The organism is Paenibacillus jiangxiensis (assembly GCF_046098255.1).
GTDB classification, from domain to species: domain Bacteria; phylum Bacillota; class Bacilli; order Paenibacillales; family Paenibacillaceae; genus Paenibacillus; species Paenibacillus jiagnxiensis.
Window position 1 is genome coordinate 310,700 of sequence record NZ_JBJURI010000002.1, and the last position, 57,671, is coordinate 368,370.

Annotated in this window: 53 protein-coding genes and 1 riboswitch (1 of these 54 cut by a window edge); of the genes, 43 read left to right on the top strand and 10 right to left on the bottom strand. The window is 51.6% G+C overall.

Features of this window, described 5'->3' with window-relative positions; all coding sequences use genetic code 11:
• The 3 genes from ACI1P2_RS03280 to ACI1P2_RS03290 all read left to right on the top strand — a co-directional run.
• Positions 1-153 (top strand): tRNA ligase subunit PheS family protein (locus tag ACI1P2_RS03280; RefSeq protein ID WP_458295504.1); only part of this gene is annotated, 153 nt, incomplete at its 5' end.
• Between the two features lie 27 nt (positions 154-180).
• A complete protein-coding gene (pheT, locus tag ACI1P2_RS03285) occupies positions 181-2,625 on the top strand; it encodes a phenylalanine--tRNA ligase subunit beta (protein WP_355316778.1) in 2,445 nt (814 codons plus the stop codon).
• Positions 2,626-2,804: 179 nt separating this feature from the next.
• On the top strand, positions 2,805-5,171 hold the full coding sequence (locus ACI1P2_RS03290; protein ID WP_355316780.1) for a hypothetical protein: 2,367 nt from the start codon (positions 2,805-2,807) through the stop codon (positions 5,169-5,171).
• Between the two features lie 63 nt (positions 5,172-5,234).
• On the opposite strand, the gene ACI1P2_RS03295 is transcribed toward ACI1P2_RS03290, so the two are convergent.
• Together ACI1P2_RS03295 and ACI1P2_RS03300 are read right to left on the bottom strand one after the other, a co-directional pair.
• On the bottom strand, positions 5,235-5,621 hold the full coding sequence (locus ACI1P2_RS03295; RefSeq protein WP_355316782.1) for a cupredoxin domain-containing protein: 387 nt from the start codon (positions 5,619-5,621) through the stop codon (positions 5,235-5,237).
• A gap of 187 nt (positions 5,622-5,808) precedes the next feature.
• The gene (locus ACI1P2_RS03300) at positions 5,809-6,174 is read right to left on the bottom strand and encodes a phage holin family protein (protein ID WP_355316784.1); all 366 of its coding nucleotides are present in this window, start codon (positions 6,172-6,174) and stop codon (positions 5,809-5,811) included.
• A gap of 235 nt (positions 6,175-6,409) precedes the next feature.
• Here ACI1P2_RS03300 and ACI1P2_RS03305 point away from each other — a divergent pair, with 235 nt between their 5' ends.
• The 16 genes from ACI1P2_RS03305 (at position 6,410) to ACI1P2_RS03380 (ending at position 20,891) form a co-directional block, all read left to right on the top strand.
• Positions 6,410-8,773: an endonuclease MutS2 gene (locus ACI1P2_RS03305; protein ID WP_355316785.1), complete on the top strand. Its 2,364-nt coding sequence runs from the start codon at positions 6,410-6,412 to the stop codon at positions 8,771-8,773.
• Positions 8,774-8,862: 89 nt separating this feature from the next.
• Positions 8,863-9,240, top strand: a complete 378-nt coding sequence (locus tag ACI1P2_RS03310) for a DUF350 domain-containing protein (RefSeq protein ID WP_355316921.1) — start codon at positions 8,863-8,865, stop codon at positions 9,238-9,240.
• Positions 9,241-9,279: 39 nt separating this feature from the next.
• On the top strand, positions 9,280-9,840 hold the full coding sequence (locus ACI1P2_RS03315; protein ID WP_355316787.1) for a hypothetical protein: 561 nt from the start codon (positions 9,280-9,282) through the stop codon (positions 9,838-9,840).
• Between the two features lie 92 nt (positions 9,841-9,932).
• Entirely contained in the window at positions 9,933-11,147 is a 1,215-nt protein-coding gene (locus ACI1P2_RS03320; protein WP_355316789.1) for an MFS transporter, read from the top strand.
• A gap of 179 nt (positions 11,148-11,326) precedes the next feature.
• Positions 11,327-11,827, top strand: coding sequence for an Lrp/AsnC family transcriptional regulator (locus tag ACI1P2_RS03325; protein ID WP_355316790.1), 501 nt, complete (start codon positions 11,327-11,329; stop codon positions 11,825-11,827).
• Between the two features lie 15 nt (positions 11,828-11,842).
• A complete protein-coding gene (locus ACI1P2_RS03330) occupies positions 11,843-13,060 on the top strand; it encodes an aminotransferase class I/II-fold pyridoxal phosphate-dependent enzyme (protein ID WP_355316792.1) in 1,218 nt (405 codons plus the stop codon).
• 86 nt (positions 13,061-13,146) lie between these two features.
• Positions 13,147-13,710: a hypothetical protein gene (locus ACI1P2_RS03335; RefSeq protein WP_355316793.1), complete on the top strand. Its 564-nt coding sequence runs from the start codon at positions 13,147-13,149 to the stop codon at positions 13,708-13,710.
• Positions 13,711-13,755: 45 nt separating this feature from the next.
• Positions 13,756-14,310: a bifunctional adenosylcobinamide kinase/adenosylcobinamide-phosphate guanylyltransferase gene (locus tag ACI1P2_RS03340; RefSeq protein WP_355316795.1), complete on the top strand. Its 555-nt coding sequence runs from the start codon at positions 13,756-13,758 to the stop codon at positions 14,308-14,310.
• Positions 14,311-14,335: 25 nt separating this feature from the next.
• Complete coding sequence (locus ACI1P2_RS03345) at positions 14,336-14,905, top strand: cob(I)yrinic acid a,c-diamide adenosyltransferase (protein WP_355316797.1); 570 nt, start codon at positions 14,336-14,338, stop codon at positions 14,903-14,905.
• Complete coding sequence (locus ACI1P2_RS03350) at positions 14,902-15,864, top strand: RluA family pseudouridine synthase (protein ID WP_355316798.1); 963 nt, start codon at positions 14,902-14,904, stop codon at positions 15,862-15,864. The genes ACI1P2_RS03345 and ACI1P2_RS03350 overlap by 4 nt, the downstream gene beginning before the upstream one ends.
• 58 nt (positions 15,865-15,922) lie before the next feature.
• Positions 15,923-16,288, top strand: a complete 366-nt coding sequence (locus ACI1P2_RS03355; protein WP_355316799.1) for an arsenate reductase family protein — start codon at positions 15,923-15,925, stop codon at positions 16,286-16,288.
• Between the two features lie 95 nt (positions 16,289-16,383).
• The gene (locus tag ACI1P2_RS03360) at positions 16,384-17,172 is read left to right on the top strand and encodes an aminoglycoside phosphotransferase family protein (protein WP_355316800.1); all 789 of its coding nucleotides are present in this window, start codon (positions 16,384-16,386) and stop codon (positions 17,170-17,172) included.
• 94 nt (positions 17,173-17,266) lie between these two features.
• Positions 17,267-18,163: a 5'-3' exonuclease gene (locus ACI1P2_RS03365; protein WP_355316923.1), complete on the top strand. Its 897-nt coding sequence runs from the start codon at positions 17,267-17,269 to the stop codon at positions 18,161-18,163.
• Between the two features lie 2 nt (positions 18,164-18,165).
• Positions 18,166-18,813, top strand: a complete 648-nt coding sequence (locus ACI1P2_RS03370) for an MOSC domain-containing protein (RefSeq protein ID WP_408976120.1) — start codon at positions 18,166-18,168, stop codon at positions 18,811-18,813.
• A 34-nt stretch (positions 18,814-18,847) separates the two neighbouring features.
• On the top strand, positions 18,848-19,720 hold the full coding sequence (locus tag ACI1P2_RS03375) for an ROK family protein (protein WP_355316803.1): 873 nt from the start codon (positions 18,848-18,850) through the stop codon (positions 19,718-19,720).
• A 166-nt stretch (positions 19,721-19,886) separates the two neighbouring features.
• On the top strand, positions 19,887-20,891 hold the full coding sequence (locus ACI1P2_RS03380; protein ID WP_355316804.1) for an HRDC domain-containing protein: 1,005 nt from the start codon (positions 19,887-19,889) through the stop codon (positions 20,889-20,891).
• 81 nt (positions 20,892-20,972) lie between these two features.
• Here the strand turns inward: ACI1P2_RS03380 and corA are convergent, their stop codons facing one another.
• Complete coding sequence (gene corA / locus ACI1P2_RS03385; RefSeq protein ID WP_355316806.1) at positions 20,973-21,908, bottom strand: magnesium/cobalt transporter CorA; 936 nt, start codon at positions 21,906-21,908, stop codon at positions 20,973-20,975.
• Between the two features lie 607 nt (positions 21,909-22,515).
• Positions 22,516-22,634, top strand: a riboswitch (SAM riboswitch).
• A gap of 112 nt (positions 22,635-22,746) precedes the next feature.
• Between corA and metA the strand changes: the two genes are divergently transcribed.
• The 4 genes from metA to mqnC all read left to right on the top strand — a co-directional run bounded on the left by metA (position 22,747) and on the right by mqnC (position 27,358).
• The gene (gene metA, locus ACI1P2_RS03390; protein ID WP_355316807.1) at positions 22,747-23,676 is read left to right on the top strand and encodes a homoserine O-acetyltransferase MetA; all 930 of its coding nucleotides are present in this window, start codon (positions 22,747-22,749) and stop codon (positions 23,674-23,676) included.
• 40 nt (positions 23,677-23,716) lie between these two features.
• On the top strand, positions 23,717-24,904 hold the full coding sequence (locus ACI1P2_RS03395; protein ID WP_355316809.1) for a PLP-dependent transferase: 1,188 nt from the start codon (positions 23,717-23,719) through the stop codon (positions 24,902-24,904).
• Positions 24,901-26,079, top strand: a complete 1,179-nt coding sequence (locus ACI1P2_RS03400) for an aminotransferase class I/II-fold pyridoxal phosphate-dependent enzyme (protein ID WP_355316810.1) — start codon at positions 24,901-24,903, stop codon at positions 26,077-26,079. Before ACI1P2_RS03395 ends, ACI1P2_RS03400 begins: the two co-directional genes overlap by 4 nt.
• A gap of 142 nt (positions 26,080-26,221) precedes the next feature.
• The gene (mqnC, locus tag ACI1P2_RS03405; protein ID WP_355316811.1) at positions 26,222-27,358 is read left to right on the top strand and encodes a cyclic dehypoxanthinyl futalosine synthase; all 1,137 of its coding nucleotides are present in this window, start codon (positions 26,222-26,224) and stop codon (positions 27,356-27,358) included.
• 66 nt (positions 27,359-27,424) lie between these two features.
• Here the strand turns inward: mqnC and ACI1P2_RS03410 are convergent, their stop codons facing one another.
• From ACI1P2_RS03410 to ACI1P2_RS03425, 4 genes are all read right to left on the bottom strand, one after another.
• Positions 27,425-28,654, bottom strand: coding sequence for a cation:proton antiporter (locus ACI1P2_RS03410; protein ID WP_355316813.1), 1,230 nt, complete (start codon positions 28,652-28,654; stop codon positions 27,425-27,427).
• A gap of 4 nt (positions 28,655-28,658) precedes the next feature.
• Complete coding sequence (locus ACI1P2_RS03415) at positions 28,659-29,153, bottom strand: cation:proton antiporter regulatory subunit (RefSeq protein ID WP_355316815.1); 495 nt, start codon at positions 29,151-29,153, stop codon at positions 28,659-28,661.
• Positions 29,154-29,209: 56 nt separating this feature from the next.
• Complete coding sequence (locus tag ACI1P2_RS03420) at positions 29,210-29,584, bottom strand: hypothetical protein (protein ID WP_355316817.1); 375 nt, start codon at positions 29,582-29,584, stop codon at positions 29,210-29,212.
• 167 nt (positions 29,585-29,751) lie between these two features.
• Entirely contained in the window at positions 29,752-30,771 is a 1,020-nt protein-coding gene (locus ACI1P2_RS03425; RefSeq protein ID WP_408976121.1) for a GGDEF domain-containing protein, read from the bottom strand.
• A gap of 341 nt (positions 30,772-31,112) precedes the next feature.
• Between ACI1P2_RS03425 and ytxC the strand changes: the two genes are divergently transcribed.
• From ytxC to ACI1P2_RS03490, 13 genes are all read left to right on the top strand, one after another.
• Positions 31,113-32,000 carry a putative sporulation protein YtxC gene (gene ytxC, locus ACI1P2_RS03430; RefSeq protein ID WP_355316819.1) on the top strand — a complete coding sequence of 296 codons (888 nt, stop codon included), beginning with the start codon at positions 31,113-31,115 and terminating at the stop codon, positions 31,998-32,000.
• A 285-nt stretch (positions 32,001-32,285) separates the two neighbouring features.
• Complete coding sequence (gene thrS, locus ACI1P2_RS03435; RefSeq protein ID WP_355316820.1) at positions 32,286-34,226, top strand: threonine--tRNA ligase; 1,941 nt, start codon at positions 32,286-32,288, stop codon at positions 34,224-34,226.
• Between the two features lie 84 nt (positions 34,227-34,310).
• Positions 34,311-34,898, top strand: coding sequence for a 3D domain-containing protein (locus ACI1P2_RS03440; protein WP_355316822.1), 588 nt, complete (start codon positions 34,311-34,313; stop codon positions 34,896-34,898).
• 100 nt (positions 34,899-34,998) lie between these two features.
• The gene (locus ACI1P2_RS03445) at positions 34,999-35,445 is read left to right on the top strand and encodes a hypothetical protein (RefSeq protein WP_355316824.1); all 447 of its coding nucleotides are present in this window, start codon (positions 34,999-35,001) and stop codon (positions 35,443-35,445) included.
• Positions 35,446-35,664: 219 nt separating this feature from the next.
• Positions 35,665-37,236 (top strand): S1C family serine protease, encoded by a 1,572-nt coding sequence (locus tag ACI1P2_RS03450; protein WP_355316825.1) that lies wholly within the window; start codon positions 35,665-35,667, stop codon positions 37,234-37,236.
• Between the two features lie 125 nt (positions 37,237-37,361).
• Positions 37,362-38,051, top strand: a complete 690-nt coding sequence (locus ACI1P2_RS03455; protein ID WP_355316826.1) for a response regulator transcription factor — start codon at positions 37,362-37,364, stop codon at positions 38,049-38,051.
• Between the two features lies 1 nt (position 38,052).
• Positions 38,053-39,525 (top strand): sensor histidine kinase, encoded by a 1,473-nt coding sequence (locus ACI1P2_RS03460; RefSeq protein WP_355316828.1) that lies wholly within the window; start codon positions 38,053-38,055, stop codon positions 39,523-39,525.
• 86 nt (positions 39,526-39,611) lie between these two features.
• Positions 39,612-40,568, top strand: a complete 957-nt coding sequence (locus ACI1P2_RS03465; protein WP_355316829.1) for a 4-hydroxy-3-methylbut-2-enyl diphosphate reductase — start codon at positions 39,612-39,614, stop codon at positions 40,566-40,568.
• Between the two features lie 452 nt (positions 40,569-41,020).
• Positions 41,021-42,085 carry a 3-deoxy-7-phosphoheptulonate synthase gene (aroF, locus tag ACI1P2_RS03470; RefSeq protein WP_355316831.1) on the top strand — a complete coding sequence of 355 codons (1,065 nt, stop codon included), beginning with the start codon at positions 41,021-41,023 and terminating at the stop codon, positions 42,083-42,085.
• A 248-nt stretch (positions 42,086-42,333) separates the two neighbouring features.
• The gene (glnA, locus tag ACI1P2_RS03475) at positions 42,334-43,758 is read left to right on the top strand and encodes a type I glutamate--ammonia ligase (protein WP_355316833.1); all 1,425 of its coding nucleotides are present in this window, start codon (positions 42,334-42,336) and stop codon (positions 43,756-43,758) included.
• A 250-nt stretch (positions 43,759-44,008) separates the two neighbouring features.
• Positions 44,009-45,097, top strand: a complete 1,089-nt coding sequence (gene serC, locus ACI1P2_RS03480; RefSeq protein ID WP_355316835.1) for a 3-phosphoserine/phosphohydroxythreonine transaminase — start codon at positions 44,009-44,011, stop codon at positions 45,095-45,097.
• Between the two features lie 99 nt (positions 45,098-45,196).
• Positions 45,197-45,661 (top strand): tRNA (uridine(34)/cytosine(34)/5-carboxymethylaminomethyluridine(34)-2'-O)-methyltransferase TrmL, encoded by a 465-nt coding sequence (gene trmL, locus ACI1P2_RS03485; RefSeq protein ID WP_355316837.1) that lies wholly within the window; start codon positions 45,197-45,199, stop codon positions 45,659-45,661.
• Positions 45,662-45,896: 235 nt separating this feature from the next.
• Positions 45,897-46,151 (top strand): AbrB/MazE/SpoVT family DNA-binding domain-containing protein, encoded by a 255-nt coding sequence (locus tag ACI1P2_RS03490; RefSeq protein ID WP_355316838.1) that lies wholly within the window; start codon positions 45,897-45,899, stop codon positions 46,149-46,151.
• A gap of 92 nt (positions 46,152-46,243) precedes the next feature.
• Here the strand turns inward: ACI1P2_RS03490 and ACI1P2_RS03495 are convergent, their stop codons facing one another.
• Positions 46,244-47,314 (bottom strand): phosphodiester glycosidase family protein, encoded by a 1,071-nt coding sequence (locus tag ACI1P2_RS03495; protein ID WP_355316839.1) that lies wholly within the window; start codon positions 47,312-47,314, stop codon positions 46,244-46,246.
• Complete coding sequence (locus ACI1P2_RS03500; RefSeq protein ID WP_408976122.1) at positions 47,311-47,721, bottom strand: hypothetical protein; 411 nt, start codon at positions 47,719-47,721, stop codon at positions 47,311-47,313. Before ACI1P2_RS03500 ends, ACI1P2_RS03495 begins: the two co-directional genes overlap by 4 nt.
• Before the next feature lie 338 nt (positions 47,722-48,059).
• Here ACI1P2_RS03500 and ACI1P2_RS03505 point away from each other — a divergent pair, with 338 nt between their 5' ends.
• Positions 48,060-48,716: a response regulator transcription factor gene (locus tag ACI1P2_RS03505; protein ID WP_355316841.1), complete on the top strand. Its 657-nt coding sequence runs from the start codon at positions 48,060-48,062 to the stop codon at positions 48,714-48,716.
• Positions 48,717-48,831: 115 nt separating this feature from the next.
• Positions 48,832-50,046: an aminotransferase-like domain-containing protein gene (locus tag ACI1P2_RS03510; protein ID WP_355316843.1), complete on the top strand. Its 1,215-nt coding sequence runs from the start codon at positions 48,832-48,834 to the stop codon at positions 50,044-50,046.
• Between the two features lie 24 nt (positions 50,047-50,070).
• On the opposite strand, the gene ACI1P2_RS03515 is transcribed toward ACI1P2_RS03510, so the two are convergent.
• Positions 50,071-50,862 carry a DUF2161 family putative PD-(D/E)XK-type phosphodiesterase gene (locus ACI1P2_RS03515; protein WP_355316845.1) on the bottom strand — a complete coding sequence of 264 codons (792 nt, stop codon included), beginning with the start codon at positions 50,860-50,862 and terminating at the stop codon, positions 50,071-50,073.
• Positions 50,863-51,266: 404 nt separating this feature from the next.
• Between ACI1P2_RS03515 and ACI1P2_RS03520 the strand changes: the two genes are divergently transcribed.
• The 5 genes from ACI1P2_RS03520 to ACI1P2_RS03540 all read left to right on the top strand — a co-directional run.
• A complete protein-coding gene (locus ACI1P2_RS03520; RefSeq protein ID WP_355316847.1) occupies positions 51,267-53,162 on the top strand; it encodes a PrkA family serine protein kinase in 1,896 nt (631 codons plus the stop codon).
• 331 nt (positions 53,163-53,493) lie between these two features.
• Complete coding sequence (locus ACI1P2_RS03525) at positions 53,494-54,177, top strand: response regulator transcription factor (RefSeq protein ID WP_355316926.1); 684 nt, start codon at positions 53,494-53,496, stop codon at positions 54,175-54,177.
• Entirely contained in the window at positions 54,161-55,600 is a 1,440-nt protein-coding gene (locus ACI1P2_RS03530) for a sensor histidine kinase (RefSeq protein WP_355316849.1), read from the top strand. The genes ACI1P2_RS03525 and ACI1P2_RS03530 overlap by 17 nt, the downstream gene beginning before the upstream one ends.
• A 122-nt stretch (positions 55,601-55,722) precedes the next feature.
• Positions 55,723-56,901, top strand: a complete 1,179-nt coding sequence (locus ACI1P2_RS03535; protein ID WP_355316851.1) for a TolC family protein — start codon at positions 55,723-55,725, stop codon at positions 56,899-56,901.
• A gap of 44 nt (positions 56,902-56,945) precedes the next feature.
• Positions 56,946-57,671 carry the 5' end (the start) of an efflux RND transporter periplasmic adaptor subunit gene (locus ACI1P2_RS03540; protein ID WP_355316853.1) on the top strand. It continues 891 nt past the right edge of the window, so only the first 726 of its 1,617 coding nucleotides appear in the window; the start codon lies at positions 56,946-56,948; its stop codon lies beyond the right edge, outside the window.

The window sequence follows — 57,671 nt, forward strand, 5'->3', positions numbered from 1 at the left end:
CTGGAGATGGGCGGCTACGATCCGGAGAAATACAGCGGATTTGCCTTCGGCATGGGCGTGGAGCGGATCGCGATTCTGAAATACGGCATTGACGACATCCGCCATTTCTACAATAGCGATATGGCGTTCCTGAAGCAGTTCGCACGGAATTAATACTCGGATAAAAGGAAGTGAGCGTACATGAAAGTATCAACCGAATGGCTGTCTGACTATATATCTCTTGACCAGGTAACCGCTGAGGAACTGGCTGAGCGCATTACCCGGGCGGGTATTGAAATCGATGCAGTGGAGAACCGGAACAAAGGCGTCACCGGCGTTGTGGTCGGTTATGTAAAAAGCAAAGAGAAGCATCCGGATGCGGACAAGCTGAATGTCTGCGTCGTCGATGTGGGGCAGGGTGAAGACCTGCAGATCGTATGTGGCGCCAAAAATGTGGACGCTGGCCAAAAGGTGCCGGTAGCCACGATTGGAGCCGTGCTGCCCGGCGATTTCCGTATCAAGAAAGCCAAGCTGCGCGGCGTTGAGTCCCAAGGCATGATCTGTTCCGCGAAGGAACTGGGCATGAACGACAAGCTGCTGCCGAAGGAGCAGCAGGAAGGCATTCTTGTTCTCCCGGCAGACGTTGAGCTGGGCACTCCGATCGAAAAGCTGCTTGGCCTGGACGATAAGGTGCTGGAATTCGACCTGACCCCTAATCGCTCGGACTGTCTCAGCATGCTGGGTGCCGCTTATGAAGTGAGCGCAATCCTCGGGAGAGACATCAAGGTTCCCGATCCCGAGCAGGACTTGATTGAACAAGCTGAACCAGCAGCTGAACATCTTGCGGTATCCGTAGCGGCGCCGGAACTGTGCACCCACTATGCTGCCCGCGTGATCACCGGGGTGACCATCGGGGCTTCCCCATTGTGGATGCAGAACCGCCTGATGGCTGCCGGCATCCGCCCGATCAACAACATTGTCGACATCACTAACTATGTGATGCTGGAATACGGGCAGCCCTTGCATGCCTTTGATGCGGCCAAGCTGAGCGGACGGATTGAAGTCCGCCTCGCCCGCTCTGGCGAGACGCTTGTTACGCTGGACGATCAGGAACGCAAGCTTGAGCCTCATATGCTGCTGATTACCGATGGAGAGAAGCCGGTGGCGCTGGCGGGCGTCATGGGCGGTGCCAATTCGGAAGTTACGGAAGACACGGTTGATATCGTGCTGGAGTCGGCGAAATTCGACGGCGGAAGCGTACGTAAAACATCCCGCCAGTTGGGCCTGCGTTCCGAAGCAAGCCTGCGTTTTGAGAAGGAGGTTGACCCGGGGGCAGTTATCCCGGCCCTCAACCGGGCTGCTGCGCTGATCCAGCGCTACGCCGGCGGAGCCGTACAGAAGGGGGTTGTCCAGTTTAATGAAGCCCGGACAGCTCCGCGCATCATCACCTTGTCGCTGGAGAAGCTGAATCGTTACCTGGGGACTGATCTGTCGACGCTAGAAGTGAAGACGCTTTTCAGCCGCCTGCATTTCCCTTGTGGTGACAAGGAGCACGGTCTGCTGGAAGTGGAGGTTCCGACACGCCGCGGCGATATTACGCTGGATGTGGACTTGATAGAAGAGGTGGCGCGCCTCTACGGGTACGATCATATTCCAACCACAGCGATCGAAGGTCCGACAACGCCGGGGGCGCTCACTCCAGCACAAGCCCTGCGCCGTTCCCTGCGCAGCCTGCTTGTTCATGGCGGATGGCAGGAGGTTATCAGCTATTCCTTTATTCATCCGGATCTTACGGAGCTGTATCCTGCGCTTACGGCCGGCAGCCATCCGGTGGCGCTGGCGATGCCGATGAGCGAGGACCGCAGTGTGCTGCGCACCAGCACCATCCCGCAACTGCTGGATGCCTCGGTATACAACATGAACCGGAAGCAGGAGGACCTGGCTTTCTTTGAGATTGGCGGCGTGTTTTTCAGCGGAGAGCAGACACTGACCAAGCAGCCGCAGGAAATTCCTGTGCTCGGTCTGCTGCTGACGGGCAAGCGCCGCGGCCAGCAGTGGAATGTGGCAGCGGAAGCAGTCGATTTCTTTGACATCAAGGGTGCTCTTGAAACGATTTTTGATTATGTAGGACTCGAAGGCAAAGTGCGTTATACCGCTGACAGTCCGGCAGGATACCATCCGGGACGTTCCGCCTCCGTGTATCTTGAGACCGAAGGGCAATCCGAGCTGATCGGCACGGTGGGCCAGGTTCATCCTGAACTGCAGCAGCAGTATGACCTAGAGGACACGTATGTGGCGGAAATCGCGTTGGAGCCGGTTATCCGGCACAGAAACAGCGTGATCCGCTACCAGGAGCTGACCCGCTTCCCTTCCGTTGATCGGGATATTGCGGTTGTGGTTGACGAAACGGTGGAGGCAGGCGAGCTGCTGCGTGTGATCCGTGAAAACGGAGGCGAGCTGCTAACCCAAGCCCGTGTGTTTGACGTATTTACAGGCAGCAAGCTCGGTGAAGGCAAGAAAAGCATCGCCATCGCGCTGCTGTACCGCCATCGTGAGCGGACCTTGACCGATGAGGAGATCAACGAAACGCACAGCCGGATCGTTGCGGCGCTGGAACAAACTTTTGGCGCTGAATTAAGAAAGTAGCAGGAGATAAGTCAAGCCACATCGAATCTTAGGTGAAGAGGTTCGGTGTGGCTTTTTAGCCTGCGCTGGCCGAGCACCAGACTTGATCAGTCATGAAATAACCTGCAAAATATAAGATAAGCCAAAATGAACAACAGACACCCTAGAATCAACACACAGAACTGGAGGAGGGCTTTATTGTGACTACACCGGATCGCACGCGCGTTACCGTTGAGATATACGGAAATTCCTATAAACTTGTTGGAAGCAGTTCAGAATATATGAAACAGGTTGCAAGCTACGTAAATGAACGAATGCATACGATTGCCCAAGCCCACTCCCATCTGGATATCCCGCGGATCGCGGTTCTTGCGGCCGTTCATATGGCGGAGGAAGCGGTCAGATCCCAGGAAACTGAACGGAAAATGAACCGGATCATCGAGGAGCGTTCCGAATTGCGCGAAGACCTGGCGAGACTGCAAACCCTGCTTGGGGAACAGCAGCAGAAGAATGCGGCTCTGCAGGAGTCGGGTGACCGTTTCGTGCAGGAGAAGCAGCAAACCTTGGCCAGACTGGCGGAAGTTGAGCAAAATGCCGCCCGGGAGAAGACTGATCTGAAGAACCGGCTGGAGCAGCAGCTGAAGAAGGAAGCTCAGCTCCTCAAAGAGAAGGAGCAGGCGCAGATCGACGCGCAGAGGAAGCTGGCGGAAGCGGCCAGACAGGCAGAGGCCAAGCTGGCAGCCGCTGAGAAGGAATATGCAGCACGGCTTCAATCGGAAAAGGAGCGGCTGCAAGCCAGCCTGAACGAAGAACAGCGGAAGGCGAAAGCGTCATGGCAGGCGGAAACGGCGGCCCTCCGCAAACGTTTGGAGGAGGAGAAGGGTCAAATTCTGGCTTCGTTGCAGGAAGAACAGGCACAGCGTCAGGAGACCGAGTCCCTGCAAGCTGAAAGTAGGCAGCATTATGAAGAGGAACTCAAGCAGCTGCGGAACCGTTTGGAGGAGCTGGAAATAAGTGAGCAGCTGCTGACCGAGGAACTGCATGGAACTTCAGAGCAGGTGCAGCAAGCTGAAACAGTACGCCAGGAGCTTGAGGATCGGTTGAAGGAAGCGGCTGCTGCCGAAGAAATCTCGGCCCGCAAGCTGCAGACCCTTCAGACTGAGGTTAATGAGAAGGCTGCGGAGTTAAAGCGGCTGCAGCAGGCTTCCGCTAAAGCGGAGGAAGAGCAAAGACGGATGCAGAAGCTGCTTGAACAGGCCCATGTCTCGGTGCGCAAGCTGCAGGCGGAAGTGGCCGAGCTGTCCAAGAACGAGCAGGCATCCCGCGAACAGACCAAGAAGCATGCGGCAGATTTGGAAAGCCGCCAGCGGGAATTGAACGAGAAGACGAGCCGGATCGCTGAGCTTGAGCAGACTATTGAGCAGTTCCAGGCGGAAGTGGCCGAGCTGTCCAAGAACGAGGAGACGGCTCGCGAGCAGGCCGAAAATCATGCAGCTGAAGTGGAACGTCGCCAGCGGGAGTTGAATGAGAAAGCGAACCGGATCGCTGAGCTTGAGCAGACTATTGAGCAGTTCCAGGCGGAAGTGGCCGAGCTGTCCAAGAACGAGCAGACGGCCCGCGAGCAGGCCGAAAATCATGCAGCTGAAGTGGAACGTCGCCAGCGGGAGTTGAATGAGAAGGCGAACCGGATCGCTGAGCTTGAGCAGACTATTGAGCAGTTCCAGGCGGAAGTGGCCGAGCTGTCCAAGAACGAGCAGACGGCTCGTAAGCAGGCCGAGAAGCATGCAGCAGATTTGGAACGTCGCCAGCGGGAGTTGAACGAGAAGACGAACCGGATCGCCGAGCTTGAGCAGAGTACTGAGCAGCAGCAAGAAGAGATGGCCGATGCACTCAAGCAGGCGGAGGAAGCACGTGAACGGAATAACCGTCTGCAGGAGCGGATTGCGGAGCAGCAAAGGGCTCTGGAATCAGTGCGGGCCGAAGCGGACCTGGCGGCAGAGCTTGCCGCACAGAGCGACCATCAATATGAGCAGCTGCGTGAGAAGACCGCAAATCTGCAGGAGCAGTCCGAACAGCTTCAGGCGGAGCTTGAACGATTGAACAGACAAGCTGCTGAACAGCGGACACAGCTTGAACAGGCAGAGGAAGAAGCTGTTGAATGGCAGATCAAATATGAGGAGAAGCTCGCCGAGCTTGAGCAGATCCGTGAGGAAGAAGCCCACCGCCAGGAAGAACTGGCTGCCTGGGAGCAGCAGATCGCATCTGCAGTCGAGGTTAGGGAGCGCCTGCAGCAGGAGGTCGCCGAAGCGAACCGCGAGAAGCAGGACACCTTGACCGAGCTGCAGTCCGTGACAAAAGTACGGGAGGAGCTGCAATCCCAGATGACTGAAATCGGTGAGCGCTATGAGCTGGCTGCCCATCAGCTGAGACTGCTGCAGGTGGAACGCGAAATGGAACGTGAGAAAACGGAAAGCCTTGCGGAAAAGCTGGAGCAGCTGCAGGAGGAATATTCAAAGCTTCAAACGGAGTATAACGAGTGGATCGAACTGATTGAGCAGGACCAGTGACCATGAACATGAACAGAATAAACCAAGCCGTCCCGGCTGTAAGTCAGGACGGCTTGGTTTCGTCTATTCAACTATAAGCTTGGCTGTCATGGAATGATGGCCGGAGCCGCAGAATACGGAGCAGTCAATCTCGTATTCCCCTTTCTGCTCGGGCGTAATCACCTGGGAGGTATTTCTGCTGTCCAACTGGACGTTAAGGCCCTGTATGACGACACCATGTGTGCCTTCTACGTTCTCAAAAGAAATTTTTACAGGAACTCCTTGTTTCACGCGGTATTCCTGCTGGTCAAACGCAAAATTGCTTGCTTTGATCACGATTTCTTCACTGGCGTCTGTTTGCTGTGTAGCTGCATCCGGAGAAGCTTTGCTTCCGCAGGCAGACAGGAGCAAAAGCAGCAACCCGGCTGATATCAGAATGAATCCGTTGCGTCTAAAGAGCTTGAATCCCATATGCTCTCCCCCAATCCATTGGCTTAATTCAGCATACTGCTGCTGAAATGTATCCTATACGCCATCATACCGCAAGTTGTCCGGGGAGAATGTGATCAATTTATGAAAATGAACTTCATTCTGTAAAAAAGAGGCTTCCCGGTGTTTGGGAAGGCCTCTTTTGCCTGCTGTTGTTCCTATGGAAGATCTAAGTACGGTCGTTGTTGTTTCGCCCGGCTTCAAAAGGAGTCGAAACCGGAATAAACAGGTCGATAATTCCGATGACGAGCGCAGCAAGCAGGGCGCCCAAAACGGAAACCTCCACACCGCCCACGATAAATTGTGCGATGTAGATGACCAGCGCGCTGACCAAAAAGCCTACAATGCCGCGTCCGAACGGACTGACTCTGCGGCCGAACATGGCTTCAATGATCCAGCCGATGACGGCAATCACAATGGCGAGAATCAGAGCGCTCCAGAAACCGCCCACGCTGAATCCGGGAACAATCCAGCCGACAACGAGAAGCACGAGCGCGGCAACGACAAAACGTACAATATGGCCTAGAATTCTCATGGTATGCCTCCTGTTCTGCTCCCAGCCCGCAAATGGATTGCAGGCTGGAGAATGGCCGCGGTTTCTTTGAAATCCGCGGATATGCAAGCATTAGTATGTTACGCGGACGCCCGTCTTATGCTGTTTTATGCCCAGAATGCATTCTGACGAAAGATACTTCATAGCAAACGGCAGTAAATAGCGAAAGCGGCCAGCTTTCGTTATAATACAGATATAACTGAGAGGAGCTGTAACGTTGGACGCAAAAATTTTGCAAACACTTGAATATGGTAAAATATTGAGCTCATTGTCTAATTACACGCAAACGCCGATGGGTAAACATGCAGCCATGCAGCTTCGCCCCGGCTCGGATGCGGTGCATATACAAGCTTTATTGAAAGGCACGGACGAAGCGTTCGCTGTGGATCGTCTGAAGGGAACCCCTTCTTTTACCGGAGTGGTTGATATATCCCCTGCCGTGAAGCGGGCGCGAATCGGAGGCACCTTGAATCCGCATGAGCTGCTCGGCATCCGGACGACCATTCAGGCGGGGCGGCGGGTCAAGGTTTATATTGAGGGCGTGCATGAAGAACATGCCGTTGAATCCCTGCTGTTCATCAGTGAGCAGCTATCAGACCAGAAGCCGCTGGAGAACGCCGTCAAAGCCTGTATCGACGACAATGCCGAAGTGCTGGATACCGCAAGCGCGGAGCTGGCTCAAATCAGGCGCGAGCTGCGCTCCGGCGAGGTGAGAATCCGTGAAAAGCTGGACTCCATGATCCGGTCCTCCACAGTATCTAAGATGCTGCAGGACCAGATTATAACGATCCGCGGCGATCGGTTCGTCATTCCTGTCAAAGCGGAATACCGTTCCTATTTCGGCGGCATCGTGCATGATCAGTCCGGTTCCGGCGCCACCCTGTTCATCGAGCCTGAATCCATCGTAACGATGAACAACAAGCTGCGTGAAACGAGAATGAAGGAAGAGCGAGAAATTGAGGTCATTCTGCAGAAACTGACCGCACAGGTGGGAGAACAGGCGGAAATGCTGCTTTATGATCTTGATCTGCTTGGCAGTCTAGACTTTATTTTCGCCAAAGCGCGGCTTGCGAGAGAAATGAAGGCGACCCTTCCGGTGATTAACGATCAAGGCTATATCAGGCTGAAGAAGGGCCGTCATCCATTGATTCCACTGGACAAAGTGGTGCCGATCGATGTTGAATTGGGTGGCAGTTACTCGTCCATCATCGTGACCGGACCGAATACCGGAGGTAAGACGGTAACACTCAAAACGATCGGACTTCTCAGTCTGATGGCAATGTCCGGCCTGTTTGTTCCCGCCGAGGATGAGAGCGAGCTGTCGGTGTTTGATGCGATCTATGCCGATATCGGCGACGAACAGAGTATCGAACAAAATCTGAGTACATTCTCCAGCCATATGACGAATATAATCAGCATACTGCGGCAGATGACTGCCAAAAGCCTTGTTCTGCTGGATGAGGTGGGAGCAGGGACGGACCCTGCTGAAGGCTCGGCATTGGCGGTGGCGATATTGGAGCATATCCATGCAATTGGCTGCTGCATGGTGGCTACGACGCATTACAGCGAGCTTAAGGCGTATGCATATGAACGGGACGGCATTATTAACGCCAGCATGGAGTTTGACGTGGCTACGCTGAGTCCGACTTATCGCCTGCTCGTCGGTGTTCCCGGACGAAGCAATGCTTTTGCGATTGCGGAACGGCTCGGCCTGCCCAAGCAGATTCTGGATTATGCCCGCGGCGAGGTAACCGAGGAGGATCAGCGTGTCGAGCATATGATCGCTTCTCTGGAGGAGAATCGCCTTACAGCGGAACAGGAGCGGTCCGAGGCGGAAAGGATGCGCAGGGAGACTGAAGAGCTTCGCACCCGTTATCAAGAGGAGCTCGACAAGCTCGAAAGACAGCGTGAGCGCATGCTGGAGAAGGCAGACGAGGAAGCCCGCGAGGTGCTTCTGAAGGCCCGCAGCGAGTCGGAACGGATTATTGCTGATCTGCGCAAGCTTGCCCAGGAGGAAGGCGCTGCCGTGAAGGAGCACCGTTTGATTGCCGCCCGCAAGGAGCTTGAGGAGGCGGAACCAAAGCAACGCAAAAAATCGTCCGCTCCGCGCCAATCCGCCAAAACGCGGGCCATCGAGCCCGGGGATGAAGTGCAAGTGCACAGCCTGCGGCAGAAGGGGCATGTCGTTGAACTGTCCGGCAGCAAGGAAGCTATCGTGCAACTGGGCATTATGAAAATGAAGGTCAGTCTGGATGACCTTGAGCTGCTGGATGCGCCGAAGACTGCTCAGCCCAAGCAGCGCGCGGTTGCCGGTGTGAATCGGACACGTGACGATCAGGTCCGGAGCGAACTGGATTTAAGAGGAGCCAATGTGGAGGAAGCGTTGATTGAAGTGGACCGGTTTATGGATGAAGCTTTCATGGCCAATCTGGGTCAGGTCTACATCATTCACGGTAAAGGTACGGGTGTGCTGCGTTCCGGCATTCAGGATTATCTGCGCCGCCACAAGCATGTAAAAAGCTACAGACTGGGCAACTACGGGGAAGGCGGGGCAGGTGTGACCGTCGCCGAGTTAAAATAGCTCGTCCATAAGTACCTGTTTGCGGCTTGTGACTGATTGGGAGGGAGAAAGTGAAAGAGATCGATCAACTGCTGACCTATCCGCTTGGAATGTTGCTGGGGTATTTTTCGGTTGCGGTGGTTCAGCTCATTGTGTATCTATATTGCTTTGAACTGGTGACCCGATACAAGTGCTGGGATGAAATCCGCAAGGGCAATGTGGCTGTCGCCATGGCCACCGGCGGAAAGGTATTCGGGATATGCAACATTATGCGCTTCAGCATTAACGGAAGCTCCTCAGTGTATGATACGATGATCTGGTCGTTTCTGGGATTTCTGCTGCTGCTGGCCGCTTATTTTTTGTTTGAATTTCTGACACCCGTATTTTCGATAGATAAGGAGATCCAGAATGACAACAGGGCTGTTGGCTTGTTTTCCATGATCATCTCCATTTCGCTGTCTTATGTAATCGGTGCCAGCATCAGTTAATTTACGCTTTTAATTGCGAGTTAAACGGAGGAAACAAAGATGGAAAAAACGATTTGTCCCTGGTGCCAGACGGAAATCGTCTGGGATGAGGAGCTTGGCCCGGAGGAAGAGTGTCCCTACTGTCATAACGAGCTGAAAGGATATCGGACGCTAACGGTCGATATCGGCGAGGATGAGGACGAAATTTCGAATGGCCGTCAAGACGATGAATATGATGACGAGGAAGCGCAGGATGAGGAATTGTTGTCCTGGCAGGACGAGGGCCTTCACAGGCTCCCGGTTCTGCATACGCTGCAGAAATATGAGGAAAGCGGGCAGGACCTGCTGGCTTATGAAGAAGGTGTCGAAAAGGTGCTGGACAGCCAGGAAGAGGTTCCGGAATGTCCGCATTGCCGGGAGTACATGCTGCTGACAGGCACAAGAACCGTTGCGGCGGATACCTTTGTCCCGTCTGTTCCGGCTTCGCTTGGAAAGCCTGTTCTTGAACCGCCTTTTACCATGAATATCTATGTATGCGCCGGGTGTTTTCAGATTCAGCACAGCCTGGCCGAGGACGACCGACTCCGGTTGATGCACACGCTGAGTACCGGCCGTAAATAAAATGACAGCTGCCCTCCTGACATGTTTTAAGCATTTTGGGGCATGTTAACGGAGAGCCCGCAGGGCGGATCTCGGTTAGAGGGGGAACACTGTTGAAAACGAGCTTGAATAAACAGTCCATTCTGCTGCTTGGCATGAATGGGCTGTTTGTATTTGCAGGAGCGCTGTCAGGCACTTTTCTCAACGTATATCTGTGGAAAAGCAAACCGGATTATGCCATGATCGGCTGGTTTACCGTCAGCCAGCAGGTGGCGCTCGGACTGACCTTCTGGATTGCGGGAAAGTGGGTAAAGGAGCATAACAAAATGAATGCCCTCCGCGCGGGCACAGCCCTGTCCGGGATATTTTATCTGCTTGTTTTATGGTCCGGGCCCAAAGCCGTTCATTATATCTGGCCGCTTGGCATTCTGCTGGGAATCGCACTTGGTCTGTTCTGGCTTGCGTTTAATGTTGTCTATTTTGAAGTTACCGACAGAGGAAGCAGGGATCGGTTTAACGGCTGGGTCGGTCTGCTCGGGTCTTTAGCAGGTATCGTAGGCCCATGGCTGTCAGGCTGGATTATTGCAAGCATGGAAAACGACGCAGGCTACCGTGTCATCTTCAGTATCTCACTGGCGATTTATATCGTTGGGGTTATTCTCAGCTTTTTCCTCAAGAAACGCAAAGTCAAGGAAGAATATAACTGGGCCGAGCCGTGGAGCAGGTTGAGTGATGTGAAAAGTCCCTGGAGGCCGCTCTCCTTGGCGCTTGCCGCCCAAGGCATCCGGGAAGGGGTATTCTCTTTTCTTATTACTTTGCTCGTCTTTGTAGCTACCAAGCAGGAATGGAAGCTCGGGCAATTTTCGCTCATTACGTCGGCGGTATCCCTTCTCAGCTACTGGGCGGCGGGCAGATGGCTGCGGCCGCGCTACCGCTCCGCAGGCATGCTGGCTGGGGCGGTGCTGCTTGTAGCAGTGCTGTTTCCTCTGCTCTGGAAGGTGCAGTATGGAACACTTTTGTTCATGGGCATCGGCACATCGTTGTTTATCCCGCTTTATCTGATCCCGATCACTACGCTGGGCTTCGATTTGATGGGAACGACAGAGCGCAATGTTGCCGAACGCGTGGAACTGGTGGTGCTGCGCGAGCTGTGCATTATGACGGGGCGGCTGATCGGAACGTTTATCTTTATCGGGGTGCTTTCGGTGAGCCGCATGCCGCATGTCATCACGTGGCTGATGATCGGTCTTGGATGTGCGCCCGTAATCGGCTGGTTCTTTGTGCGGGGAATGATGAAATCCGCGGGTTGGAAGCCGGTATCGGAATAGCTTTACTTTGTATTTTTGCTGTAAAAGACAATATTGTTCATTTTAGCAGCCCTTCAGATATGAATGGCTGTTTTTGCTTTGCACCTGTTCTGAATTGATGTAATATAAGTATTATCTTTTTCGCAGACCTGACATGAAGATCCGGTCAATGTCCGCGAAAACACGCTGGAGGTCTTTGCATGACAGAGTTGAATGAGACAAAATTAAAGGTGCTGGAGCTTCTGAAAGAGGATGCCAGACGTTCGCCCGCCCTGCTGGCGACCATGCTCGGCATTGCCGAGGAGGAGGTTAAAGCCGCCATTCAAGAGCTCGAAGACAAGCATGTGATCGTGAAATATGCAGCGGTCGTCAATTGGGACAAGGTGGATGACGAGAAGGTCACCGCGTTAATTGAGGTTCAGATAACGCCGGAACGGGGCAGAGGCTTTGAAGGCATTGCGGAGCGCATCTATCTGTATCCGCAGGTGAAATCGGTCTATCTGATGTCCGGAGCTTATGATCTGCTGGTGGAGGTGGAGGGCAAGAATCTTCGCGAAGTCGCGAACTTTGTATCGGAGAAGCTGTCCCCCATTGACTCCGTACTGTCGACCAAAACGAATTTCACTCTGAAAAAATACAAGCAGGACGGCATTATCTTCGATGACAAGGAAGAAGATAACCGCCTCATGATCTCGCCGTAAAGGAAGCGACTCATAATGACACTTAATCAAGAACAAGCTCGGCAGGCTGGAAGCAAATCCATGAACTCCTATCTGGCCCCCCTGGTTCGAGACATCCAGCCTTCGGGGATCCGGAAGTTTTTCGATCTGGTCGGAGGAAGCAAGGATATTATTACGCTTGGGGTAGGGGAGCCCGACTTTACAACCCCCTGGCATATGCGCGAGGCTTGTGTTTATTCCCTGGAGCGCGGATTTACAAGCTATACGTCCAATGCGGGCATGCCGGAGCTCCGCGAGGCGCTCAGCCAATATTTGAGCAGCCGCTTCTCCGTAAGCTATAACCCGCAGGATGAGATAATTATAACGGTCGGGGGCAGCGAAGCCATTGATCTCGCCTTGCGTGCCCTGATTACACCGGGGGATGAAATTCTCATCCCGGAGCCTTGTTATATTTCATATTCTCCGATTACGGCGATTGGCGGCGGGGTCCCCGTCGGCATCGAAACGTTCGCGGACAACGGCTTCAAACTGACGGCGGAGGCGCTTGAGGCGAAAATCACACCCCGCTCCAAGGTGCTGATTCTCTGCTACCCGAGCAATCCTACGGGGGCAACGATGAGCTATGAGGACTGGCTCCCGATTGCGCAGGTGGTTGAAAAGCATGATCTGATCGTGATTTCGGACGAAATCTATGCCGAGCTTACGTATGATCAGAATCATGTCAGCTTTGCGGCCATCCCGGGAATGCTGGACCGAACGATTCTCGTCAGCGGTTTTTCCAAAGCCTTTGCGATGACAGGCTGGAGAATCGGTTATACATGCGGCCATCGGGATCTCATTTCGGCAATGCTGAAAATTCATCAGTACACCGTCATGTGCGCTCCTTCGATGGGGCAGGTAGCTGCACTGGAAGCGCTGCGCAACGGAATGGGGGAAAAGGACCGGATGGTTGATGCCTACAACCAGCGCCGCCGCTTGATGGTACAGGGCTTCAGGGACATGGGACTGGACTGCCATGAACCGCAGGGAGCTTTCTATGTGTTCCCGAGCATTCAATCCACTGGGTTAAGCTCGGATGCGTTTGCCGAAAGACTGCTCTATGAAGCCAAAGTCGCTGCCGTGCCGGGAAATGTATTTGGTTTGGGGGGCGAAGGATATCTGCGCTGCTCCTATGCCACATCCGTTGCCCAACTGACCGAAGCGCTGGAACGGATCGGAAATTTTGTGCACAAGCTGAAAACAGAAGGCGTCTGACGGTATTAGGAGCCCCCTCGAGGGGCTTCTTTTTTGCATTCCCAACCTGTGCTATATTGAATGCATGGGAAAAGGGAGGTACATAGATGAAGAGGTTGTTGAAGCTGTGCGGTGTGCTTGCATTTCTATTCGTGGCGGCTGGCTGCGGGGAGGACGACAACAAGGCATTTTCCATTTTTATTATTGATAATCAAGGGGATCCGTCGGCCGTCAGCCAGCAGCTTGAGCAGAAGCTGCAGCAGAAGCTCGGTGAAGGAGGGCCGGCTGTCGAAGTGGTCGCTAGTCCCATCTATGACCGCTCTAAGCTGCTGGTGGAATATGTGGCCGGAGAGCATGATATTTTCATTCTGCCGGAGGAAGATATGAGAAATAACGGCAGAGAAGGCGGGAACCTGCCCCTTGATGAATACTTTGACAAGGAAGCTTATCCGAGGGGTGTCTTTGAAGGAGCTGTATTCAAGCCGGTGAATAAAGATGGACAAGCAACAGAGGAGACGGTGATGGAAACTCATCTGTACGGTATTCCTGCCGATCAGATGGCTCTGTTTAAGGAGGTTGGCTACGCCTCATCCAATCTGTTTGCAACAGTCCCGCCAAGGACGGGCAATCTGGAAGAAACGGTCAGCGTACTGAAGGCTTTGGCAGAATAATAATTGATTTACGGCTGTTCTGTACGCTGACTGGGAGGAATTCGTATGTTAATCATGGTTACGGGAGGATTCGGTACCGGGAAGACAAGGTTTGCATTGTCAATGGCAACGCGTCTTGCCCGTGAAGGAATTTATATTTCGGCTCCTGGCCGGCTTGCCGCCGGAACATCTGCCAGAGGCTGCGAACTGCCGCCGTCTTACCACAGGATCAGCGTGGACCAAGAGATGCCGCTGCCCAATGTGCTTGAGCATCTCAATTTGGAGTCTAACATCTTCCGTGCCGACCGCAGGATCGTCATTGTTGACAGCATTACAGGCTGGTTGAGTGACGAATTTGGCAGCGGACCGCTGGAGCAAGCGGAGCGAAGGCGGCTTGAGGTGAAAGCGGAGCGATTATCGGACAAACTGCTGAACTATCAGGGGATGCTGCTCGTCATTACGAATGAAGTGTACCCCATGCTTCATCCCAGTGAAGAAGAGGCGCTGTTCGGCAGGCTGATATCCCGCCTGAACATGGAAATGGCTGTACGGGCGGACAAGGTATTCCAGCTGACGGCAGGTTTGGCGATGGAATTGAAGGAGCGCAGCTTGCGATATTAGGGCTAAATCGTAAAGGAGGAATATAATGGGCGTATATACAAGAACGGGAGATGAAGGCGAAACCTCTGTCATTGGAGGACGGGTGCGCAAGGATGATGACAGGGTTGAAGCTTACGGCACTATTGATGAGCTGAACAGCTTTGTGGGACAGGCGATCAGCTTTGCCGAGGAGGATGTGTTCGAGGATCTGCGGCAGCAATTGGCCGAAATCCAGCAGGAGCTGTTCGACTGCGGCTCCGATTTGGCTTTTGTAAGGCTGAGCGATAAAAAATATAAGGTAAAGGAAGAGATGGTGCTCCGGCTTGAAGAGTGGATCGACCGCTGTGAAGAGGAGAACCCGAAGGTGGAGCGTTTTATTATTCCTGGCGGCAGCCGCTTCTCTTCAGCTCTCCACGTATGCCGTACAGTATGCCGCCGCGCTGAGCGGCGGGCTGTTACGCTTGGCTCCCATTCGGAAATTAACCCTGCTGTCCGCAGATATTTGAACAGGCTGTCCGACTATTTCTTCGTGGCTGCACGTACGGCCAATACAAGGCTGGGAGTGGCTGACGTGGAATATGTGCGCAGCAAAAAGGTGTTTGGTAGAAAAGAATGACCGCTTATTATGATCCAATAGTATATGAGGTTCCGCCTGAAGATGAAGGCATGCTGCTGAAAACGATTTTGCACAAAAGAATGAGCGTTTCACGCAAGCTCCTCTCCCGCCTGAAGCTTACGGAGCAAGGGATTATGCTCAACGGAAGCCGTGTGTACGTCGACGTGAAAGTGCGCCCGGGGGACCGTGTGGAAATCCGCATGGTATGGGAGACCTCGGAGGATATTCTGCCTGAGTCTATTCCCTTTGATATCCTGTATGAGGATGAGCATCTATTGATTGTGAATAAAGCCGCGGGCATGATTGTCCATCCGACGCATGGCCACTATACGGGAACGCTGGCTAATGCGGTTGTACATTACTGGCACTCCAAGGGAGAATCGTTCCGCTTCCGTCCTGTTCACCGGCTGGACCAGGATACCTCGGGTGTGTTGGCCATCGCCAAAAACCCGTATGCCCACCAGCATATATCCGAGCAAATGATTGCAGGTACGGTGGACAAGCGGTATACGGCCTATGTGCACGGCTGTCCGGAGCCGACCACAGGAAGAGTGGACGGTCCGATCGACCGCGATCCGCTTAATCCGCACAAACGCATTGTAACGCCTGACGGGTATCCTGCCCTCACGCTTTACAATCTTGAGGAGAAATGGCCGGAAGGCAGCAGAATCTCTTTGAAGCTGGAAAGCGGGCGAACGCACCAGATCCGTGTGCATATGACGGATATTGGCTGTCCGCTGATCGGAGATCCGATGTATTTTATCAATCCCACGCCAGAAAGTGCTGATACCGGGAAGGCCGAACGAAGAGCATTTCTCGACAGTGTGATTTCAAGACAGGCGCTGCATGCCGTCGAGCTTTCCTTCAACCATCCGCTCACCGGAGAGCGGTGCACGTTCCAGGCCCCGCTGCCGCCGGATTTGCTTCGTCTGGAAGAAGTGCTGCAAGCTGCAGAATAACATATAGTTGCTAAAGAAAAGCATCGTATTGGGATGGAAATGATGGAGGACATACAATATGAGTAAATTGACGGTTTATCAATATCCGAAGTGCAGCACCTGCCGCAATGCTGTAAAATGGCTGCAAAACCATGGGCATGAGCTTGAGCTTCACCACATTGTGGAGGAGCCGCCAACAGCCGACCAGCTTGCGGAGCTGGTGGACAAGAGCGGGCTTGATCTGAAAAAGTTCTTTAACACAAGCGGCGAGGTGTACAAGGAACTGAAGCTGAAGGACAGACTGCCGGGAATGAGCCGAGAGGAGCAGCTGAACCTGCTTGCTTCCAACGGCATGCTGATCAAGCGGCCTGTAGTTACCGACGGGCAGCGGGTCAGCGTCGGATTTAAAGAGGATCAATACAGCGAGGTATGGGGACAGGCATAAGCCTGTCTTTTTTCGCAAATTGCTACGGAATCTTACTATGAAAAAAGAACTGGAATTGCTTGTTATAGCCAAGGTTTGCGGAAGGATGGGGTGCCGTGATAGGAGCGTTGATCGGTCAAGGCAATACGGCAGATATATATGATGCAGGCGATAAGAAGGTTGTTAAGCTGTTTAAGCAAGGTGATTCGTTAGATCATGCTCGGCAAGAATTTGAAAATTCGAGGCTGCTGAACGGCTTGGATCTTCCCATCAGCAAAAGCTACGAACTGGTAACGTATGAAGAAAGACACGGGATTATCTACGATAAAATTGAGGGAGAATCGCTGCTTGATTTGGTTTTGCGGACGGGTGATGTCGAGCGGTACGCAACCGTTTTAGCCCTGTTTCACAAACAAATCTTGTCCTGTAAATTGGGTGGCGCCGCAAGCCTGAAGTCCATTTTAAAAAGAAATATTGAATGTACAAAAGACTTAACAGACTTATGCAAATCACAATTATATACTGCTCTGGAAGAGTTGCCGGATGGTGACCGGCTTTGTCATGGAGATTTTCATTTCGACAATGTGCTTGTACACGAAGGAAAGAACTACATGATCGATTATATGAATGTATGCCGCGGGCATGAATACGGAGACATAGCCAGAACGGTGTACTTGATTGAAATGACCCCTGTGCCCTCCCAAATGATCGACAGCGAACGAATTCTATGGATGAAGAAAAGGGCAACCGACGTTTATTTGCTGGAAATGGGCGTTACCCGGGGGGACTTGGCGGATTGGTTATTGGTAACCGCTGCTGCGCGGCTCTCGGAATTGAACCATGAGCAGCGGGATGAGAAAAACTCGGTGCTGCAATATTTGTCGATGCGGGGAGTGTGTGAGTAAAAGGCAGGAAAGTGGATGGGCAGGCCCCTAAACGATCGCCAATATGGTATACTCGAACAAGATTATTTTTACGGAAATGGAGCGAGACACTTACGTGACACAAAACAATGGACAATCAGTTATGCTGGTGGACGGAATGGCCCTGCTCTTCCGTGCCTATTACGCAACAGCAGCCCATGGATATATACGGCGCACCAAAGAAGGAATCCCGACCAATGCCATCTATGGCTTTATCCGCTATTTCTGGGATGCGGTGCAGGCCTTCGGCCCCACTCATGTCGTCTGCTGCTGGGATATGGGAGGCAAGACGTTCAGGGGAGAGCATTTTGCCGCATACAAAGGCAACCGTGCGGAAGCCCCGGATGATCTGATCCCACAGTTTGCATTAATTCGTGAAGTCATGGATAGTCTCGGGATTCCGAACATTGGGGCAGAAGGCTACGAAGCGGATGATTGCATCGGTACCCTGGCCTGTCATTATTCCCGTGGCGAAAATACGGACGTGCTGATTCTGTCAGGCGACCATGATCTTCTGCAGCTGGTGGATGAGCGGATTAAAGTCATTATTATGAAAAAAGGCCAGGGCAACTATATGGTCTATACGCCCGAAAGCTTGATGGAGGAGAAGGGGCTGCAGCCCCGTCAAATCATAGATGTCAAAGGATTGATGGGGGACACAAGCGACAACTACCCGGGGGTGCGCGGCATCGGCGAGAAAACGGCGCTGAAGCTGGTGCAGGAATACGGCTCCATCGAGGGTATCCTGGCTAACCTGGAGAATCTGAGCCCGTCGGTTAGAAAGAAGATCGAGAACGATCTGGACATGCTTCATCTGTCGCGCAGGCTGGCTGAAATCCATTGTGAGGTACCGGTTGCCTGCTCGCTGGAAAGCAGTCTGCTGCAGCTTGATCACGCGCTGATCGCTGCCAAGTTTGAACAGCTTGAAATGAAAAGCCTGAGTATAATGATGGGAGTGGCGGCAGGATCATGAGAATGAACAACGCAGCGGCCTCAGCCGTCTCCGTGAACATTGGATTGCCGGCCGTGCTCATACACGGCGAAAAGGAAGTGCTCAGCGGTATTAACAAACTGCCCGCAGACGGACCCATTCTTCTGACACGCAGCGGGATTCCTGGTGACGGACAAGCCGATCTCGTGCATCATGGAGGTCCGGACAAGGCGGTGTGCGTGTATGATCACAGCCGCTATGCGTATTTTGCGCAGCTGATGGATCGCGAGCTTGCCTTCGGGGCTTTCGGGGAAAATGTGACGATATCGGGGGCAGCGGAGGATACAGTCAGCATTGGGGACATCTTCCGGCTTGGCCGTGCGCTCGTGCAAATCAGCCAGCCCCGTCAACCCTGCTTCAAACTGGCGGCAAAGCATGCATGGAAGGAGCTGCCGCAGCAGTTTCAGCAGACAGGGTACACCGGCTATTATTTCAGAGTGCTTGAAGAGGGGGAACTGGTTGCGGGAGATGCGATGGAGCTGGTAGAGAGGCCGAAGGAACATATCACCGTAATGGAGGCTAACCGGATTATGTACCAGCGGAAGGATCAGGCTGAAGAGACGAAACGGCTGCTCGATGTAGAGGAGCTGTCGGAGAGCTGGAAGATGACCCTGTGCAAACGTTTGGGCTGAAGGATTGGATTACATAAGGAAGGGAGAGATTGAAATGTCAGTATTGGGCGCCATTGAAGCAGGTGGGACTAAGTTTGTATGCGGTATCGGTAATGAGCAGGGGGAAATTATGGATAGGGTCAGCTTCCCGACGGAAGCGCCTGAGGTGACGATGGCCCGGGTCATTGAGTATTTCGAAGGGAAAAATGTCGAAGCGATCGGAGTTGGTTCCTTCGGACCCATTGATCCGATTGTCGGCAGCAGTACATACGGGTACATTACAACAACCCCCAAGCCCCACTGGAGCAACTATAATCTGATCGGCAAGCTGAAGGAACATTTTGATGTTCCGATGGGCTTTGACACGGATGTGAACGGAGCCGCTCTGGGTGAATACACATGGGGAGCCGCCAAAGGCTTGGACAGCTGCATTTATATTACGGTTGGAACGGGCATCGGCGCGGGAGCCGTAGTCGGAGGGCAGCTGCTTCACGGTTTGTCTCATCCGGAAATGGGTCATATTCTGGTCCGCCGTCATCCGGAAGACACATTTGCAGGTTTTTGTCCTTATCATGGGGACTGTCTGGAAGGCCTTGCCGCAGGACCTGCCATCAACAAGCGGTGGGGGACTCAGGGGGCAGAGCTGCCCGCGGATCATCCCGCATGGGAGATGGAGGCCTACTATCTCGCTCAGGCCTTGATGAATTATGTTCTGATCCTTTCCCCGCAAAAGATTATTATGGGCGGCGGAGTCATGAAGCAGGAACAGCTATTCCCGCTGGTCCGCCGCAAGCTGCAGGAGCTGCTTCAGGGCTACGTCCAGCATGCAAGCATTACGGCAGATATCGACAGCTATATCGTGTCTCCGGGACTTGGCGACAATGCCGGCTTGTCCGGTGCGCTTGCGCTGGCTCGGTTGGGGATATGATGATTTTGTAAAAAAAGCTTTGACGAGGCGTACGTTTCCGTTGTAAGATGAGTTTAACAGCATAGTACGGTTTATAAGGAAGCACCTATTTTGCGAATTACGCAGAATAGGTGCTTTTTTTGTTGCCGGATGATGCTGCATACATAGTTTTGAGGAGGTTTGCAGTATGGAGATTGTATTCTTGAACAAGCTGTCGAAGACGGAGGAAGCAGACGTGCTTGGGGCTGCCCAGGTTTGGATCGGGGAAGAAGAGGGAGTATGGTCTGTCGGCTGGCGGACTACAGAAGGGGATGGAGCGAAGGATAGCGTCTGGTATGAAGGCCGTTCATGGCAGGAGATGCTCTCCATTTACCGCTATCAGCTGGCTTTGAAGCTGTCTGAAGGGTACCGTCCGCTTATTGATGGGGTATTCCATGAACGTGAGGAAGGCGGGAGCCGTGGTTTGTTTGTGCAGAAGCTGTGCTGCTACAGCGACCTTTACCCCCGCGAAGATGTGTATACTGAGCTTACGGTCTGGCGCCGGCGCCGGGCAGCAGCCGAGCACAGGGCTCCGTATATGATTGCCAGCAACCGTTTGCTCAAGCTGATCAGTGTCTTTCTTCCCCAGAATGAAGCGGATCTGCTTGAGCTGCCGGGCATGGGGGAGAGCAAGATGCGGGCCTATGGAGCGGATCTGCTGGCCATCACCTCCAAGGGGGAGCAATACCGTCCATTTCCCTTGCACTGGGTGATGGAGGAGATTGATCCTCATGACTTTATCAATTGGAGCTACCGCCAGAAGGAACAGAAGTACAAGCTGGAGCTCGACAGGTATAATCAGCGCCAGTCGGTTCTGCAGGGAGCGGCAGCAGGCCTCGGTCTGGAGGAAATCAGTCGGGAGGCGGGACTGCCGCGCAGGGAAGTTATTGAAATGCTGGAGGCGCTCATGAAAGAAGGATATGATGTGGATAATGTCATCCGAAGCGAGCTGTCGGCAGCTCCGGAGCAGGAGCAGGCGGCGATTCGGGCGGCTTATGAGGAACTGGGGGACCGCTTTTTGAAGCCTGTCATGCAGCGGGTGTACGGCGATCAAAGCAATGGGAACCTGAAGTTGGATGAAATTTATGAACGGCTGCGGCTGGTGCGTATCTGGCACCGCCGTGATGAAGCCGGCAAGCGCAGTGCCAGTTGAACCAAACGGCAGTTAAAGCACAAAAGACGGACCCTGTCCCGAAGGAAGGCTCCGTCTTTCATTTTCTCGTCCATATAATTTTCAAATCCAGTCTTTCTTGCGGAAAATCAAAAACATGCTGCTGCCCAGTGCAATCATCACGCCAAGCACGACAAAATATCCGTAGCGGGTGTGCAGTTCAGGCATAAATTGAAAGTTCATTCCATAAATTCCGGTAATGACGGTCAAAGGCATGAATACGGTGGTGATCGCTGTAAAAACCCGCATGATTTCGTTGGCCCGGTTGGCAATGCTGGACTGGTAGGCTTCACGAAGGTTGCCCATCAGATCACGGTAAGTGTCGAAGGTTTCGGAAATTTTTACCGCGTTTTCATAAATGTCGCTAAAATATTTCTGCAATTGCTCGTCAATCAGGCGCAAATCCCGTTTGTTCAACGTGTTGATGACTTCCTTCTGTGGGCCAAGCACTTTTTTAAGCCATAAAATTTCACTGCGCAGACCGATGATCTCGTTCAAATGAGATTTTTTCGTATGCATCAGAATGTCTTCCTCAAGCTTTTCGATCCGAACCTCGATCCGGTCGCCAACGAGAAAATAATTGTCCACGATCAGGTCGATCAGCAAATACATAAAACGATCAGGCGAGTTTACTTCCTGCTCCCAAAGCAAGGGCTTCAGGGAGCGAAGCTCATTGATTTTCTGTCTGGTGATGGTGATGATAAAATGTCTGCCGAGGAAAATGTTGAGGGAACGCAGAAAAATTTCTTCATCATCAAACCGGATGCTGTTTACAACGATAAAGTAATGATTATCATATATTTCAATTTTCGGACGCTGGTCTTCTTCGCTCAGGCAGTCTTCCACAGCCAGATCATGAATGGAAAAGAGCGGCTGCAGCACCGCGAGATCTTCAACATCGGCATCAATCCAGTAAAAGCCGTCGGCTGGTGCTGTCAATGTTTTTTCAATGTCGTCAATGAGGGTAAATACCCCGTTGTTCACTAACCGGATTTTCATTTCTCTCACTCCTTATGCTTCGCCCCAGGGCGAATGATGTTCATAAGGAATGCTTTCAGCCTGGTGCCAGACCCAGGAAGTTAGAAGCTCCACAGACATGAAGAACGTGCGTCCCGTCTCCGGCAAGCTGAAGTCATTCCTATGCTGTTGTCATGCTTCCGCCGCCTATTCGGACTCGGGTCGCCTTCCATGGTTGGTGTCACCCCTATCGAATTATATTAAGATGAGCCGCCGCAGCCCTTTTTATTAGATAACAGAATTTATAAGTTCTCAGCGGAGCTGAGCAATTCTGTAATCGCAAGAAAAACTACCGCTAAACGCGGTCTGGCTTCTTTGAATTACGTCGATAGACGTTTTTCTTATACGCGAATCTTAAACTACGCATATAGTTTCCGCCGCCTGCAGCACTTGTCTAGTATAACGCCCGCCAGATGGCCTTTCAAGGGCTAAATTGGACATTTTCATATCTGTTTTCATCTTATGGGGGCAGCCGAATCCGGGTGCGTAATGAATGGATTTTTTTGAAGCATCTGCTTGACGAAAGAGGCGTTCATGCATTAAAGTTTGATACAGGACATTTGAATTAATTAAAATTGAAAATAGCGAAATCTTATCAAGAGCAGGTGGAGGGACTAGCCCGATGAAACCCGGCAACCGGCGGTAATCCGCACGGTGCTAATTCTTGCAGGTCACATTTCTTTAGGAAATGGACCTGAGAGATGAGAGAGGCGCATATGAATCAGATATGACCTTTCTCGTGCTGCGAGGAAGGTCATTTTTAATATGCCCGGCATCTCAGCAATGATTTTCGCAAACTTCACGAACAGGAGTGAGCATTATGCCGATTAAAATTCCAGACACCTTGCCCGCGAAGGAGATCCTTGCGGGTGAGAACATTTTTGTCATGGACGAGAGCAAGGCCTACCACCAGGATATCCGTCCGCTCCGCATTGCGATTCTTAACCTGATGCCGACCAAAGAAACGACCGAAACCCAACTGCTGCGTCTGATCGGCAATACCCCGCTTCAAGTGGATGTCACGCTCGTTCACCCGCAGTCGCATGTGTCCAAAAACACGTCCCAGGAGTATCTGGACATGTTTTACAAAACATTTGACGAAATCAAAAATACCCGCTTTGACGGTATGATTATTACAGGTGCGCCTGTAGAGCAGCTTGAGTTTGAGGATGTAAACTACTGGGAGGAGATTCGCGGCATCTTTGACTGGACCCGGACCAATGTGACCTCCACCATGCATATCTGTTGGGCCTCGCAGGCAGGCTTGTACCACCATTTCGGAGTTCCCAAATACGGACTGGACAGCAAAACCTTTGGCGTCTTTTCCCATACGGTGAACAAGCCGCATGTTAAGCTGCTGCGCGGCTTTGACGAAGTCTTCTTCGCACCGCACTCACGGCATACGGAAGTCCGCCGCGAGGATATTGAACGTTTCCACGAGCTGGAGCTGCTCTCGGAATCGGAAGAAGCCGGTGTGTATATTGTGGCTACGACGGACGGCAAGCAGATCTTTGTGACAGGCCATTCCGAGTACGATCCGTTATCCCTGAAATGGGAATATGACCGGGATATGGCCAAGGGACTGGACAATGTCCTTTTGCCCAAAAATTATTTCCCGCAGGATGATCCAACCCGTACACCGCCATCCACGTGGCGGGCTCATGCCAACTTATTATTCTCTAACTGGCTGAACTACTATGTGTACCAGGAGACCCCTTATGACATCGGTGAAATCGGGCCTCAAATTTAAATCAATATAAATTAGAACAGTAACGGACAGGAGGATTTATATGGATCATAAGCAAAAGTTGAAAATCGAAAGCAGACTTGCCCAAATTGGTTCCATCAACGAGCCCGTAACCGGTGCGGTGAATTTTCCGATTTACCAATCGACGGCCTTCCGTCACCCGCAGCTAGGAAAGAGCACAGGCTTCGATTATATTCGCACCACGAATCCGACCCGCAAAGTGCTTGAGGAAGCAGCGGCCGAACTGGAATCCGGAGACGCCGGATTTGCCTGTTCTTCCGGCATGGCCGCTCTGCAGACGATTTTTACTTTGTTCGGACAAGGTGATCATCTTATCGTCTCCCTTGACTTGTATGGAGGAACTTACCGTTTGCTGGAACGCATTCTTTCCAAATTCGGCGTAACCGCTTCTTATGTGGATACAAATGATTTGACTGCGCTGGAGCAGACACGCCGTCCGAACACAAAGGCCGTATTTATTGAAACGCCGACCAACCCGCTCATGATGATTACCGATATTACGGCGGTAGCCGGCTGGGCCAAGAAGCATGGTCTGCTTACCATTGTAGACAATACGCTGCTTACTCCATATTTCCAAAGACCGATTGAACTGGGGGCCGACATTGTAGTTCACAGCGCCACCAAATATTTGGGCGGGCATAATGATGTCCTGGCCGGACTGATCGTCACCAAAGGAAAAGAGCTGTCCGAAGAAATGGCCTTCCTGCACAACTCGATTGGGGCCGTACTGTCTCCAAGCGACAGCTACCAACTGATGAAAGGCATGAAAACCCTTGCCCTGCGCATGGACAGACATGAGCAGAACGCCACACAGATCGCACAGTATCTGCTGACTCACCCGCTCGTTACGGACGTATACTATCCGGCCCTGGAGAGCCATCCCGGATATGAGATTCAAAACAGACAATCCTCCGGGAATACGGGAATCTTCTCGTTTAAGGTCAAGGATGCCCGCTTGGTAGAGCCTCTGCTGCGCCATATCAAGCTGATTGCTTTTGCCGAAAGTTTAGGCGGAGTTGAATCTCTCATGACCTACCCGGCCATTCAGACCCATGCGGACATTCCGGCGGAAATCAGGGATGCCGTAGGTGTTGACGATAGGCTGCTTCGTTTCTCCGTCGGCATTGAGCATGCGGAGGACCTTATTCAGGATCTGGGCGGCGCGCTTGAAGCTGCTCAGCGCGAGCTCGAAGGGGGGGCTGCGGAATGAGCGGAGACGGGAAGCGGAAAGAAGGGGAGCAGGAGCTGAAGTTCGGCACCCGGCTCCTGCATTTCGGAGCGGAGATCGACAGCCAAACGGGCGCTTCCAGCGTACCGATTTACCAGGCATCCACCTTCCATCATCATGACATTTTTAATCCGCCGCAGCATGACTACAGCCGGTCCGGCAATCCAACCCGGCAGGCCTTGGAAGACTATATTGCGCTCCTGGAAGGCGGCGTGCGCGGATTCGCATATTCATCCGGGATGGCTGCCATTTCCAGCGCCTTTATGATGCTGTCGGCCGGTGACCATATCATCGTAACCGAGGATGTGTACGGCGGGACTTATCGGCTGCTGACCAAAATTTTGAACAGAATGAACATCGAGACCACCTTTGTCGATATGACGAATCTGGATGAAGTCAGACAAGCCCTGAAGCCCAACACCAAAGCGGTGTATATGGAGACCCCGTCCAATCCGACTTTGAAAATTACGGATATTGAGGCGGTCACGAGCTGGGCCCGTGAGCATGAGCTCATCACCCTGCTGGACAATACGTTTATGACTCCTTATTATCAGCGTCCCATCGAACTGGGAGTGGATATCGTGCTGCACAGCGCCACCAAGTTTCTCGGCGGTCACAGCGACGTGCTGGCAGGTTTGGCCGTTGCCCGCACGGAAGCACTTGCTGCACAGTTGAAGCAGCTGCAGAACGGGCTGGGCACCGTATTGGGTGTGCAGGAATCCTGGCTGCTGATGCGGGGAATGAAGACCCTGCAAGCCCGCATGGCGCACAGCGAGCAAAGTGCACGCCTGCTGGCCGAATGGCTGCAAGCCAGGGAGGATATCAAGGCCGTCTACTATCCGGGCCTTGCTGATCATCCGGGACGCGAAATTCATGAGAAGCAGTCCAGCGGTTACGGTGCCGTGGTCTCCTTTGATGTCGGCTCAGGCGAACGCGCCAAGGCGCTGCTGAACCGTGTCCGGCTTCCGATCGTTGCTGTCAGCCTCGGCGCGGTTGAAAGCATTCTTTCCTACCCTGCCATGATGTCCCATGCGGCCATGCCGCACAGCGTCCGGCTTGAACGCGGCATTACGGACGGATTGCTGCGCTTCTCGGTAGGTTTGGAGGATATCGGCGACCTCATTTCCGATCTTGAACAGGCTCTGGAATTTGAATAAGAATGACCTCGCAAAAACAGTACCTTTGGAATAGGTGCTGTTTTTCACATTGCACCTGTGTTACGATGGTAATATAGTGGTTTCATATATCATTATTTTCATAAGGATCTTTTACAGAATGAAGGATGGGAGGACACGTACGATGAGCGGAATAGACCGTATCTTGGATAAGGCCTTGCGCGGTGAACGAATGAACCTGGAGGATACCATTGCCCTGTTTGAATCCAATGAGGTTGAGAAGATGGGGGATGCGGCGAATGTGATTATGAACCGCATGCATCCGGATCCGATCAAGACATTTGTCATCGGGCGAAATATAAATTATACGAATGTATGCGACGTGTACTGCCGTTTTTGCGCTTTTTACCGCAGACCCGGCTCGGATGAAGGTTACGTGCTTCCCGATGAAGTCATATTCCAGAAGATTCAGGAAACACAGGACGTCGGCGGCACGGAAATTCTTATGCAGGGCGGAACAAACCCTAACCTGCCTTTCAGCTATTACACGGATTTGTTAAAAGCGATCAAGGAGCGTTTCCCGAATATTACAATGCACTCCTTCTCGCCGGCTGAAATTCAGAAGATGAAGGTCGTGTCAGATGGTCTGTCGCTGGAAGAGGTGATCCGGCAGATTCATGAAGCTGGCCTTGATTCCCTGCCTGGCGGCGGAGCGGAAATTCTCGATGACCGCACACGCCGTAAAATTAGCCGCCTGAAGGGTTCCTGGACGGACTGGATGGATGTGATGAAGACAGCCCACAAAATCGGCATGAACACCACCGCAACGATGGTGATCGGGCTGGGCGAGTCGATGGAAGAACGGGCGCTGCATCTGATGCGGGTGCGGGATGCCCAGGATGAATGCATTGCCAACAAATACGATTCGGAAGGCTTTCTTGCGTTCATTCCCTGGACGTTCCAGCCTGACAACACCAATCTGAAGCTGGAAAGACAAACGCCGGACGAGTACCTGAAGACGGTGGCCATCAGCCGGATCGTGCTGGATAATATCAAGCATATCCAGTCTTCGTGGGTAACAATGGGGCCGGAAATCGGCAAGAAGTCTCTGTATTACGGCTGCGATGATTTTGGCAGCACTATGATTGAAGAAAATGTAGTGTCGGCAGCCGGGGCTACATATAAAGTCAACATTGAGTCAATCCTGCAGCTGATTCGCGAGACAGGGCATACACCTGCCCAGCGCAACACCAGATATGACATTCTGCGTGTATTTGACGAGCACAGCAGCGTTGAGCACGATTTTGTAATGCAAAACTAATTCTGCGTGGATGTCTGATATATGTAAAAAAGCTTGCCGCGTGCTTGATGCGCGGCAAGCTTTTTTTCAACCCGTACCGGTGCTTTTTTCTTTCTGTACACGATGATCCTTAAACTTGAATACCTTATTCAGTGCCATAAATACCGGCTTGGACTGCTTGGTCAGCACCGGACCGAGAATGGCCAGAATGAGGACGTAAATGGCAGCGAAAGGCTGCAGTATCTCCATCAGGCCGCCTTCCCGTCCGAGGTTTGCCATAATGATGGAAAACTCGCCGCGGGATACAATCGTCAATCCGATATTGGCGGAGGCTTTTGGGGATAGGGATGCCGTACGTCCGGCAAGCATGCCTGCCGTAAAGTTCCCGAACAGCGTGACCAACACCGCCGCAAGGGCGATCCAGACAGCGGTGCCGCCAAGGGACAGCGGATCGATGGACAGTCCGAAGCTGAAGAAGAACATGGCTCCGAAAAAGTCGCGGAACGGCACAATCAGATGCTCGATCCGCTTCGCATGATCCGTTTCCGCCAGCACCAGCCCCACCAGCAGCGCCCCAATGGCTTCGGCTACATGAATCGTCTCCGAAAAACCGGCTACCAGGAAAAGTGTGCTAAATATCACAAGCAAAAACAGCTCATTGGAGCGGATATTCAGTGCTTTATTCAGAAGAGGAACAGCTTTTCGACCGATAAGAATGACCGCGAGCATAAAGCCCAGGGCGATCAGAGCAGACATCACTACTCCGCCGATAGAGGATGAGTCGCTGAGTACAAGCCCCGACAGGATGGAGATGTACACGGCAAGAAAGACATCTTCAAACATGATAATGCCAAGGATCATTTCGGTTTCCGGGTTTGCGGTCCGTTTCAAATCCACCAACACCTTGGCTACGATGGCACTGGACGAAATGGTGGTAATACCTGCGATGACTAGCGTTTCAGCAATGGGGAAGCCCGAGACGAAGCCCAGGGCAAGCCCCAAAGTGAAATTGATGAGGATATAAATGGTTCCCCCGACAGCAATGGACCGTCCTGATTTGATCAGCCTGCCGACAGAGAACTCCAGACCAAGATAAAACAGCAGGAACAAAACGCCGATTCTGCCCATGAAATCGATAAAGGGCGCACTTTCGATAAAGCGGAAGTCAAAGTGCCATATCTCCATGGCATGAGGGCCGACGGCCATGCCAACCAAGATATAAAAGGGAATGACCGAAAACCGCAGCTTGGCGGAGATCAGGCCTGACAAAGCGATGAGAGCAATGGCCAATCCAACTTCAAATACGATATGGTCCATCCAATCACCCGCTTCCGCTTATCAGGATTTGTTTAAAGCGTTTCTGCTGTTCTCGCTCTCCGACGGCAAGCACAGTTGCTTCCGCTTTGAGAACAACATCAGGACCGGGGTTGATATGCTTTGTTTTTTTGTCTTCCATGACAACGATGATGGATGCGCCTGAGTTTTGGCGGACATCCAGTTCACCGATAGTTTTGCCTGCACAGGCATACTGCGGTTCAATCTTATACCATTCAATGATGAGGTCATTAAACGCCATGTCTACACTTTCCAGGTTCTTTGGCCTGTAGGCCATGCCGCCGATGATGGAGGCAATCTGTCTGGCCTCCTGATCCTCAAGGGTAATCATGGATATGCTTTGTTCCAAATCCTCGTAGTCAAAATGATACAGCTCACGTCTGCCGTCATCGTGGATAATGACAACGAGCCGGTCTCCGCTGGCGGTATCCATTTGATATTTCATCCCGATTCCGGGCAATGCAGTTTCACGTATTTCCATTGTGGTTAGCCTCCTGAATTCTAATGTGCTTCAGTTCTGATCAATTTATGACATGATCAGGCACACACCACGAATCTGGAGGTAAATTTAAGCGGCTTCAAATAGATGCGCTTGTAAATAATATTAATGATGGGCAAAAAGGGCAGAGAGGGCCGGGGACAAGACCATAACATCAAAATGGGCAAAACGGCAAAGAAAGGCAATGCTTTGGCTGCCGCAATCATTTTGACCAGTCCGTGGGATTGAGCCCGGATGGCGGGCTTCTGGTGTGTTTCTTTGGGGTGGCTCAGGCTGAAGGATTCCGCCAAGACGTCGGCACCTGCGGATATTTCACGAGTTTCATCAAAGAAAGGAGCAGGGAAGGAGAACAGCATAATGATGCTAAGCAGCATGACGATCCATATACGTACCGCTGAAATAATTGAGTTCATTACGCATCTCCCTCCTGCCTGAATGTAAGCTTAAATAGCGTATCAAATTTACTCTATCATAAAATCTTGTCCTTATTCAAATCCTTCAACAAAAAAAGCGTCTGTCATGCCGGAAAGAAATTCACCTTTTGACCGGAAGCGCCGCTTATTTTTAACATATTAAATTTCTAGTCCGAGTGAAGCACGGTCTTGTTTTTACCGGTTCGTTTGGCGGTGTAAAGAGCTGTATCCGCTCCCTGAAAGAAATTTTCTTTTCCTTTGCTTTGCTGATACTTATTGATTCCCGTACTGATGGTTACCGCCGAGTTATTCAACCGTTCATACATATGGGCGGAGATTTCACGGCGGATCGATTCAACCGTAGCGAACACTGCGGCGGTTTTCTTTTCCGTAAAAATAACCGCAAATTCCTCTCCGCCGTATCTGGCGACAAAATCATTCGGCCCCGCATGCTTCTGTATAATCGTTGATACATTCTTCAGCACGATATCTCCTGCGCGGTGTCCGTAGGTGTCGTTGACGCATTTGAAATCATCGACATCAATCAAGGCGAGGTGAATTCGGAAGGGATTGGATTCACTGTGTCCAATGAGCTTGTCCAAATACTCCTGGAAGGTCATATGATTATAAAGTCCGGTCAGCGGATCGGTTTTGTTCAAATATTCCATCATGACATTTTGAATCATAAGCTGTTCATTATTTTTAAGCGATTTTTCCAGATGGTTCATCAAAAGTCGGTTATATTGCACGATAATGCACATCAGCAGCGTCAAAAAAAAGTGAAAGTTCATCAGCAAGAGAAGATCCCTTGCCTGAAGGCTCTGTAAGCTGTCTACATAACCATAACTGACGATCAAGGTAATCATGCTGCAGACATAACCGAAAGCGATTTTTTTATACTCAAAGCTGAACGCGGAAAGCAATATCGGGGATACCAATGTCAAAACCAGCGTGCTGCTTTCCGGGTGAGCAAGTACAGGAATGATCGAGATGATTGCAGTCCCCGCTATTCCTATGAAATATTTCAGAGGGGAGGGGAAATTGTCGACAACCGTTTTCGTAATAAGCAGCACCAGAAGCTGCATCCATACCGGAACAGTAAGAAGCAAATTCTGCGTCCAGTTATAATGTAAATTCAAATCAAAGATGATGGTAAAAACCAGATCGATTACAATAAAAAACAACATGCATTCCAGCGCTCTGCTGGATGGCTCTCTAAGCCTTTTGACATATTGCCTGAACAAGTTGCGATCACTCTCCGAATCGTCGTAGGCCTGTCGTCCGATAGAACAACAATCAAACTATAACACGTGTAACCGCTCATTGAAATAGAGGAAGCGAAAAAATAAATGTGCCTGGGCTTCCAGCAGTTCACCTCGTATAACCCTGAACATGGCGCCATATACTTAGAGCAGTCAGTGAAAGGGGTGGGCCAATGGAACTGTTCACGGTATGGACTGAGACTAAAGATCCAATGGAAGCAGAATGTTTTTACCAAGCCTTGAAAGGCAAAGGCAGAGGTTTACATATGTCACGTTACGGATTAAATTTTGCCTTCAGCCAGTCCGAAAACAGGGTGGCCTGGACCTGTAAATACAAAGGGCGACAGGAAGCGGATCAAGCCCTGCTTATTCGTGTCAAGACTTTCATGGCTGACGCCTTTGCGGGATACATTCAGAACCAATGGGAACTGCACCTGTTACTTGAGGCTGTATCCGGGGAATGCAGGTACATGAGCGGCGAAGAGACGCAAAGAATTCGTGAAATCAGCACCGGGCTGCTTCTGAAGGATATGAACAGCAGCCGTAAAAAAAGAAGGAGCATGATTGTCTCCTCACTTATGCAGTGCCTTGAGGAACTGCATATCGTAAATCTGGAGGGAGTTATCCGGTTTCGTCTGCCAGTGTATCAGCAGGAGCTTCGTGACCTGGTTGAATATGCTTTGGACGAGTTTTGGGGGGAACGGCAATACGAGGAATTTGTACAATTATTAAAGTATTTTGTTTACTTTCAGGAAAATCAGGTTCCGCTCGTGCATGTGATTCACAGGGGGGAACAGAACTTCACCATACTGGATACAGAGATGAAGCTTTTAAGTCCCGCACAGGCTGAACCCATCACGGTTGAACTCCCGGGTGTGGAAGTGGGGATGCCGGCTGAAGACATGATTGTCAGCAGCCTGATTTCCATTGCTCCGGCACGAATCATGCTGCATACGCAGGATCCGAGCGCCTTTGTTGTGCACACGTTGATGGATATATTTGAAAATAAGGTGGAGCTGTGCCGTTTCTGCCCCGATTGCGGGACCTGGCTAAAGGATTCGGATCGTCTTGACGGAAAAGAGGCGGAGAATTATAATAACTGTGAATCAGGGTCACTTAAAAAGGGTGAACCCGCATTTTCCAGAAAAAGCTGAGACAAAGACAAGAACCAAAGACAGGCCGTCCCAGAGATGAGGAAACATTAGTGCTGAAATTTCCTTACGTTACCGGCTTTGGTTTACCACTTTGTAGCTGCGCCTCCGAACCCCGGTTATCCAGGTATTAAGATGCGCCGGGCCGTTCCCGTTACAGGATGCCAATGAGGGCAGTCAGCGTGTATGGCGGCTGATTTGCCGAAATAGGGTGGAACCACGAGAGCATACACTCGTCCCTTTTGCGGGACGGGTGTTTTTTGCGTTTACAAAAAGGAGGAAAAGGAAATGGCAGTTCGTATTCAATTGCCCGACGGCTCTGTCCGTGAGTATGCGGACGGAAGCAGCATCGATGACGTGGCCGCTTCGATCAGCAGCGGCTTGCGCAAAAATGCCGTAGCAGGCAAATTAAACGGGGTCGTGGTGGATCTGTCCACTCCGCTGACAGAAGGCGCACAGATCGAAATCGTAACCCAGGACACCTCCGAAGGGCTCGAAGTTATCCGCCACAGTACCGCGCATTTGCTTGCACAGGCAGTGAAAAGGCTGTTTGGCAGCAAGGAGGTGCATCTTGGCGTAGGTCCCGTCATCGAGGACGGTTTCTATTATGATATGGATCTGGAGCATGCACTCAATCCTGAGGATCTGCTCAAGATCGAGAAGGAAATGGAAAGAATCGTCGGTGAAAATCTGCCGATTACCCGTAAAGAGGTAAGCCGCGAAGAAGCATTGTCCATTTTCACTGAAGTGGGTGATCCATATAAGCTGGAGCTGATTCGTGATCTGCCTGAAGACAGCGTAATCTCCATTTATGAGCAGGGAGAATTTTTCGACCTTTGCCGCGGACCGCACGTGCCTTCTACAGGCAAGCTGAAGGTGTTCAAATTGATGAATGTGGCCGGAGCCTACTGGCGCGGGGACAGCAAGAATAAAATGCTGCAGCGCGTATACGGCACCGCTTTTGTGAAGAAAGCCCAGCTTGATGAGCATCTGCATCTGCTGGAGGAAGCGAAGAAGCGTGATCATCGCAAGCTGGGCAAAGAGCTCGGCATGTTCACCTTCTCCCAACTTGTGGGACAGGGGCTTCCGATCTGGCTGCCGAACGGAGCCAAGCTGCGCCGCACCTTGGAGCGGTATATCGTTGACCTTGAGGAAAAGCTGGGCTACCAGCATGTATACACGCCGGTGCTGGGAAATGTGGAGCTGTACAAGACGTCTGGACACTGGGAGCATTACCAGGAAGACATGTTTCCAAAGATGGAGATGGATAACGAGGAGCTTGTGCTTCGTCCGATGAACTGCCCGCACCATATGATGGTATACAAAAGCGAAATGCGCAGCTACCGTGACCTTCCTATCCGAATCGCTGAGCTTGGCATGATGCACCGTTATGAGATGTCCGGCGCGCTGACCGGACTTCATCGCGTACGGGCGATGACACTGAATGATGCGCACTTGTTTGTGCGTCTGGATCAGATTAAAGACGAGTTTAAACGTGTCATTGAGCTGATTATGATCGCCTACAAGGATTTCGGTATTCATGATTACCGTTTCCGTCTTTCTTACCGTGATCCGCAGGACACCGAGAAATACTTCCAAAATGACGAGATGTGGAATACGGCGCAAAGCATGTTGCGTCAGGTCGTTGAAGAGATGGGTCTACCCTTCTACGAAGCTGAAGGCGAGGCAGCATTCTACGGCCCTAAACTGGACGTACAGGTGAAAACGGCACTCGGCAAGGAAGAAACGCTGTCCACCGTGCAAATTGACTTCTTGCTGCCTGAACGCTTTGAGCTGGAATATGTGGGCGAAGACGGGCAGAAACATCGTCCGGTTGTTCTCCACAGAGGCATTCTGGGCACCATGGAGCGTTTTACGGCTTTCCTGCTGGAGAACTTTGCGGGCAATCTGCCGCTCTGGCTGTCACCGGTTCAGGTCAAGGTCATTCCGGTATCCGGGAACTACGAGGACTATGCGCGTGAGGTGGAAGACCAGCTGCGCCGTGCCGGAGTCACTGTGGAAGCGGATCTGCGCAATGAGAAGCTGGGCTACAAAATCCGTGAAGCACAGCTGGAAAAAATACCTTATATGCTTGTTGTTGGTGAAAATGAGAAAAATGAAGGCAGCGTTTCGGTGCGCAAACGCGGACAGGGAGACCTGGGCGCCAAGTCGCTGGACGAGGCTGTATCCATGCTGAAGGAAGAGATTGCTTCCCGCAGCATTTCATAAGAAAAACGAAACAAATATTTTTCGTCCTCTGTTGTATAACGGAAGAGAACTCTGGAAAACCTTTCATTAGGGGAGGTTTGTCGGATGATTTCACTTTCGCAAAGGCAGAGGATTTTTTTATGGGTCATTATCTGTGCATTGCTTCTGCCGATCGCGCCTGACCCGGCTTTCATGGCACATGCAGCGCCGAAGCCGTCCCGGAACAATGAATCCGTTTCCGTGCTTGCTCCGCGTGACGAGCAGGTTCTGACAACGATTACGGTCATGGCTACCGGGTATACTGCAGGCTATGAATCAACGGGAAAAAGGCCCAATCACCCGCTGTATGGCATTACTTTTTCGGGAGTAAAGGTCCGTAGGGATAAAAACTCGCTTTCGACGATTGCCGCTGACCCTGAAATTTTTCCTTTGGGCAGCATACTGTATATTCCGGGTTACGGTTATGGAATCGTAGCGGATACCGGCTCGGCGATCAAAGGCAAGAAAATAGATTTATATTTTTCCACAATTAAACAAGTCTATAAGGAATGGGGCAAAAAGGAAGTGGAAGTGCAGATCATCAAGCTCGGCAACGGAAAATGTACCGAAAAGATGGTCGCCCAATTCCGGAAAGCCATTGAGGTTCATAAAACCATACCGCCTGAAATACTGGATGAAACGGTAAATATGTAGGCTCTTCTTGAGGTCAAGGACTGCATAATGTGATTCCCGGCTCCCCATACTACTTGAGGGATAAGACATCCCACAAATCGAGTCAGGGAGGAATTTCACTGTGAACAATTTCGGTAATTTTGGCAGTCAGCAGCCCGGCGGACGTCAACGGGGAAGTAAAATTCCTACAGGTCAGAAAGTTGTACAGCAGCTGGGAGGACAATTCTCTGCAGAGTTTGCACAGGACAGCGATGTGCCTCTCGTAGCTAAACGTGTGCAGCAATCGGCGCAGAACAAAATCCAGGACAACTATAAAACACCAAACGAACAATTTACTTCCGAGTTTGCTGCAGAAACCCAGGGCACACTTCGCCAAAAAGTGCAGCACTCCGAGCAAAGTAAAATCCAGGACAACTATAGAACGCCGAACGAACAGTTTACTTCTGAGTTTGCTGCTGAAACTCAAGGTACGCTTCATCAAAAAGTACAGAATTCGGAACGCAGCAAAATCCAGGACAACTACAAAACGCCGAATGAAAAATTTGACGAGCGTTTTGACAGCAAGTAATCTGACTTGATGAATCCTTATTTCAGGCGGCCCCCGGTGATTGAATCGGGGGCTTGCATTTTATGTAGAATTGTTGTACATAAACGGCTGTATCCCGCGCAGTACAAGGTTTTATCTGCTTTTATATTGATTTTAAGGTGAGATTAAGGTTTAAAGTACAAAATAAAGACAGTTGATTACGAGTTATTTGCCAAGCGAAAGTTTAGGAGGAGATACATGATGGATGAGTTCAACAAAAACAATAATACCGGACGCCGTGAAGAGGATGACCCTGAACGGAATAATGAAGCCGCCCGGCAGCCGGAAGGCAATGATTCTTCCTATTATTATTCTTACGGTCCGTTTTCATCCATGAACGCTGAAGATAAACGCACAAATAACGGCATGCAGGATCGCACCGAGGTCGATGTGACGGAGCCGGCCCCGGTCAAGCCCGTGCCGAAGCTGTACAGCAGTGCTTCACAGGATTATTCAAACCGAAACCGTCAGGAAGGAAATTGGCAGTTCAAACAGAAGAAGCCCAAATCCGTTTTTAAAACAGCATTCCTGTCGTTTGTGGCAGGCATGCTGGTCATTACGGTGCTGATGTATACGGCTGACCGTATGAATCTGTTCACCGGCGGTGCGGCTGAACCCGCGTCTGTCAACACCAGTTCGCAGAGCGCCTCAAGTTCAAGCAGCAGTGGCTCAAACGCCATTCCCGCAGTTATGCCTGCAGGTACGGCTGACGTTCAGTCTGTTGTAAAAACCGCAAGCCCCGCAGTCGTCAAAATCGAGACGCTGGCCCGCCAATCGAGCAGCAGCAGACGGAACAGCCAGTTCGACGATCCGCTGTTCCAATATTTCTTCGGGGACTCCTTCGGGAACAGAAGCTCGAACAACAGCGGCAGCCAAAGCGGACAGCTGCAGCCGCTCGGCATTGGCTCAGGCTTCATTTTTGACAAATCCGGTTACATCCTGACCAACAATCATGTTATTGAGGGAGCGGATGTCGTACAGGTTACCGTCGAAGGTACGAACAAGCCTTATGAGGCCAAGGTGCTTGGCAAAAGCGCCGATCTTGACCTGGCCGTCGTCAAAATTGAAGGGGACAACTTGCCTACCGTTTCCCTGGGGGATTCCAATCAGGCCCAGGTAGGGGAATGGATGGTAGCGATCGGCAACCCGGAAGGCTTTGAACATACAGTTACTGCCGGCGTATTGAGTGCGAAGGACCGTACCATTACGATCAATGATGAAAGCACAGGGCAGCCTAACGAGTATAAAAATCTGATCCAGACGGACGCCTCCATCAATCCCGGCAACTCCGGCGGCCCGCTGCTTAATCTCAACGGCCAGGTGATCGGCATGAACGTGGCGGTGAGTGCGGATGCCCAAGGTATCGGCTTTGCAATTCCGTCCAATACGATCAAAAACGTACTGGATCAGCTGAAAAATAATCAGGAAATTCCGAAAGAGCCTGTGCCGTTCATAGGTGCCAGCCTGATTGATCTGACGCCGCAGGTGGCAAGTCAGATGGGAACTTCACTCAAAGAAGGCTCTGTCGTTGGCGAGGTCGTATACAAATCTCCGGCTTATGACGCAGATCTCCGCCCTTACGATATTATCATTGGTGCAAATGGCAAGAACTATGCGACAGCACAGGAATTGATCGATTTTATCCAGACTCAGAAGGTTGGAAGCAGCATTACTTTGAACATTGAACGTAATGGACAAAAAACGGATTTGACTGTGAAAATTGGCAACAAAAACGATTTTCAATCACAGCTGGATCAAAACAGCGGCCAGTAATAAGGCAAACAGCGGAGCGGAAGGATTTCCTTTCGCTCCATTTTTTCTTGCAGAGGCCTGTTGGATTTAGGTAATATGCTCCTGTTAGAATAAGATGAATAGATGATAAAGGAGTAGATCAGGCAATGCGTTCCAAAGTACTCATCATAGATGATGATGAAAAAATTGTATCGATGCTGCGCAGAGGTCTGGCGTTTGAAGGATATGAAGTAACAACTGCCACCAACGGTGCGGAAGGGCTGAATCAGATGCTGATCGACGAGCCCGATCTCGTGGTGCTTGATGTCATGATGCCTCAGGTTGACGGGTTCGAGGTATGCCGCAGGTTGAGAGCCGCGGGAAGCACCGTGCCCATACTGATGCTGACTGCCAAGGATGAGGTGGAGAATCGCGTCAAGGGGCTGGATATTGGCGCTGATGATTACCTGGTTAAACCCTTTGCCCTTGAAGAGCTGCTGGCCCGGGTACGGGCGCTGCTGCGGCGGAAGACTGAACAGCATGAAGGGGGCGGGCAGAAACTGATGTTCGAGGACCTTATGCTGGACAATGATTCGCGGGAAGTGATTCGCGGAGGACACCGGCTGGAATTGACGGCCAAGGAATTTGAGCTTCTGAACCTGTTTATGCAAAACCCAAAAAGGGTACTCTCCCGAGATCTCATTATGGATAAGATTTGGGGTTATGATTACAGCGGCGAATCCAATGTGCTGGAGGTTTACATTGCGATGCTGCGGCAGAAGACAGAGGAGCATGGAGGTAAACGATTGATTCAGACCATACGGGGGGCCGGTTACATCTTGAGAGGTGACTCATAGTATGTCCATACGATGGCGGCTGACAGCCTGGTATTCAAGTATATTGGCCATCGTGCTTGTTATATTCGGTGTTGCCATTTACGGGCTTGTATATTATTCAACCTACAGTGAATTGAAAAGCTCGGTGCAGCAGGAGGCGCTGCGTATACGGCAGCAATTGAAGGTGACGATTAACGGTGATTTTTTCGGAGGCACCGAGCCAAAACTCGACTTTAATCTGGACAGAAGGCTGGACGATTCGGAGGTCTATGTTCAGATTTACAACTATACCTTGGGCGTGCTAAAGTCGTCCGACAATCTTCAAGGCATTCGGCTGCCCGTCCCTTCGACACCAGAGGGGGCGTATGGCAGTAAGGGCTTTAAGAAAGTAAGAGAAAGCGGGAACTCATTTCTGGTTTTTTACCAGCCTTTGATCCTGGAGGACAACAATCAGGTGGTCGGGCTGCTGCAGGTTGCGCAGCTGACCAACTCCCAGGACAAACTGTTGCATAGGCTGGAGAATGTGATGGTGTACGGCTCGCTGGTTGCCTTGATTGCGGCGGCGACCTCCGGGCTGTTCCTGGCCCGCAAGTCCATGAGCCCGCTGGTCAAGGTCATAGAGGGCGCCAATCAGATTCAGTCCGGGGACGATCTGAGTGTCCGGATTGAATACGATGGCCCGCCTGACGAGATTGGACAGCTGATCGCTACGGTGAACAAGATGCTGGGGCGGACGGAGGTATTTTACAAGGAGCTTGAGGATGCCTATGCCGCCCAGCGCCGCTTCGTAGCGGATGCTTCCCATGAGCTGCGCACGCCGCTGACCACGCTGCGTGGCAATGTGGATTTCCTGCAAAAACTGTGGACCGCCCATCCGGAAGAAAGGCCGGATATGGACGAACGGACAATCCGCAAGCTGTCTATAGAGGCCATTGAGGATATGGCGGACGAGGGAAAACGCATGAGCAGGCTGGTCAGTGACATGCTGTCGCTGGCTAGAGCTGATACGGGCCAGACCTTCGAAAAGATGCCAACCGCCCTGCAGCCGCTAGTGACGGAAGTGGCGCGGCGCGCGCAGTTTTTGGAGAGAAACGCAGATTGGATTGTGGGGGATTTTTCATTCCTGAACGGGATTTACATGGAAGGAAACAAGGATTATCTGCAGCAAATGCTGTTTATTTTTATCGAAAATGCCTTTAAGTACACTCCTGAAGGCAATGTGCGCTTTGATGCGATTTTATATCAGGGTCAGGTCGGGCTGCGGGTCAGCGACACGGGGATCGGCATGGATAAAGATGAAGTGCCACACATCTTCGAACGCTTCTACCGGGCTGACGAGTCCCGCGGAGTAACGGAGGGAATCGGACTTGGGCTGTCTATCGCCAAATGGATCATTGACGAGCATCATGGCTCGGTCGAGGTTGTTACCCGCCGCGGCGAAGGAACGACCTTTGTCATCTGGCTGCCTGTGAGCTTTTCCGCGCCCCTTGAATAAGGTATAATAAGGGATGGCCCTATTTATAACAAGAGCTGCATGTAAAAATGCGGCACATCCCGGCTTACAGAAAGCAGGTGCTAAATTTGGAAGTACTGAAAATTTCGCCGCGCGGCTACTGCTACGGAGTGGTGGACGCCATGGTGATGGCCCGGCAGGCGGCCAAGAACCTGGATCTCCCGCGGCCTATTTATATACTCGGCATGATTGTGCACAACAGCCATGTCACCCAATCGTTTGAAGAGGAAGGCATCATTACGCTGGACGGACCCAACCGGATGGAGATTCTGCAGAAGGTGGACAGCGGTACCGTGATATTCACGGCTCATGGCGTTTCTCCCGAGGTAAGGAAGCTTGCAAGGGATAAGGGGCTAACCACGGTGGACGCTACCTGTCCTGATGTGACCAAGACCCATGACCTGATCAGGGACAAGACAACCGATGGATACGAGATCATTTATATCGGCAAAAAAGGGCATCCCGAGCCCGAAGGCGCGATCGGAATTGCTCCCGACCATGTGCACTTAATTGAGCGTGAAGAGGAAATCGCCAGCCTGAACGTGAAGTCTGAGCGCATTATTATAACGAACCAGACGACGATGAGCCAATGGGACATCAAGCATATTATGAAAAAGCTGCTGGAGAAGTTTCCTGGGGCCGAAGTTCATAATGAAATCTGCCTGGCCACCCAGGTGCGCCAGGAGGCTGTAGCAGAGCAGGCGGGACAGACGGATCTCGTCATTGTGGTCGGTGATCCGCGCAGCAACAACTCGAACCGGCTTGCACAGGTCGCCGAGGAAATTGCCGGGGTTAAGGCTTACCGCATAGCAGATATAACGGAGCTAAAGCGCGAATGGCTTGAAGGGGTGTCCAAGGTAGGTGTTACGTCAGGCGCCTCAACCCCTACCCTGATCACGAAGGAAGTTATCCAGTACATCGAGCAATATGACCCGGAAAAACCGGAGACATGGGAAATCAAACGCACGATCGATAAACGCAAAATTTTGCCGCCTGTAAGGGAGAAGAGCAAGAGCTCTTCCTGACGGAGCACGGTAAACAAAGCGGAGGAACAGCACAGACTGTTCTTCCGCTTTTTCGTGCTTGTAGAGGTTGTTCAAAAAGTCATCTTTTGATCACGAAGGAAGTCAGGAAGCGAACTCGACATCGAATCTTGAATTCAGCCGGGACTAAGCGGATGCTTCCGAAGCATGTTTCCTGCGGAAACATTTCAGGTACTCACGTACCCCACGTACGCTCCGTTCCTCAGTCCCTAGCTTCATTCAACTCAAGCGTTTTGAAAAAACGCACTTCGGAAGCGTAGGCTTCGGTGCTGAAAACCTGACTTTTTGAACTAGCACTTGTAGTGTCCTAGAAAGAAATTGACGAAGAAGGGGAAAATCTGATATGATTGCTTTAATGGATAAAAGCTTAAAAGCGAACAAGCGTTTAAGTGTAAAAACATATAAATTACCCAACTTTGAAGGGACGGGATCATATGATCGTTATCGCAGGCAAGAATACTCCGGCTGAGCAGATTCAGGACATCGTGGAAGTGATTGAAAAGGAAGGATTGCAGACTCATGTGTCCCGTGGCGCTGACCGGACCGTCATCGGCTTGATCGGCAGCGTGGCGCCGAAGCTGGCTGAGCATCTGAGACAGATGAAGGGTGTCGAAAATGTCGTAAAAATTTCGAAATCCTACAAGCTGGCAAGCCGTGACTTCCATCCTGACGATACAGTGATCTCCATCAAGGGCGTAAACATTGGCGGCGGCAATCTGGTGGTCATGGGCGGACCGTGTGCCGTGGAGTCGGCGGAACAGATTGATGAGATTGCCGGGCTGGTCAAGGCGGCGGGAGGACAGGTGCTGCGTGGTGGAGCGTTCAAGCCGCGTACCGGTCCCTACAGCTTCCAAGGCATCGGTGTAGAGGGACTGATTATGATGGCTGAGGCAGGCGAGAAGCACGGCCTGCTGACCATTACGGAGGTTATGACTCCGGAGTACGTCGATATCTGTGCGGAATACGCCGATATTCTGCAGGTCGGTACCCGCAACATGCAGAATTTTGACCTGCTGCGCAAGCTCGGCACATGCGGCAAACCGGTGCTGCTCAAACGCGGCTTCAGCGCCACCTACGATGAGTTTCTGAATGCAGCCGAATATATTCTTGCCGGCGGTAATCCGAACGTCATGCTGTGCGAGCGCGGAATCCGAACCTTTGAAACCTACACCCGCAACACTTTGGATCTGTCGGCTATTCCGGTGCTGCAGCAGCTCAGCCATCTGCCAGTCATCTCTGACCCGAGCCACGGCACGGGCCGCAGGGAGCTGGTCGAGCCGATGGCCAAGGCATCGGTGGCGGCAGGGGCGGACGGTTTGATCGTTGAAATGCACACCGATCCGGATAATTCCATGACAGGAGACGGTGTTCAGTCGTTGTTCCCTGACCAGTTCGCGGGACTGCTGCGGGATCTGGAGAAGCTTGCACCTATCGTAGGCAAAACATTTTCAACGGACAAAAAACCATTGGAGTTATTTCCTTCCAGCGTTAATGCATAAAAGTGTTGCTGTGAAAAAGTGAAATACGCCCGAATACGCCTGAATACGGTGTATTTTGGGCGTTTTTCGCATCCGGAAGCTGTGTCAAAAGCGTGAGCATAGCTGACATGCTTTTAAAAAATACCTGACATAGCTCTTGACCCATGTCACATTTGAGTTTTATAATGACGACAGAAAAAATAATTAGTTCATGAACATTGCTTGCGTGGAATTCGTTTAATGTTCGGGAAAATTGGGAGGAAGAAGACATGTCCGTTGAAAATGTTTTAAAAACGATCCAGGAAAACAATATTGAGTGGGTGGACTTCCGTTTTGTTGACCTCTCCGGTCGCACGCATCATATTTCGCTTCCGGCTTCCGCAGTAGATGAAGAGACCTTTGTAAATGGTGTGGCTTTCGACGGATCTTCCATTCCCGGCTACCGCGGTATCGAAGAATCCGACATGGTTATGATGCCTGATACGGAAGCTTGCTACGTAGACCCATTCACACAACATCCGACATTAAACGTGATGTGTAATATCGTTACGCCTGACGGCGAAAAATACGATCGCGACCCTCGCGGCATCGCGGTTAAAGCTGAAGAATACCTGCAGCAAAGCGGCGTGGGAACGGCTGCGTTCTTCGCACCTGAATCGGAGTTCTTCATTTTCGACGACGTGCGTTATGAGAGCGGCATGAACACCTCTTCCTATGTAGTAGATTCCGAAGAAGCCGCATGGAACACAAACCGTAAAGAAGAAGGCGGCAACCTTGGCTTCAAGATAGGCGTTAAAGGCGGTTACGTTCCCGTTGCGCCGGTTGATACGCAGCAGGATATCCGCAGTGAAATGTGCCGTCTGCTTGAAGAAGCCGGCCTCGTGATCGAGCGTCATCACCATGAGGTTGCAACGGCTGGCCAGGCGGAAATCAATTTCCGTTTTGACACATTGAAGAAAACAGCGGACAATCTGCTGGTCTACAAATACATCGTTCACAACACTGCCCGCCAATACGGCAAAGTGGCAACGTTTATGCCAAAACCGCTGTTTGGAGACAACGGAAGCGGGATGCACGTTCACCAATCCATTTTCAACGGCGACAGTCCTTTGTTCTATGAAAAGGGCGCATACGCTAACCTGAGCGAAATGGCATTGCACTACATCGGCGGTATCCTGTACCACGCTCCGGCACTGATCGCTCTGACCAATCCAAGCACTAACTCTTTCAAACGCCTGGTGCCTGGTTATGAAGCACCGGTGAACCTGGTGTTCTCCAAAGGTAACCGTTCCGCCGCGGTACGTATTCCGGTTGCTGCGGTAACACCTAAAGGCTGTCGTATCGAGTTCCGTACACCGGACTCCACAGCCAACCCTTACCTGGCATTCGCGGCCATGCTGATGGCTGGTCTGGACGGTATCAAGCGCAAGCTGAACCCGATTGAATTGGGCTACGGTCCTCTGGATACAAATATCTATGAGCTGTCCGATGCCGAAAAAGCGAAAATCCGCAGTGTTCCTGGAACGCTGGATGAAGCTCTGGATGCTCTGGAAGCTGATTGCGAGTTCCTTACAGAAGGCGGAGTATTCACAAAAGACTTTATCGACAACTACATCCAGTTCAAGCGTAGCGAAGCCAAGGATGTTGCGATTCGCGTTCATCCGCACGAATTCAGCCTTTACTTCGACTGCTAAAATTGCACTTATACGCTGGTCCCCCGCTTATCGGGGGGCCTTTTTAGTTGAGGTGCCAAGAGCTCAAAAAAATATAGTGAACAGTTTCACAAAAAAGTGACTTCTTGCTCTTGAACAGCCTGTTGAATGCTGATATTATAGGCGTTAATATTTGCACTGCTTTACCGCAGCAAACAGGTCCATAAAACCGAAAGTTTACACGGAATGTGATGTTTAAGTGCCTTATGCAGACGAAAGGACGGGGGAAGGTTTGAACAAGAGAGCCTATAATTTTAACGCAGGTCCTGCTGCGCTGCCCTTGAAGGTGTTGGAGCGGGCCCAGGCCGAGTTTGTCGATTTCCGCGAAACGGGAATGTCCATTATGGAAATGTCGCACAGAGGGGCCGTGTACGAATCGGTACACAATGAAGCCCAGGAACGACTGCTTCGCCTGCTGGGCAACCCGGAAGGATATAAAGTGCTTTTCCTGCAGGGAGGAGCAAGCACTCAGTTCGCCATGATTCCAATGAACTTCCTGAAGCAGGGGACGGTGGGCAGCTATGTGATGACAGGCAGCTGGGCCGATAAAGCTCTGAAAGAAGCCAAGCTGATTGGTGAGACGCATATTGCGGCTTCCTCCAAGGAAGATCAATATATGAAGATTCCGGATCTGGATAACCTTGAGATTCCCGAACATACGGCATACCTTCATGTTACTTCAAACGAAACCATTGAAGGCGTGCAATATCAGAAATACCCGGAAACGGGCCGGGTGCCGCTCATTGCCGATATGTCGAGTGATATTCTTTGCCGTCCGGTCGATATCGATAGATTCGATATGATTTACGCCGGCGCTCAGAAGAATCTCGGTCCATCGGGCGTTACGGTCGTCATTGCCAAGGAAGAGATGCTGGCTGAGCAGGCGGAGAATATCCCAACAATGCTCCGTTACAGCACATTTTTAAAGAATAACTCCCTTTACAACACCCCACCGTCCTTTTCCGTTTATATGGTGAATGAGGTGCTGCGCTGGATTGAAGAGCAAGGCGGGCTGAATGCGATCGGGCAAATAAACCGCGACAAGGCAGCACTCCTGTATGATCATATAGATCAAAGCGGAGGCTTTTACAGAGGCTGTGCAGAGCCTAAGGACCGCTCTTTGATGAACGTTACGTTCAGGCTGGCCTCCGAAGAGCTGGAGAAATTGTTCGTGAAGGAATCCGAGAAGGAGGGCTTTGTCGGACTGAAGGGTCACCGCAGCGTGGGAGGACTCAGAGCATCCATCTACAATGCGGTTCCTTACGAGAGCTGCAAAGCGCTGGCTGATTTTATGGACACCTTCCAGAAGCAGCACGGTTAATGATCTGTTCAGCTTAAAAGAGGGAATAATACGAAGGGGAACCCTGGTCAAACGGACCTTTTGGGACCCCTTTTTACATGCACACGGAGGTGTATTTATATGCCATTACACATCGTACTGGTAGAGCCGGAGATCCCGGCCAATACGGGCAATATAGCGAGAACCTGTGCGGCGACAGGCACGCATTTGCACCTGGTCAGACCGCTTGGCTTCAGAACGGATGACGCTACCTTAAAACGTGCCGGATTGGATTACTGGCATGCGGTGAATATTCATTATCATGATTCATTTGCGGAGGTTCAGCAGTTGTATCCTGACAGCCGTTTTTTCTATGCAACTACAAAAGCAGACAAAAAATATTCCGATTTTTTCTTTCGTGATCATGATTTTTTAGTGTTCGGGAAAGAGACTAAAGGCCTACCTGAAGAGTTAATCAATGCCAATAAAAATACATGTATGCGTATGCCTATGACTGGCGATGTACGGTCACTTAACCTGTCCAATTCTGCAGCGATCATCGTGTACGAAGCATTGAGGCAGCTGGATTTTCCGGGATTGAAATGAAATGAAAAACGATTGAAAATATAATTTTTGTTTAGGTCTAATGATACAGGCTTTTGCGGACGATAAAATATGTAGGACACATAAATTCTTTCGTAATTATGCTTTTGATAAGCTTATGAAAGAACATAACAAAATCCGCTATGTACAGCAGGATTCGACACAAAAATGGCGAATGTAACAATTGTGTGGAAACCATATACATAGTATTTCAGAAACAGAGAGGTGTATCAAACATATGAAACCTGCTGGCGTTGTCCGAAAAGTGGATCAGCTGGGGAGAATCGTTTTACCCAAATCGTTGAGAAAAAGATACCAGATGAATGAAGGGGATCCTGTCGAAATTTTGGTGCAGGGCGACCATATCATTCTGGAACGTTACCGTCCGAAGTGCGTGTTTTGCGGTTCAATGGAGGATGTGGCTGAGTTTAAGGAGCGCTACATCTGCGGTCAGTGCATGTCTGAAATGACCCAACTGCCAAGACACGCCTGACACCATGACAAAGAGCATCGCGATGTGGTCCACACGTGATGCTCTTTTCATAAAATTTTTAAGGCTTGAATTCAAAACATATCCATTAACCGTTACTTGAAGAACAGAAAATGGGTGGGTACTGGCCGAAGATTTCCGTCCGACGGATTATTGATAACCCGGCCGCCCACTACGAGTGATGAGGAGCCGCCTCCGTCAAGATTGTAGGCGTTCTGGATGCCGAGAGCGTACATTTTGTTCTGCAGTTCCTGCAGTGTAGCGCCGGAGCTTCCGTTCTCGTTGTAGCCCTCAACCACGATAATAAGCAGCTGGTCGTCCTTGTAATTGCCGATAACGGTACGCGGTGCCCTTGCGGGGGATACCTGCCACTTGCTCGGAATGGCAACCTTCTGACCATTTTGGAGAAGGACGGGGACAAATGTGGCTCCAAACACGGGCTTGAGCTTGTCCAATGCACTTTTGCTGAAAAATTTGCCACCGATCAGCTTCCCGTTCTCATTCAGTCCGACAAAGGCCAGATCCTTGTAGCTGGCTTGAAAGCCATTGATGTATTTGCCATCCAGAACCGTCGTGCTCAAGGGGTAGCGTCTGCCCCCGCTGTCGGCGAAACCGCCGGCATTGATACCGGCTGCGGCGCCTGTTCTCTGCACGGCCCTCATCGTGGTCTCCGCAGACCCGGGTTGTCCGCTGCCAAGAGACATTTGCATAGCCGATGGATCCTTAAGCCTGACCTTCATGGCATACCCGTGGTAAACGCCTGGATTTACTTTGTACAGCTCAATGGTGATCCGGTCACTGTTCATGGTTTGGAATGGCGCTCCCAGCTTGGCTGTAATGCGGCGGTTATAAATGATGGCGGGTCTTGCAGACTGGGCGGCGGCGGTCTTCTCGATATCGCTCATCACGCTGGTCGTTTGCTTGTACAGCGCGGCAGTTTTTTGGATCTTGGATATGGTGCTTTCAGCTAACAGCTCCGCTTCACCCAACTTCTGCAGCACCGATTTGCTCTCGGCAGTCAAGCTGCGCTCCGGTGCATAATCCGCAGTCGGAGAAGTGTTGGGAACGGGACGGTTGAACAGCAGCAGTCCCAGCAGCAGCCCGATAAAAGGGGCAAGAGCCATCATAAAGAAACGGTTGATCTGTTTGACTTCAAGATTACTCATTTTAACAAGTCCATCTGCTTCTCCAGCTTGTCGAGCTGCTTTTGCACCTCGCTAAGCTGGGTGTAGAGCTTGTTGCTGTTATCCGTTTTGCTGCTGGCGTTGTCCTTCGTGAAGGTAAGAAGCTCGTTAAACGAATCTACCTTGCTCTGCAGTTCGGCCATCTCTTTGGACATCACGTCAAGCTTTTGTTCATAATCGGCCTTTAACGACGCCATTTGGCTGTCGGTATGACTTTGAACCTGGAGTACCACTTGCTGCTTCAGATGGTTGCTGTACAGGTAGGTTGCAGTAATGCCTAAGGCAATAACGAGCAACCAGAGTATGAGAAAAGCTTTGACGGAAGGACCCTTCGTTCGAGTGGCGCGCCGCTCTGACGGTTCGACAGCCGATTCGATATTAGGTTGCAATTGAATCACTCCCGCAGTTTGTTCATTTTTCCAAACCCATTCTATCATGGGCCTATAATTTACGCAAAAGTGTAATAGTTTCCACTTTTAAATGCGAAAAATGAATTGCAAGCAGGGGAAGGACTACGTTATTATTTCCTTAAAAAGGTTCTGAAACCGGGATAAAACTTATCGCAAAATTTACTAGAATAGCCTGCAACGCGTGAGAAAAACTGGTTTATTTGTGGAAAAATACACAATTATTGTTTAAAACTTCACCTAAAATACAGCTAGCGCACGGCAGGCAGATTTAAAGGGGAAGGATGTCGTTTTTTGTGAAAATAACGGGAGGTTCGGAAATGAGGAAAGTATGGCAGGTTGTGCTTGTTGATATTCATCCGACGAGTATGCTGGGGACCAAGCTGATTCTTGAGGATCAGCAGGACCTGCTTGTAAGAGGGATGTCTTCCACCGGTACGGAAGCGCTCGGGCTGGTTCGCTCGATTCAGCCGGATCTGGTTTTGATAGATTATAAATTGCCGGAGGGAACGGTCGAGCCGTTTCTGACAGAAATGAAGAACATTTCTCTGAATAGCCATATCGTAGTAATGACCGATGAAGACAGCGTGGCTCTGTTTCAGCAGGTAACTTCCCTGGGAGCCAGCGGCATGTTGTCGAAGCAGGCCTCAACGAGTCAGCTTATTCATTTAATTAACGGTTTAAGGGAAGGAATTGTGTCCGTGCCCCTCGACTGGGTACGCAACGGAAGCTGGCCTAATATGCCTCTAGTGCCGCATGAGCCATTTGACGAGCTTACGGAAACAGAAGTATTTATTATGGAACGGATTGTTCAGGGGATTACATACGACAAAATCGCGCTTGAAATTGAAGTGAGCCGGCGCTCAATTGACAATTATCTGCGCAAAATTTACGCGAAGCTCGGCGTATCCAGCCGTGCGCAGGCGATTGAGCATTATGCGCTTTATGCGCGTCAGAACAAGCAGTTATACGCTTAAGCACCGGGTATACTCGGTGAATGAACCGAATATGCTGTAGCAGTTCCTTCCGGCTTCGTCCATGGGAGTAGGGTCCGGATGGGGGAAGCGACGGATGAAGGCGAGGAGGTTCTGTATGCGTTATTCCTTTGCATCACGCACGGTATCACTTTTATCGTCTCCCCTGCGCCAGATCAGGGAGAATGCGCGTTTGAACTCGTTCATATCTCTTGCGGAAGAGCTTCCTGCGCAGGAGCTTTTTCCCGTCAAGCTGCTTGAGGAGGCCGCTCAGGACGTGCTGGCGTCTGGGCCCGACGTGCTCCAATATGGTGAGCCTGAGGGCTTCAGGCCCTTGCGGGAGTGGCTTGCAGCCGAGTGGGAAGATAGAAAGAACGCTGGTGTAGATCCTTCGCAGGTGCTGTTGACGACGGGAACCCAGCAGGCCATCGATTTAGTGGCACGGCTCATGGTGGATGAAGGTGATTCGGTGCTGGTGGAAAATCCTACATCTCCCGGCTGTCTGCAGGTGTTATCGATGCAGGGAGCCAGGGTGATTCCGGCTGTCTCCGATGGAAGCGGACTGCTCGTTCATGAGCTGGAGCAGCAGATGAAGCTTCATCGTCCGAAGCTGCTGTTTGCAGCACCCACCTTTTCCAATCCCACAGGAGGCGTCTGGGATTTGGGACGCCGACAGGATGTGCTTGAGCTGTGCCGGCGTTACAGCGTGCTCTTTGTGGAGGACGATTCCTATGGAGAACTGGATTTGAATCTTAAGAGAGGGGAAGCGCCCCCCCCCTCTTTATTTGCGTTGGACGATGGAGGACGAGGGGGGCAGGTACTCTATATCGGCTCATTCAGCAAAACGATAGCGCCTGCGTTAAGAACAGGCTGGGCCGCGGGAGCGGCTCCTGTCATTGAAGGAATGACGGCGCTGAAGCAGCTGGCTGACACGCAGTCCAGCACGATGAATCAAAGGCTGCTGCATCGTCTGCTTACAGGTCCTCCCTTTAGCTGGCACGATCATCTTGCCTTGCTGAACAAGGAGTATGCGACCAGGCTGAAGCTGATGCTGGAGCTGCTCAAGCGGCCGCTATGGAAAGAGGTGACCTGGCGTGTGCCGGAGGGAGGCATGTATGTGTGGGCCCGGCTGCCCGAAGGGCTGGACAGCGCCATGCTGCTGAAAGCGGCGCTGCCGAAGGGAGTGGCTTTTATGCCGGGGGGGTTATGTACAGCCGGCAAAGAGGGGGCGTCGTATATCCGCCTGAATTTCAGCCATCCCGGGCGCGATGAGCTCTTCCTGGGCATGAATCTGATCGGGGAGACAATTGCGGAGTTCACTGCACGCAGTTAACCGGGTAGGCGGATGACCGCTTAATTAATCCGTTTGATCCGGGGGTTCTCCGGACATCTCCGCAGCGGGTTCCGCGATCCGGTCAGCGGTCTGCCAGTCCGCCGCCGCAGCATGCTCCTTGAGGACAGTGGTGTACTCGGTAAGCGCCGCTTCCCCGAAAGGCGTCAATGCATATCTCCCGCGCACGATGCGCTGGAACCAGCCATAATAATTCTGCTGCAAAATCGACGCGGCGCTGCTGACGGCGGAGGCCCGGGCAAGCTGCGCTGGAGAGGCTTCCCCCAGCGCAGCCAGCGCGGCCGCGACACGCAGCGCCTTTTCACGGTAAGCGGTGACCAGCTTCTGCCGGCTGCTGCCGCCCACATTATAGTCCCCGCTGCGCGCGTTGAACTCCCGCAGCAATCGATCCCGGCGGGAACCGATTCTGGGGGCGGGCTTCACAACAGCTGTATTGGGGACACACAGCACCTCCACCAACGGGGGTTTTGTTTTATAGTGCGTTACCGTAATCAGCCCGATGCCGAGCCTGCGGCACAAATCTACAAGCTCATTCCAGCGCTGGTTCACCGCCCCTTTTTTGCTGCGGTTCCGCTCCACGGCAACATATACTTCGCTGCTCAGCTTCAATCGCTGAATTCCCTGCAGCAGCAGGGCAAGGTTAAACGTTTTTTTCATCTCTACGATCAGCGGCTCCTGCTGGCCTTCCTTTACTCCTACCAGATCGCAGTTTCTTACCTCGCCCTTGATTTCATATCCCCTGGCTTCAAAAAAAGCTTTAACCGGCGCATACAATTCCGTTTCCAGCCTGACTGCCATTTCTGTCCGCTCCTTTGATACTGTCTACTAATGCGTGATCAAAAAGTCAGGTTTTCAGCACCGAGAAGATTGGATGAAGCCAGGGACTGAGGAGCGGAGCGTACTTGGGGTACGTGAGCACCGGAAGGCCCGGCTGAATTCAAGATTCGATGTCGAGTCCGCTTCCTGACTTACTTCGTGATCAAAAGATGACTTTTTGAACAACCTCTACTAATGGTCCATTATAGCACAGGAGCCTATGTTCCTATCGCAGCCGTTTTATATTCGGTTGTGCCCAGCAAAAAAAAGGTCAACATTCCTGTCCGGGTGCATACGTATGTATTACACTTTTGCCTTAAAAACAGGTCGAACTGTTACAGTTCGGTTGTCGGGAACATGATTAAGGAACCCACGGGAGGTACGACATGAAGATTTTTGAGCGAGTTGCGCAATATCAGGCGGAGAGCGAACGGCTCGCCTGGACCGGTACTTTTCGGGATTATATCGAAATTCTCAGCAAGGACCCCACCCCTGCGATGACCGCCCATGCCCGGGTATATGAAATGATCAAATCCTATGGGGTGGATAGTTCCGGGCCTTACAAGCGATACAAGTTTTTTGAACAGGAGCTGTTCGGGCTGGACAGAGCCGTCGAAAAGCTGGTGGAGGAATATTTTCATTCCGCGGCCAAGCGGCTGGATGTGCGCAAGCGTATTTTGCTGCTCATGGGACCGGTCAGCGGCGGCAAATCAACACTTGTTACACTGCTGAAACGCGGGCTTGAACAGTTTTCCCGTACCGATAAAGGAGCTGTCTACGCCATAGACGGCTGCCCTATGCATGAAGAGCCGCTGCATCTGATTCCGAATGAGCTGCGCCCCGAAGTGGAGAAAGAATTAGGAGTCCGTATCGAGGGAAATCTGTGCCCCTCCTGCCAAATGAGGCTGCGGACTGAGTATGACGGCAACATTGAAAACGTAAAGGTCAGCAGAGTGCTTATTTCCGAGGACAGCCGCGTAGGCATCGGAACGTTCAGCCCTTCAGATCCGAAATCCCAGGACATTGCGGATCTTACGGGCAGCATCGACTTTTCCACCATTACAGAGTACGGCTCGGAATCCGACCCGCGCGCCTATCGTTTTGACGGGGAATTGAATAAAGCGAACCGAGGACTGATGGAGTTCCAGGAGATGCTTAAATGTGACGAGAAATTTCTGTGGAACCTGCTGTCCCTGACGCAGGAGGGCAACTTCAAGGCAGGACGGTTCGCGCTGATCAGCGCCGATGAGCTCATCATTGCGCACACGAATGAGGCGGAGTATAAATCATTCATCGCAAACAAGAAAAATGAGGCCCTGCAGTCCCGGATGATCGTCATGCCTGTTCCGTACAATCTGAAGGTCTCGGAGGAGGAAAAAATTTACCATAAGCTCATTCAGCAAAGCGATATGAAGCATGTGCACATCGCACCGCATGCGCTCAGAGCGGCTGCGATCTTTTCCATATTGACACGCCTTAAAGAGAGCAAAAAGCAGGGCATGGATCTGGTCAAAAAAATGCGTATGTATGACGGCCAGGAAGTCGAGGGCTACAAGGATGCCGACCTGAAGGAGATGCAGAACGAATTTCTGGAGGAGGGCATGTCCGGTGTCGATCCGCGCTATGTCATTAACCGGATATCCAGCGCCCTGATCAAGCAGGATCTGGAATGCATCAATGCGCTCGATATTTTGCGGGCCATTAAGGATGGGCTGGATCAGCACGCCTCCATTACGAAGGAGGAGAGAGAGCGTTACCTGAACTTCATCTCCATTGCGCGCAAGGAATACGATGAGCTGGCCAAAAAAGAAGTGCAGAAGGCCTTTGTTTATTCTTTCGAGGAATCGGCTAGAACCTTGTTTGAGAACTATCTGGATAATATCGAGGCCTTCTGCAACTGGACGAAAATCCGTGATCCGCTCACGGATGAGGAGATGGACCCGGATGAGCGCTTAATGCGCTCCATTGAGGAGCAGATCGGTGTATCTGAAAACGCCAAAAAAGCGTTCCGTGAGGAAATTCTGATCCGGATCTCGGCGTATTCGCGGAAAGGGAAAAAATTCGAGTATCATAATCATGACAGGCTGCGCGAAGCGATTGAGAAAAAGCTGTTTGCGGATTTGAAAGATATTGTGAAGATCACAACCTCTACCAAGACGCCTGATGCAGACCAGTTAAAGCGCATGAATGAAGTCATCAACAGACTCGTGGAGGAGCATGGCTATACAGCAACCAGCGCCAACGATCTTTTGCGTTATGTGGGAAGCTTGCTTAACCGGTGAACGAGCACTGTGAGACGCTCCGAGAACGAAGCATTCCTCCCATCGCTGTTGACCCTCCGGGCCAAAGGCGAGCGCTGCCGCTTTTCCGGAATTGCTTCGTTCTCTAAGCTGCTCCGTGCATTCCCCTACTTAACGGCATGTATGGAAAAAAGAGCGAGTATTGGTGGAAATCCGACCACCAATACTCGCTCTTTTTAGAAGCTTGAAGTGATGTAGAACAGCCCGAATCAGGTGCGATAACCTGACATGCCCAATAAGCTTTGAAGCCTTCAAGCGTCATGGAGTATAATGTTCGAAAATGAGGCAGGCAGAGCTTGGAGTGATTGAACCGATGGAAGTCATTTTGGTGGTGGAGGACGAGCTATCCATTTCACGGGTTTTAAAGGCATATCTTGAAAAGGCGGGCTATCGTGCCGAGCAGGCATTTACAGGCAGAGAAGCGTTAAATAAGGCGCAAATGCTCAAACCGGACCTAATATTGCTGGATGTCATGCTTCCGGATCATGACGGGTGGGCTTTGCTTGAGGAAATCCGCAGGCACAGCCAATGCCCGGTCATCATGCTTACGGCGCTGGGACAGACGAATCACAAGCTGAAGGGCTTGGATCTTGGGGCGGACGATTATATAACGAAGCCTTTTGTCGGTGAAGAGGTCGTTGCGAGAGTCCGGACCGTGCTGAGACGCAGCAGTGGCGTACAAAATCAGGGCCAGCGAAGCTTTGGGAGCTTAAGGGTGAGCTTTATGGCACATTCGGTGCATCTGGGGGACGAAGAACTGCATTTTACACCAAGAGATCTGGCGCTGCTGTTATTTCTGGCCAAGCATCCGAATCAGACCTTCACCCGCAACCATCTGCTGGACCAGGTATGGAGCATGGACTATGAGGGAAGCGACCGGGCCGTGGATTTGGCGGTGAAGCGGATTCGGAAAACGCTGGAGGGGTGGCCCGCGGAAGAGGGCGAAATCCGCACATTACGGGGATTGGGGTATCAGTTCTGTGTTCAGGAGTCGTAAAGAGAGAACTTCGCTGCTTCGTTACTGGACCACTCGTTATCTGCTGACTTTATGTATTGGTCTCCTCTCTATCGGTATTTTATCTTTTGGCGTTATACGTTATTACGAGAAACAAAAACAGGTTGATTTTATGGAGCTGCTGGCTGCCGAGACGGCGGACCGGATTGTCGGAGATAACGGAAAGCTGCAGCTTGGACCGGATCTATTCAGGGACGTGGAGCGGAGGAGAAGAATGATTCCGTTTAACGAGGCCCCGAGATTTCTCATTCTGGATAAGGACAAGCAGATCCTGTCCGGCAGCTTTCCCGAGCTGCCTCACGAATTGCTGGAGAAGGTGGAGAGTATTACCGGAACCAGCAACAGGGTGGAGATAATCGCCGCCGGTCCCCGGCAGGGAATGAAATTTTATGCTGTGCAAAAAGAGATCCAGTATAACGGCAGTACTCTGGGCTGGGTGATCGTCCTGCAGCCGGAAAAAGTTTTGGTCGGCGATCCGTGGCAGCTGCGGATGCTGGCCATCCTGCTGCTCAGTCTGGGGCTGCTGGGTTGGGTTGTCATTTATCTGCTGACCCGCAAGCTGTCCCATCCGATCGGCGTGCTGGCCGAAGCGGCCGAACAAATCGTCGCGGGCAATTATGACGTAAATTTGCAAAAAGACGTCAGGGAACGCGAATTTTACGAGCTGATGATCTCGTTTGAAGAAATGGCGGACCGCTTAAAGCATCTGGAACATATGAGAACAGAGCTGCTGGCAGGTGTCACCCATGAGCTGAAAACGCCCGTCACTTCCATCAGCGGATTGATTCAGGCTGTACAGGAGGACATTGTTACAGGCGACGAAGCCAAGGAGTTTCTGGCCATCTGCCGTAAAGAAACAAACAGGCTGCAAAGTATGGTGGAGGACCTGCTCGATTTCAACTCATTTGCCACAGGAGACGTTAAGGTTCACAAGGAACAGACCCACATGAATGAGCTGCTGAGCGAGCTCGTCCGGCAATGGCAGATGATCCAGGATGCTGGCGAGGTGGACGTTCAACTGCGCTTGCCTTCCAAGGACATACTGCTCGAGACGGATCCTTTGCGGGTCCAGCAAATTTTGTACAACCTGCTGAACAATGCCAAGCAGGCATCCGTCCGGAAGCCCGCAAGAATTGAAGTTGCCCTGTCTGAAGAAAGCGGGAAGGCGCAAATAGATGTTACAGACTGGGGAGCCGGTATTCCGCCGACAGAACAGGCGCTTATTTTTGAAAGATTTTATCGTGGGGAAGACAAGAAGCATCTCGTGCGGGGGCTGGGCATTGGTCTGCCGTTCAGCCGCATGATGGCCCGTTCTCTCGGCGGCGATCTGGTGCTGCAGCAAAGCGGCAGCGGGATGACCGTTTTTCGAGTATCCCTGAACGACACCAATAAAATAGAAGAGTAACAGGCAGGATGTCTCAACCGAACAGGTTGTGGCATCCTTTTTTGTTAAGTTGGACATCTGTTTGACACATTCCATTTCTAAAATGGCTAGGGAAAGAGCAGTACAAAGGAGATGATGAGGTTATGAAAAAGCAGGCAGCCGCAGCAGTGCTGCTGTGCACTTTGTCGGCTTATACCCTTCCTGCCCATGCGGAGACGGCTGTGGCAGGCGATTCGAGTGAAGCTCTGGCTTCAGTCACCTCGGCCACCTCGGCCTCTGTTGCCGATGCGTCTTCAGCCGTGTCGGCGGCAGAGGCGACCTACACGGGCGGTTCGATCTTGACGCTTGAGGAGGCGATTGAGCTCGGGATTGAAAACAGCTACAGCTTGCAGCAAGCGTTAAATACATATAAACGCAACGGCATTTCCCTCGAAAATGCAGCCGACAAACTGGAGTATATTCCTGCAGACGGATCCGGCAACTCCGAGGCTGTTTCGGCATGGAAAAGCTATACCCAGTCCAATATGTCGTATATCGCGGCATCCAAAAACATCAATACGGTAAAGCAGCAGATCGCATACAGCACGGTGCAGACTTATTACAAGGTGCTGTCGGCGGAAAGCAGCGTGGAAGAAGCGGAGGAGTCGCTTGAAATTGCCCTTTCGGAAGAGCAGGCGGCGGCTGCCAAGGCAGAGAAAGGCAAAATCTCAGTCTCTGACCACAAGTCTGCGATTCAGACCCGTGTTGAGGCGGAGCAAGCGCTGGCAACAGCGCAATCGGCACTGGCACAGGAACGCGAGTCCCTGAATCATGCCATTGGTGCTGGGAAGGATACGGTTTATAACCTGAAAGACCACCCTATGTACACGCCTCTGCAGAAGCTCGAGCTAGAGGCATACACACAAAAAATAATTAGTGAGGATCCGACCATATGGGAGAAGGAGCAGAATGTGGAGTCCTCTAAACTGGATCTTAAGTTTTTCTCCTATAACAGTGATGGAGATTTGGAATTGACCGAGATGAGTGTGGATGAAGCTAATCAGGCGCTGACACAAAGCAAAAAGGAGCTCGCGGAATCCATCAGCAGCACTTATTACAATCTGCAAAATTTGCATGATCAGTATGAGCAGCAGCAGACTACCCTGGCGACAGCACAGGACGCGCTGAAGCTGGCCGAGAAAAAATACGCGCGCGGCCTGATCACCAAGCTGGAGGTTAAAAAGGCGGAGCAGAGTGTAAACCAGGCACAGCGGAAGCTGGAAGATATGGTATTGCAAATCGACGAGGCACAGCGGGTATTGGATCAGCCTTGGATTTCATAACGGAATAAAAACAAGCCGTTTTTAAATAATGGAGGGAAAGTCGGATGGCAGAATCGGCAGTGGCGGACCCGCTAAGCGGGTTAAGAAGAAGACGCAGAAAAAAAACGCTTATCATTTCGGGAATTGTGGTGATCGCTGCTGCGGCAGGAGTATACGGCTATTTGAAAATGAATGAACAGCCGGCCATGACCCCTGTGAACCAGACCGTTCAGGTACAGCGCGGGGACGTAAGCAAGACTCTGGAGGTTACCGGTACGGTGGAGGCCTCCAAGGAGATCAATCTGAACTTCACTTCTTCGGATGATAGCAAGCTGACGGCGGTCAATGTTAAAGTCGGCGACGTAGTCAAAGCCGGACAGGTGCTTGCCCGGCTGGACGGCACCGATGCCGAGCAGGCGGTGCGTGAAGCCGAAGCCAACCTCAAAGTCGCCAAGGCGAATCTGACAGAAGCACAGGAAACGGCGACGGCCGCGGAAATCGACCAGCAGCAGGCCAGTGTGGACAAGGCGGAGCTGGCGCTTGATTCGGCGAAAAATTCCACAGATGTGCAATCCGCCAAGATGAGCCTGGATAAGGCCAAGAAGGCGCTGGCGTCCGCCCAGCAGGAGCTGGAGGATCAGCAGTATTTGTATAATGCGGACGCCATCTCGGCCTCCGAGCTTAAAACAGCCCAGGATGCGGTAGACAGTGCGCAGGATGAATATGACAGCACGCAGCTGCAGTACAACAATGCGGTAAAGTCCGATGAGCAGGCGATAAAGGAAGCCCAG

Excerpts from the sequence above, each read along its gene's own strand:
- pheT (WP_355316778.1), top strand. The coding sequence starts at position 181 with ATGAAAGTATCAACCGAATGGCTGTCTGACTATATATCTCTTGACCAG.
- ACI1P2_RS03295 (WP_355316782.1), bottom strand. The coding sequence starts at position 5,621 with ATGGGATTCAAGCTCTTTAGACGCAACGGATTCATTCTGATATCAGCC.
- ACI1P2_RS03300 (WP_355316784.1), bottom strand. The coding sequence starts at position 6,174 with ATGAGAATTCTAGGCCATATTGTACGTTTTGTCGTTGCCGCGCTCGTG.
- ACI1P2_RS03310 (WP_355316921.1), top strand. The coding sequence starts at position 8,863 with ATGTTGCTGGGGTATTTTTCGGTTGCGGTGGTTCAGCTCATTGTGTAT.
- ACI1P2_RS03315 (WP_355316787.1), top strand. The coding sequence starts at position 9,280 with ATGGAAAAAACGATTTGTCCCTGGTGCCAGACGGAAATCGTCTGGGAT.
- ACI1P2_RS03325 (WP_355316790.1), top strand. The coding sequence starts at position 11,327 with ATGACAGAGTTGAATGAGACAAAATTAAAGGTGCTGGAGCTTCTGAAA.
- ACI1P2_RS03330 (WP_355316792.1), top strand. The coding sequence starts at position 11,843 with ATGACACTTAATCAAGAACAAGCTCGGCAGGCTGGAAGCAAATCCATG.
- ACI1P2_RS03335 (WP_355316793.1), top strand. The coding sequence starts at position 13,147 with ATGAAGAGGTTGTTGAAGCTGTGCGGTGTGCTTGCATTTCTATTCGTG.
- ACI1P2_RS03340 (WP_355316795.1), top strand. The coding sequence starts at position 13,756 with ATGTTAATCATGGTTACGGGAGGATTCGGTACCGGGAAGACAAGGTTT.
- ACI1P2_RS03345 (WP_355316797.1), top strand. The coding sequence starts at position 14,336 with ATGGGCGTATATACAAGAACGGGAGATGAAGGCGAAACCTCTGTCATT.
- ACI1P2_RS03350 (WP_355316798.1), top strand. The coding sequence starts at position 14,902 with ATGACCGCTTATTATGATCCAATAGTATATGAGGTTCCGCCTGAAGAT.
- ACI1P2_RS03355 (WP_355316799.1), top strand. The coding sequence starts at position 15,923 with ATGAGTAAATTGACGGTTTATCAATATCCGAAGTGCAGCACCTGCCGC.
- ACI1P2_RS03370 (WP_408976120.1), top strand. The coding sequence starts at position 18,166 with ATGAACAACGCAGCGGCCTCAGCCGTCTCCGTGAACATTGGATTGCCG.
- ACI1P2_RS03375 (WP_355316803.1), top strand. The coding sequence starts at position 18,848 with ATGTCAGTATTGGGCGCCATTGAAGCAGGTGGGACTAAGTTTGTATGC.
- ACI1P2_RS03380 (WP_355316804.1), top strand. The coding sequence starts at position 19,887 with ATGGAGATTGTATTCTTGAACAAGCTGTCGAAGACGGAGGAAGCAGAC.
- corA (WP_355316806.1), bottom strand. The coding sequence starts at position 21,908 with ATGAAAATCCGGTTAGTGAACAACGGGGTATTTACCCTCATTGACGAC.
- metA (WP_355316807.1), top strand. The coding sequence starts at position 22,747 with ATGCCGATTAAAATTCCAGACACCTTGCCCGCGAAGGAGATCCTTGCG.
- ACI1P2_RS03395 (WP_355316809.1), top strand. The coding sequence starts at position 23,717 with ATGGATCATAAGCAAAAGTTGAAAATCGAAAGCAGACTTGCCCAAATT.
- ACI1P2_RS03400 (WP_355316810.1), top strand. The coding sequence starts at position 24,901 with ATGAGCGGAGACGGGAAGCGGAAAGAAGGGGAGCAGGAGCTGAAGTTC.
- mqnC (WP_355316811.1), top strand. The coding sequence starts at position 26,222 with ATGAGCGGAATAGACCGTATCTTGGATAAGGCCTTGCGCGGTGAACGA.
- ACI1P2_RS03410 (WP_355316813.1), bottom strand. The coding sequence starts at position 28,654 with ATGGACCATATCGTATTTGAAGTTGGATTGGCCATTGCTCTCATCGCT.
- ACI1P2_RS03415 (WP_355316815.1), bottom strand. The coding sequence starts at position 29,153 with ATGGAAATACGTGAAACTGCATTGCCCGGAATCGGGATGAAATATCAA.
- ACI1P2_RS03420 (WP_355316817.1), bottom strand. The coding sequence starts at position 29,584 with ATGAACTCAATTATTTCAGCGGTACGTATATGGATCGTCATGCTGCTT.
- ACI1P2_RS03425 (WP_408976121.1), bottom strand. The coding sequence starts at position 30,771 with ATGTTGTTTTTTATTGTAATCGATCTGGTTTTTACCATCATCTTTGAT.
- ytxC (WP_355316819.1), top strand. The coding sequence starts at position 31,113 with ATGTCACGTTACGGATTAAATTTTGCCTTCAGCCAGTCCGAAAACAGG.
- thrS (WP_355316820.1), top strand. The coding sequence starts at position 32,286 with ATGGCAGTTCGTATTCAATTGCCCGACGGCTCTGTCCGTGAGTATGCG.
- ACI1P2_RS03440 (WP_355316822.1), top strand. The coding sequence starts at position 34,311 with ATGATTTCACTTTCGCAAAGGCAGAGGATTTTTTTATGGGTCATTATC.
- ACI1P2_RS03450 (WP_355316825.1), top strand. The coding sequence starts at position 35,665 with ATGGATGAGTTCAACAAAAACAATAATACCGGACGCCGTGAAGAGGAT.
- ACI1P2_RS03455 (WP_355316826.1), top strand. The coding sequence starts at position 37,362 with ATGCGTTCCAAAGTACTCATCATAGATGATGATGAAAAAATTGTATCG.
- ACI1P2_RS03460 (WP_355316828.1), top strand. The coding sequence starts at position 38,053 with ATGTCCATACGATGGCGGCTGACAGCCTGGTATTCAAGTATATTGGCC.
- aroF (WP_355316831.1), top strand. The coding sequence starts at position 41,021 with ATGATCGTTATCGCAGGCAAGAATACTCCGGCTGAGCAGATTCAGGAC.
- glnA (WP_355316833.1), top strand. The coding sequence starts at position 42,334 with ATGTCCGTTGAAAATGTTTTAAAAACGATCCAGGAAAACAATATTGAG.
- trmL (WP_355316837.1), top strand. The coding sequence starts at position 45,197 with ATGCCATTACACATCGTACTGGTAGAGCCGGAGATCCCGGCCAATACG.
- ACI1P2_RS03490 (WP_355316838.1), top strand. The coding sequence starts at position 45,897 with ATGAAACCTGCTGGCGTTGTCCGAAAAGTGGATCAGCTGGGGAGAATC.
- ACI1P2_RS03495 (WP_355316839.1), bottom strand. The coding sequence starts at position 47,314 with ATGAGTAATCTTGAAGTCAAACAGATCAACCGTTTCTTTATGATGGCT.
- ACI1P2_RS03505 (WP_355316841.1), top strand. The coding sequence starts at position 48,060 with ATGAGGAAAGTATGGCAGGTTGTGCTTGTTGATATTCATCCGACGAGT.
- ACI1P2_RS03510 (WP_355316843.1), top strand. The coding sequence starts at position 48,832 with ATGCGTTATTCCTTTGCATCACGCACGGTATCACTTTTATCGTCTCCC.
- ACI1P2_RS03515 (WP_355316845.1), bottom strand. The coding sequence starts at position 50,862 with ATGGCAGTCAGGCTGGAAACGGAATTGTATGCGCCGGTTAAAGCTTTT.
- ACI1P2_RS03520 (WP_355316847.1), top strand. The coding sequence starts at position 51,267 with ATGAAGATTTTTGAGCGAGTTGCGCAATATCAGGCGGAGAGCGAACGG.
- ACI1P2_RS03525 (WP_355316926.1), top strand. The coding sequence starts at position 53,494 with ATGGAAGTCATTTTGGTGGTGGAGGACGAGCTATCCATTTCACGGGTT.
- ACI1P2_RS03535 (WP_355316851.1), top strand. The coding sequence starts at position 55,723 with ATGAAAAAGCAGGCAGCCGCAGCAGTGCTGCTGTGCACTTTGTCGGCT.